Origin of the sequence: Paenibacillus phytohabitans, assembly GCF_013141775.1 — a bacterium.
GTDB classification, from domain to species: domain Bacteria; phylum Bacillota; class Bacilli; order Paenibacillales; family Paenibacillaceae; genus Paenibacillus_AQ; species Paenibacillus_AQ phytohabitans.
Genome location: NZ_WHOB01000016.1, coordinates 230,687 through 288,357, shown reverse-complemented (window position 1 = coordinate 288,357; position 57,671 = coordinate 230,687). Strand labels below are relative to the sequence as shown.

Genomic DNA, 57,671 nt, shown 5'->3' with positions numbered 1-57,671 from the left:
CGCGGGTGAGTGTGGGATGGCATGGTGTTCCACATGCTGCCCGGTTTCAGCTGAGTCATTCCCATAACAAGCTGTGCGCTCTGCACGCCGTTCGTGTGAATGAAGCGGTGAATCGTACGTTCGTTGGAATTCTCAAGTCCGCCCATGGCTCCGGATTCGGATTCAGCCAGCGTGGTCTTGGTAGTAGGGTAGGACTGGTGAGCCGGAGCGGAATTCAGGTAGAATTTTGCCGGTTTGGCGCTATCCGCGCTTTTGAAAATAACATCCTTGGAGCCTTGGCCTACATACAGGCATTCCTTGAAGTCAACTTCATATTCAGTTCCGTCTACAACAACCGAACCTTTGCCGCCGACATTGATAATACCCAGCTCACGGCGTTCCAGGAAGTAAGTCACTCCAAGCTCCTTAAGGTCCGTTGTAAGTACAACATCCTCATTGACCGGATTAGCCCCGCCAACGATCATGCGGTCTTCATGGGTCAGGACAAGCTTCAGTTCATCCGGAGCAAAAATAACCGGAATGTGGAACTCCTTGCGCAGGCGCTCAGTGTCAAACTGCTTAACTTCATTCGGATGTGATGCAAAACGTCTTTCCATTGAATATTCAATCTCCTTAAGAAAAATGTATTTTCGTTCGTATAGGTACAATTTAATCCATTTACGTTCATTTGGCAAGAGATAATCTTTTTTAGTACGTTTATTTTAGTTTGTTTGTTGGTTTTAGAGATTGCCATCTGAACTGAAAGCGTGCACAATAGAGCTGGAAAGCAGTAAGTTCCCAGGGTGGAGTATACCTAATAGAAGAGGGATAGTTGTTCTATGTATACACACGCGGGCATGACTCCCGGATTAGGGGCTCGTGATACAGAAAATGTATATTGGAGGGTGAGGGAAATGGCAGACAGGCTTCAGGATCAGACTTCTTATAAAATACGCCAGCAGGAAATTATCTATTCAATCGCACTGGAGGCGGAGCGGCGTCCGCTGCTTGCGAGCGGCCTCTGGTTCCATGATGATGTGCGGAATAACTTCTATTATGCTTCTTATTTATTTGCCGCTGCGGTAGATGATAGCCTGGAGCTGCCTTTCGATAAGGAGGAAGCGAAAAGGAGGGCGGAAGCTGTCATGCTGGAAACGGTTCTGCTGCAGAACCGCCAGCCCGGTACAGAACTCTATGGCCACTGGCCGCTGGGCTTGAATCCGCAGCCCAGAGAAGCGCCGCCGCATGAGCTGCCGGTGGAGATCATGGGCAGCCTGATGGTCTGGTTCTGCAAGCAATATTCCAGCCAGTTCAGCGCGGGGCTGCGTATTGCCTTCCACACGGCCATCGGTCATGTGTACCGCAGCAGCTTCTTCCGTAAGCCGGTAACGACGTTCGGCCACCATGAAGCGAAATATACGGCAGCCAAGCTGATCTTCGGCAGCTTCTTCGAGGATGACGAGCTGCTGGAAGACGGACAGCGCAGTCTGGACATCACACTGGCGCATATCCGGGAGAGAGGAATGCCGGAGTACGGCAGCCTCCCGTGGTTCTGGCACTGGGTGCAGGCGTTCACCTGTGCTTGGGAGCTGGAGACAGACAGCGGCATTAAGCATACGCTTGGCGAGATGCTGGATTATCTCTGGAACGAGCGGAGCCAGTGGTACCTGCAGGGCGCCTGGGCTGGTGCCCATTCCAGAGGCTGGCCGCATGATGTGCCGGCTGACGGCAATGTGCTGCACGACTATGTGCAGTTCGGAGACTTCAAGCTGCCGGCGGAGATGCCGCGCACCGAATATGCCGGTTTCCTGTTCTATGAAGCGCCGGAGCAGGTGCGTTCGAATGCACTGAACCGCGAGGCAGCGGTAGAGGTCAAGAAGCAAACCGAGAAGGTGGTTGCCGGTGATCCGGACCGCCAGCCGCCGCTCCATTCCTATGCCTACATCACAGAGGATTATGCGGCAGGCGGCATGTGGGAGCGGGTAGAGGAGTTCGACAATGAGCAGCTGCGCTGGGCGTATTCGCTCCGTGTGGGTGCAGCCGAAGGCGTGAACCGGCTGTACTTCTTCCATCCGGGCCAGGGGTATAACGCGGGCGATCCGCGTCACCAAAGCCCTTATATGGAAGTCTTGTATCATAAGAACACCGTCATGTCCCTGTTCCCGGTACCCGAGGGGGAGGCCACTGCAATAGTAGGTGTGCTTCCGAAAGGGGAATGGATCAAGCAGCCGTCGGCACTGTTCGGTTATGTAGGCAATGTGTATTTTGCCGTCTACTTATCGCATGGCTATGAGCTGCTGGAACGCCCGGATTATCTCGAGGTGATCTCCGCAGGGATGCCGGGCGGAGTCGTTGTTGAAGCGCTAAGCGTTAGCCAGGCTGCGGAGCTGGGAATAAGCGGGCTTGATGAGTTTGCCGCAGCCGCCGCACAGCGGGCACCAAAGTTTGGAGCGGGAGAAATTCTGTCCGCGGAATATATCTCTCTGATCAGCAAAGCGCATCTGCAGCTAAGCACAGATAATGGCCTGACAGAGGTAAAAGCAGAGATTAACGGCAAACCGGTTTCTTTTGACAGTTATTCTGTCTAAGCTTGTAAATAATTAATGAATATATAGAGGACCCGGGGATGCTGAAGCGTCTGCCGGGTTCTTTTGCGCTGTCTGCAGCCAGCTTCGCTATCAAGATGGGCTGGAGCATGATATGTTAAGAATGGTAATATCTTAGTAGATCAAAGGAAAGAATAAGATAACTATTGGGAAAGCCGATCATCGACTACAGGACATGGGGGGAGCAATATGACAGAGATAGAGTACCGGCTGGAGAAGGATTTCTTAGGGAGCAAACAGGTGGAGAAACACGCCTACTACGGGATACAGACGCTGCGTGCAGTAGAGAATTTCCCGATAACCGGGTACCGGGTGCATCAGGAGCTGATTAAAGCTATGGGCATTGTCAAAAAATCTGCAGCACTGGCCAATATGGAAATCGGCAGACTCTACAAAGGATTGGGTGATGTTATCGTTGCGGCGGCGGATGAGGTGATTGCCGGGAAGTGGCATGACCAGTTCATCGTAGACCCGATTCAAGGCGGGGCCGGCACCTCGCTGAATATGAATGCGAATGAAGTGATTGCGAACCGCGCGCTGGAGCTGCTGGGCCGGGCCAAAGGCGATTATCTGCAGCTTAGTCCCAACACGCATGTGAATATGGCACAGTCCACGAACGATGCTTTTCCGACGGCGATTCATATTGCCACGCTCTCTCTGCTGGAGCAGCTGCTGGTGACTATGCGGAGCATGCATGGCGTATTTGTGCTGAAGGCGGCAGAATTCGATCCGGTTATCAAAATGGGACGGACCCATCTTCAGGATGCGGTGCCGATCCGTCTGGGCCAGGAATTCGAGGCGTATAGCCGGGTGCTGGAGCGTGATATTCAGCGGATCGAGCATACGCGGCATCATCTCTATCAGGTTAACATGGGGGCAACGGCGGTCGGTACCGGACTGAATGCGGAGCCGCGTTATATCGCGCGGGTGGTAGAACTCCTGGCCGAGATCAGCGGATTACCGCTGGTGAGTGCTGAGCATCTGGTGGATGCTACGCAGAATACCGATGCCTACACCGAGGTTTCGGCAGCGCTGAAGGTCTGCATGATGAACATGTCCAAAATCGCCAATGACCTGCGGCTGATGGCCTCCGGTCCGCGCTCCGGCTTTAATGAAATTACGCTTCCGGCCCGCCAGCCCGGATCTTCGATCATGCCCGGCAAGGTGAATCCGGTGATGGCCGAGGTAATCAATCAGGTCGCTTTTCAGGTCATCGGCAATGATCATACGATCTGTCTCGCCGCCCAGGCGGGCCAACTCGAGTTGAACGTTATGGAGCCGGTGCTGGTATTCAATCTGATCCAGTCGATCAGCATTATGAACAATTCCTTCAAGGTGTTCACGGACTACTGCCTGGCGGGCATCGTGGCCAATAAGGAGAAGCTGCAGCGGGAAGTCGAGCAGAGCGTCGGCATCATTACTGCGGTGAACCCGCATCTGGGCTATGAAGTGGTGTCGCGTATTGCCAGAGAAGCGATTCTGACCGGCGAATCCGTGCGCGCTTTATGCCTGAAATATAATGTACTCAGTGAGGAAGAGCTGAATCTGATCCTCGATCCGTATGAAATGACCCATCCCGGGATCGCGGGGGCAGCGCTTTTGAATAAAGAGTAAAGGGCAGTATCCGGGGGATAGCGAAAATTGGCTGCAGAGACCGGTATTATTTTGTAAACCTGGGGTAAAGGTCGTGTTATAATATACGGGAGCATTTACACCCGGAAGTATCATAAATTTGTAATGGCTTACTGGAGGCATAGTGTGGCGAAGGCAAAAGTAGCAAAACGTCCAACCCGCGACGAATTCGTGCTGGAAGAGCTGGGCAATCAGCTGGTCGAGGCGAAACAGGAGGATTCCGAGATTCTGCTGACGGTCTGGGGGAAGGAAGAACAGGTTCGCGGAGTGATTGTGGAGATGGATTCGCGTACCGGTAAGGTGCACCTGCGATATAACGAAGAAATTATCAAGGTTCCGTTCATGGATATTATGCAGGTGAATTACCCGCGGGATTAGCCGCTGGAGGCAAGTCTTTCAGGGTAGAGTATAGCAGGACTGAAGAAAGCTCCGGCGCGCCGGAGAGTGGTTGGAGGTAGCAGGGACATGCAAGTGAACAAAACCAATGCCATGCGTATGCTTGATGCAAAAAAGGCCGGATACACCCTTCATACTTATGATAATGAGGATGGCCAGATTCACGGGAGTGCTGTTGCTGAGAAGATTGGCCTCCCGGCGGAGACTGTGTTTAAGACACTGGTATCACACAGCGGGCCGCAGCCCTATGTATTTGTTATTCCGGTGGCTGAAGAGCTTGATCTCAAGAAAGCGGCCAAAGCAGCCGGAGCGAAGAAGATCGAGATGCTCCCTCTGAAGGAGCTGCTGAAGTGGACAGGTTATGTGCGCGGCGGATGTTCGCCCGTTGGCATGAAGAAGCTGTATCCTACGTTCATACACAGCAGCGCGGAGGGATTGCAGACCATTGCCGTCAGTGCAGGCCGCATCGGCATGCAGATGGAGCTTGAGCCTAAGCTGCTGGCAGATGTGGTGTCTGCTGTATTTACGGATCTGATTAAAGAATAGCCGTAGAGCAAGAAGCCGAAATTCCTGGAGGTCTAGGGATTCCGGCTTCTTTGGCGGTTTCGGCTAACTCCATTCTGCGTAGTGACCGGTTATAAACTGGATTTCATGCTCATAGTGTGCCAGATGCCCCTCATCAACCATTTTCATAAAAGCAGGATTGCCGCTCGCAGCCCCATTCTTCAGCGTGTCGCACATGACGGTCAAACGTTCAATGATCCACGTATGCAGATCCTTAGGGACGGGAATCCCATAAGCCTCAAAAAATAACTGTATCCGCTGGCGCCGGTCTGATGCATGTAAATGGGTTTGGTAAGCTATGGTGGACCCTGATGTGTAGTCAGGTGCGAAGCTGGCCAGCGGAACTGATGTATAGATGGAATATGCAATGTCCCACATCCGCGGACCGGGTCCGGCCATGTCGAAATCAATCAATGCCACTGGAGCATCATTCTGAAAAACCACATTGTACAGGGCAGCGTCATTATGGCAGATCACTTCATGCGCACTGGTACCGGCATAGCTAAGCTGCCAGCTTCCCTCTGGTTGCGGGTTGAATCCTTCAGTCGCATCATGGTAATGACGTAACAGGCGTGCTACATCAGCAAGTGTCTCACGAGACCACATATATGGCTTAAGTTCAGGGTAAGCATTGCCTGGAACTTCTCCTGGAATATAGCTCAGTATTTCACGCCCGGCGTCATCGATTCCGAGAAAACGTGGCGCTCCCCCGAAGTTCTGCTTCTCCAAATGCTGCAGCAGTTGATGGACATTAGGACTCCAGTCCCCTGTGGGACGGCGGACGGTGTCCGCCTTACGGACAATGTGATTCACATTTCCGCCGGTCAATATTTCTTCGTGCTGATTCACAGGCATTCCTCGCTTTCACTAGGGAGGTACGTAATGTAGCGCAGATACTGCAGAAACTATCCGGCAGCCCATACGCCAAGTAAGGATCAACGAGGTGAATGGATGCGTTCGTTCAGGAGTATGCGGACTGAGAATCCTTTATTTGCCGGAAAACAGGCATTTCCGGCAGCTTGCGGACTGAGATTCCGCTAAGTGAAGCAGAATGGCTCTTTTCAGAGCAAATAGGCACCATTAACGGAATCTCAGTCCGCGAGAGTTCCAAAAAGGTGGAACGGAGCGAAATAACGGAATCTCAGTCCGCGCGAGTCCGGGTTGCTCCGTCCAGGACGAATCTCAGTCCGCGCGAGTCCGGGTTGCTCCGTCCAGGACGAATCTCAGTCCGCGCGAGACCGGGTTGCTCCGTCCAGGGCGAATCTCAGTCCGCGCGAGACCGGTTAGCTCCGTTCAGGGCGAATCTCAGTCCGCGTGAGACCGGCCTTGTTCCGTTACGGCCGAGCAGCGGTCAGCCAGGGCTTAATGTTACTCTTATTCGAGCGGAGTGCAGACCACAAGCGATCAGAGTTACTCGGTTTTGCCCGTCATGCCCGTCATGTCCGTCATGCCCGGTTTGCAGCTTGAGCAGTTAAGGCAACAGCTTCGCTGCCACTAGCCCCAGATACTCCTTCAGCGCCAGTCCGGTGGTGGAGACGGCTCCGGCAGAGGGAGTGAATTTGTTGAAATAAAGTGACATGGGGCGGCTGGCCTGGTAATCCACCGGGAAGGGCTGCGGCGTTAGTCCCGCGTGCTCAAATTGCACCATGCTGCGCGGCATATGGAAGGCTGAGGTGACCAGCACCGGACGGCTGAACCCGTGCTCCTGCATAAGTGCAGCGGTGTTGACCGCATTCTGCTCGGTGTTAAGCGAGCGGTTCTCCGGCAGGATGTCTTCTGCCGGGATGCCGAGTCCGATCAGCTGCCGCCGGGCGATATCGGCTTCATTGCCGCTGTCCGCATACACCTGGCCGCCGGAGAAAATAACCGGCAGTCCGGTCTGCCGGTACAGCCGGGCGGCAGCCAGCAGCCGGTTCGCCGCCGGACCGGACATATTGCCCTGCCCGTCCAGATCCGGAGTGCCGGAGGTAGCGCCTCCGCCGAGGATAACAATAACATCACCTTCTACTGCAGAAGGCTGCGTATATTGCCGTTCCAGACTGCCAATCAGCAGGTCACTGACCACAGAGGTCATCGACAGATAGAGCAGCAGGCTCACTGCGAGCAGTACGATCGCCGGCCGGCGGCTGCTTTTCCACAGCCAGACCACCATCCCCAGCAGTAGGATCACAAAAATTCCCGGAGGCAGAACAAAGCTGTATGCGAATTTAATGAGGTAGATCAAGCAGGTCACCAACTTTTTCAAGGATTATATAAGAGTCTCATGTGCATAGCAGGTCATTTCTGGTATTGTACCATGAGTCCGGCCGGTGTTCCCAGCTTCGCCCATGCTCAGGTGCGGTACAGATGCTTCATGTAGGAGGAGGGGGATTCACCGAGCACTTTTTTGAACACGCGGCTGAAGTAATAAGGGTTGGGGTAGCCAAGCGCTTCACTGATCTCAGATACATTGTACGAACTCGTCCGCATCAGCTCGATAGCCTTGTCATCCGGAGCTTGGTATGTGTCTCAATAATCGTCTGTCCAGTGGCTTGCTTGAACGCGGCAGACAGGTAGCTGTAATTCATATTCAGCTGTGAAGCAAGCTGTTCCCCGGCGAAATCATTGCCGCAGTGCTTGATCAGATAAGCCGTTACTCTCCGCACAGTACTCCCGCTTTTGCCGCTGACAGTCATACTGCTCTCCTGCTGCCCGGCCGCCTATGGAGGTTTCCCTCTTATATGACTGCTGCTGCTTCTTTTATTTGTTCTCTCTCAGCCTGAGATGCTGGTATACCCGAGCAACAATATTCTTAAAAAACTGCGCTTTCCTCTTAAAAAGCTTCACCCGGCAGCCGGGGTTATCGTGATAAAGTATAGTTGGATGAATCTCTTCAATAATGAATACAGACTGAAACAGCCGCTATCCTGTAATAATATATATATATGACAACCATGCGGAGGTGCAGCAATGAACAGAACGATACGTGTGCTGCTGGCGGATGACGAGCCGGTTATTCTGCGCGGGCTGAAGAAGCTCATAGCCTGGGAGAGCCTCGGGCTTAATATAGTAGGGGAAGCATGTGACGGGATAGAGCTGAAGGCGATGATCGACAGCTGTCATCCCGATCTGATTATCAGTGATATCAGTATGCCGGGTTATTCGGGTATCGATATTATCCGTGAAATTCATCATTCCGGGCGTCCGATCAAAGTGGTCTTTATCAGTGCCTATCAGGAATTTAGTTATGCCCAGCAAGCGGTACAATACGGGGCGCTGGATTATCTGGTCAAGCCGGTGAATACGGGACAGCTGGAGCAGGTAGTGATCCGCGCAGTAACGGTGATCCGCCAGGAGTCCGAAGAAGAGCGCAACAAGGAAATGCTCAAATCCTATGAGCGGAAGAACCTGTCTGTTACGGTTGAGGAGCAGCTGGAGCAGCTGACCGACGGCAATAAGGCTGCGGCAGCTACGCTTGCCCGGATGGGCAACACGGCGATTACCCGCTATGTCAGCGTATGTGTCATTGAGACGGATGAATACAGCGGCCAGCCTTCGCGCTGGGAGGAACGGGAACGCAAGCTGGTGGAATTCGCATTGCTGAACATCATCAAGGAGACGGTGGACAGCAGGGGCAACGGGTATGTGTTCCGTAAAGGAGAGCGTTTCGGGGTGCTGCTCCAGCATGAGCATCTGAATGAACCGCAGCAATTAATGGAGGATCTGCATCACAAAATCAACAGCTTTCTGAAGCTGCAGGTCTCAATAGGCATCGGCCGCCCGGCCAGCGGTATTGAAGAGGCGGCGGATTCCTACCAGTCTGCGTTGAAAGCGCTAAGATTCAGATATTTTGCCGGATTGAACCGGGTGATTCCTTATCCCGCCGAACCAATGGAGGCTGCTGTACCTGTATCCACACTTGCTGTCATCCAGAGCAGCTTACCGGAAGCGCTCAAATCATTCGACAAGGAGCGGCTAACGGCATTAACCGGCGAACTGCTGGAGACCGTGCGTCTGCTCTCTGGAGATAGCCGGAACCAGGCGGTGTCCTATGTGTACAATGCTGTGATCCAGCTCGAACAGGATATGGCTGATTTCGGCGCGGATGCGGGGCTGTTGAATCAGGGAGAGAAGCCGCTATTGGAAAAGCTGGCGGATGCACCCACCTTCGGCGCACTGCAGCAGGAATTTGAAGCGGTCCTGTCCAAAATGTCCGAGCAGCTGGGCTGCCGGATCTCCGGCAAGGAAATGCCGCAGCTTGCGCAGGTGAAAACCTACGTGGAGGAGCATTATGCCGAGAATATTACGCTGGAGTCCATAGCCGCCATGGTGTATATGAATCCCTATTATTTCAGCAGCTTCTTCAAGAAGCATACCGGCCAGAACTTCAAGAATTATATTACCGAAGTGCGGATGGGTCATGCCCAGCGGCTGCTGCTGCAGAGTGATCTGATGGTCTACGAGATTGCCGACCGGGTCGGCTACAACAATGCGCGGCATTTCAGCGACATGTTCAAGAAGCAATTCGGCAAGCTGCCGCAGGAATATAAGCAATCGGTCAGGAACTAAGCGGATTGGAGGGTGATCATAGAGTGAAAAGACGATGGCCCATGCCGTTCTGGGGACGGGGACCGAAGAGTATTTTTGTTAAATTTTCTGCATCCTTCCTGCTGGTCGGGCTGATTCCGCTCTTTGCGCTGAGTTTCTTCTCCGTACAGACCTTCTCGGGTTATGTGGAGCGGTATACCACCAGCAATCTGCAGCAAATGGTGCTCTATATGAGCTATAATCTGAATTCAGCGTTCAATCAGTATAATGAAGTATCCAAATTAATGTATACAGGGCGCTATGAGGGATTCATTGAGAGCTATTCGCAGAATCAGACACAGAATGTGAATGAGCTGGAGCAGATCAACACCATTCCGATAGAATCCTTCCTGAAGACCGTTCTGTTCAGTGATTCTTATATTTCCAGTGTCCAGTTTATCCGCCAGTCTGACGGTAAATTGTATGTTCAGGAGCGTGGCAACCGGTCGCTGAACATGGAGACGGTTCCGAATACGGAGTGGCTGTCCGCCATGGCAGGTGACCCTGCGAAGGTGGCTATTTTCCCGACCCATCAGGACAGTTATTTCTATGGCTCGGACCGCCAGGTGTTCACGATCGGACGCAGCCTGATTGATACCTCCGGACGTGTGACCAAAGAGCCCAAGGTAGTCGGAACGCTTTTCCTGGATATCGATACCTCGTTATTCCAGCAGTTCTTCCGTGAGCTGAGTCTCGGGGAGAAGGATGAGCTGTACCTGCTCGACGGAGAGGGGCGGACGTATTTCAGCAACCAGCCTGCCGGTGCGGCGGAGGCTAAAGCTGCTGATCAAACTAACAATGAGATGATTGTGCTCAGTGAGTCCATCCCTTTTTTGAATGGCCAGGTCATCGCCAAAATCCACCGCGGCAACCTGTTCGAACAGCTGCTGTCGGCACGGGCAACGGTGTATATCGCCATCGGCATGTGTGCTTTTGTAATGATTGTAATGGGGGCCTGGTTCTCCAGACGTCTCGCGGCTCCCATCCGGGAGCTGATCCGGCAGATGGCCGTGGTGGAGTCGGGCAAGCTGGATATCCAGCTCTCCGTGAACAGCAATGATGAGATGGGCAGGCTGGCCCACGGGTTCAACCGGATGGTGGAACGGCTGCAGGTCTACATTGATGAGGCCTATGTGGCCCAGATCAAGCAGAAGCAGACCGAGCTGAATGCACTGAAGAGCCAGATCCGGCCCCATTACCTGTACAACACCCTTGAGGTGATCCGGATGAACGCCGTGGATAAGGAAGCGGGCGAGGTGGCGGATATGATTCTGGCGTTATCCAATGAGCTGAAGTATGTTATCGATTACGGGGAAGACCGTGTAAGCATTGCCAGCGAGCTCGCCCATCTGCAGAATTACTTCTATATTATTTCTGTACGGTATGAGAACCGCTTCGAGCTGCATCTGGATATTGCCCCGGATGTTAATCTGGACTGGCCCATCCTGAAGCTGTCTCTGCAGCCGATGGTGGAGAATGCGGTTCAGCATGGACTGCGACTGCAGGGAAAAGGAACCGTCGGCATTACGGTCGAACGGAGAGAGCAAGTGCTGGCGATTACGATATATGATGATGGAGTGGGGATGAGCAGGGAGACGCTGGCCCGCATTAACAAGATTCTGGAAGACCCGCAGGCTCCAAGCAAGAATGTCGGCATGAAAAATGTGCATGAGCGTATCCGCTCCAGCTTCGGGGAGGCGTATGGCCTGTCTGTGAACAGCAGAGAGCATGTCGGGACCTCCATTACGCTGACATTTCCAGTTATCACAGAATGAGGAGGTCGCAGGGGATGCAAATGCCGAGGTTATCAGGTATGAGAATAACAATAGTGCCGCTTGCAGCCGCGCTGATCCTGACGGGCTGTGGAGGCAAAACTGGACCAGGCGGAATCGGAGGGAGCCAGGCGGTTGATCAGGGGAGCCGGCCGGATACAGCATCCGGTGGCGGTAAAATAAGCTTTACTATAGGTTATGCCTCCGGTGATCCGGCGACGAAGCAGGCTATCGAGGATACCATTAAGGCCTTCATGCAGGCGAATCCGGACATAGTCGTCCAGGATGTCAGTGAGACAAGCTCCTCTGCCTATATGGATTGGCTGAAGGTTAAGGATGCCGTGGGCGAGTTCCCCGATCTGGTAGAGATGAGGGATACCGAGGCCTTCGCCAATGCGGAGAAGATTGTTCCTCTCCCAAATGAGCTGGCGGAATTGTTCGATCAGCCGCCGCGGATCGGCGGCAAGGTATGGAATGCCCCGCTGTTTGTCGCTGCCCCGCAGGGTATTATTTATAGTAAGAAAGCGTATGCCGAGGCAGGCATTAAGACGCTTCCGGCAACCTATGATGAATTTCTGGAGATCCAGAACAGACTGCGGGCAAGCGGGATCACTCCGCTCGTTGTAGGCGGCAAGGATATTTTTCATATGGGCTTCTGGGTTAATAAATTTCTGATTGATGATGTATATGACGCTGATCCCGGCTGGAACGCCAAGCGGACGGCCGGTGAGGTTAGCTTCACCGATGACAATGTAGTCCAGGCCATGACTGATTTCAAACAGCTATTCAGAAGCGATGTGGATAAAGGGTGGCTTGGCACAGGGGATAACCAGACGGCGTCCATTCTGGTATCCGGCAAGGCAGCCCAGCTGTTCTCCGGCTCCTGGATGTTCTCACAGATCCAGGCAGCCGATCCGGGCTTCGAATTCGGCTTCTATGCTGTGCCGGACCGTAAAGGGAAGCTGAATGTGGTCGGCCTGCAGTCGCCCTCCGGCTGGTCGCTGTCTGCCCAGGCGGCCAAGGAGCCGCTCAAAAAGCAGGCGATCGAAGACTTCATCCGGTTCTTTTTCTCACCGGAGCCTTACGGCACATTCCTAAGCCGGATCGATTCGGTTCCTTCGACCAGGCAGGAATTCAGGCGGGAGACCGGTGAACAGATGCAGGTGGTGCTTGATCTGATGGCCGATCCGGCCGTAACCAAATCCCTGATGATCAACAATTGGTGGGGAGATAACCTGATTCCTCCGCAGTTCCGTAACTGGTTCTACAAGCTGCTGCAGGAAATGGTGGTTAAGGACGGGGATGTACTAGAATATATGAAACGGGCCGATACTGAATACGACAGGCAGGTACAGGAATACTGGCAGTGACATTACACTATAGCCCGCGCAAGAACGAAGGTCTCCCGGACCTTCGTTTTTTTTGAGTCATCGTCGAAGCAAACGTGTTGCTTTGCGGGGGGATTAAGTGAATCTTCTTAAATTTACCGCACATCCCCCTTAAATTAGTTCATTCTAACCGTGAAGGCTGAATGCTATTCTTGGAGCATAAGGAAACGCTTACGGACGATGATGCGCACATCGGTCCGGCAGTTTCCGGGCTGTATACCCAAGGGGAGGTTACTAAAGATATGAAGAACACCATTACGAAATTATCCGTCATGCTGCTCGCAGCAACCACTGTACTTACCGCATGCGGCGGAAATAACAATAACAATGCCAGTGGCGGCAACGCAGCCGCGACTGAAGCTCCGGCAGGGAATAACTCAGCTACTGATGCTGCGAAGAAGGATGTCAGCTTCACCATCGGTTATGCGTCGGGTGACCCGGCGACCAAGAAAGCCATTGCCGATACCGTTAAGAAATTCATGGAAGCGAATCCTAACGTCACCATCAAGGACCTAAGTGAAACTTCATCTGCCGCTTATCTGGACTGGCTGAAGACGAAGGATGCGGTTGGAGAATTCCCGGATCTGGTGGAAATGCGTGATACCCAGGTATTCGCGGATGCCGGCAAAATTGTCGAGCTTCCGGCCGATCTGCTGGATCTGTTCGAATCGCCACCGCAAGTGGACGGCAAAGTATGGAACGCTCCGATGCAGGTCAATGCACCACAAGGGATTATTTACAGCAAAAAAGCCTACGCGGACGCCGGGATCACCGAGCTTCCCAAAACCTATGACGAGTTCATTGCCATCCAGGAAAAATTGAAAGCTACAGGTATCTCCCCGCTGGTAGTAGGCGGCAAGGATATCTTCCATATGGGCTTCTGGGTCAATAAATTCCTGATTGACGATGTCTACAGCAAAGACCCGGACTGGAACTCCAAGCGTACGGCCAAGACCGTCAGCTTCGCAGATCCTGCTGTAGTCCAGGCCATGACTGATTTCAAAGAGCTGTTCAAGAACTATGTGGACAAAGGCTGGCTGAGCACCGCAGATAATCAGACCGCGTCGATTCTGGTATCCGGCAAAGCCGCTCAGCTGTATTCCGGCACCTGGATGTTCACCCAGATTGCTGAAGCTGATCCAGGCTTCGAATTCGGCTTCTACGCGATCCCGGACCGCCAAGGTAAAGTGAATGTCATCGGTCTGCCGTCACCAGCCGGCTGGTCGTTATCCGTTGATGCCGCCAAGGATGCCGATAAGACGGCAGCGATCAAAGATTTTATCCGCTTCTTCTTTGCACCGGAGCAATACTCGGTATACCTGGCTTCGATCAATGCCATTCCTTCCACCAAAGAGAAAGTTACCTATGAGACAAGTGAGCAAATGCAGGTTGCACTGGATCTTATTGCCGACACGAGTGTCACCAAGTCACTGGCCATCAACAACTGGTGGGGCGATAACCTGATTCCTCCGCAATTCCGCAACTGGTACTATAAGCTGCTCCAGGATATGGTGGTGAACGATGCCGACGTAACTGAATATATGAAAAAGGCCGATACCGAATATGACAATCAGGTCAAAGCCAATTCGCTGTAAATAAAAGCGCTGGAAGGTAACCTCTGCTCCGGCAGAGGTTACCCTTATCTAAACAAGCGCGTCCCAGGGAGGGGAGAGGAACCATGGCTACATCCATCGTTAATACAGACAAGTCATTTATAGCCGCAGAGAAGCCGGGTAAGAAAAAGAAAAAATGGCAGTCCTACGCGCTGTTGTTCATCCTGCCGTCATTCCTTTTATACACACTGTTTGTCATAGTCCCTACAGCAGGCAGCGTCTACCTAAGCTTCACATCGTGGGACGGGATCAGCAGCGATATCCGGTATATCGGATTCGCCAATTTCGTCGAGATATTCCAGAGTCCGCGGGTGCAGAACGCCCTGAAGAACACTTTGGTTATGACAATTACGCTAGTACTGCTTGAGAACATTGCTGCAATCGCCATGGCCTTAATGGTCGACAAGGTACGCTGGTTCCGCAATTTATTCAGAAGCATCTTCTATTTCCCTACCCTGCTCAGCGGGATCGTCATGGGCTTTGTCTGGGCAATGATTCTGAATTACAACTTCGGCGTGTTTAATCAGATCCTGACCTCCGTCGGTTTAGGCGACTATATCGTCGACTGGCTGGGCAATCCGAAATACGCTATGCTGTCGATTATCCTGTCAACGGTCTGGAAAGGCGCGGGCTATTATATGATCATCTATCTGGCCGGACTGCAGGGCATTCCGCAGGAGCTAAATGAAGCGGCAAGCATTGACGGCGCAGGCGGCTGGCAGCAGTTCAGGCATATTACGTTCCCGCTGCTTGCGGGTTCGATGACCGTGTGCATGGTGCTCTCCATGATCAGCGCGCTGAAGATATTTGACCAGATTGCCGTAATGACCGACGGCGGCCCGGGTTTTGAGACAGAGACATTAACTTATATTATCTACAAAGTAGGCTTCGGTGAACTGAGACAAGGGTTTGGCACGGCGCTGGCCATGGTCCTGTTCCTGATTATTCTGATCATTACGGTCATCCAGGTTAAATTCCTGCAGAAACGGGAGGTGCAGCTCTAAGATGACGATGCAGACCAAGCGGAGAATCACTGAAATTGTCCTGTTTGTCATAACGCTCCTGGTAGCGGTTATCTTTTTCTTCCCGATTTTCTTTAACCTGATGTCCGCGTTCAAAAGCAACGCCGAGATTATGCGCGATGCGGTTGCTTTTCCGAAGACACTGTATTTAGACAGCTTCAAATATCTGCTTACGGAGACCGAATTTCCGCGTGCGATACTTAACAGTCTTATTCTGACCGTAGTGGCGATTGTCGCCCAGGTGCTGATTATTCCGATGGCAGGTTACGCGATTGAACGCAGAAATGCCCGCTGGACGCGGCTGGTCTTCATCTATTTCCTGGCCGGCATGATGATTCCGTTCCAGGCGTATATGATTCCGCTGTTCAAAGAGCTCAGAATACTCGGCCTGTACGGCAGTCTGGCGGGACCGATCATGATCTATGTCGCCGGTGCCGTAGGCTTCGGATGCCTGCTCTATACCAGCTTCGTCAAAGGTATTCCACGGGAGATTGAAGAAGCGGCAGAGATTGACGGGTGCTCCCGCTACGGGATTTTCTGGAGAATCGTCTTCCCGCTGCTCGGACCGGTTACGGCAAGTATGGTGGTGCTGAACGGACTGGGGATCTGGAATGACTTCCTGATGCCGATGCTGGTGCTGCCTTCCGGCCAGGCCAAGACGATGGTTGTAGAAATCTACCGGTATATCGGGGAATTCTCGTCACGCTGGGATATGATTTTTGCCGGAACCGCCATGTCTGTAGTGCCTGTGCTAATCGTGTTTATCTTCCTGCAGAAGTATTTCGTTAAGGGAATTGCGTCAGGGGCCACCAAGGGTTAATTTTATTAGAAGAAATAACCAAAATGAGATACCTGTCTCCGTAAGGAGAAAAGCTGAATCATGAGTAAGACTGCCGGGAGTACAGCGGTTCCTGATTATGCGGGAACCGCTGTTCAGCATGTGTATGCAGCGCAATTAAGTTCAGGAGAGTGTGAAGGAGATGCCGGTTAGTTGACTACAAATGAATATGGATAATAGTAGCTGGTAGGGACCGAGGTGGCGTAGACCAAGAAGCGGTAGGTCTGTCCTTCTACCAGGTTCAGTGTGATGGCAGAGCTGCCGTTGCCACTGTAGAGTGAGGCACCGGTTGAAGAGTAAATGTTGAGATTGAAGGGCTGATTATTGCGGCTGAATGTAATGTTATGGGTGCCCGTCCGGTTAGCGGTAAGCACCCACCAGTCCATATCTGAAATCGAAGAAATGTAGCCGAGACTGTAATCACCGCCGTAATGGGCAATGCTCGCTGAGCTGAGCTCATTGTTGGGTTCGACCTCGGCGGCAGCAAAGGCGGAAAGGGCTCCGGACATTGACAGCGCTGCGGTCAGCAGCAGGATTCTTGTCCATCTTTTCATGAATATTCACGCTCCTCATTTAATGTAAGGCCATTTATGTATAGCCTCATCCATATAATAACATTAGTTGGAAAATAGTATATAAATATAAATCATTTCATATAAATGCATAATAAATAGAAGGCATGTAGTAAGTCCGGATGAATTACTCTTTCACCGGCTCAGACTCTGCCGTAAGCTGGCGGTAGCCCATAGGAGGCAGGCCGGTCCAACGCTTGAACTGCTTGCTGAAATGTGAGACATCACGGTAGCCGAGCCGGTAGGCGATACTCTCCACTGACAGGCTGTTATCCAGCAGCAGCAGCTTGGCATGGCGGATAATCAGGTCAGAGAGATACTGCCTCGGCGGCAATCCGTAGATTTGCCGGAAGGCACGGTTGCAGTGATTCGGGCTGTAGCCAAGCCTTGCGGCGATGTCTTCAATGCTTCCGGCCCGGCTGCCGGCTGCCGCAGCGGTGAATACGGATTCCTGCAGCAGCCCTTCAATGGCATTCGCCAGGGCAACGGTTTTCTCCGTAACACCGGGCAGTGTGCTTCGGGCAGGGGAGGGCAATGCAGCCAGCACCCAGCTGCTGAGTGCGGTGAACAGCTGCAGCGAAGCATTGAGCGTCACCAGCCGGCCCCGCTGGGCATCGCTGGCATCAGGGAGGATCGTCGAGCTGATAATTGCATCGAGCGAAGAACGGATCGCCTGCAGCTCCGGAGAGTCGCCGCTTAGGCTGACGGTGTCCATCGTCATCAGGGAACGGCGCAGGACCAGATCATCAATGTCGAAATGCAGGCAATAATAGGTCATTTCATCCTCTGACACCGTACCCAGGCTGGAATGCAGGACGCTTGGGCGGATGAACAGAATGTCGCCGCTGTGCTGGATGTAAGACTGCCCGCCTACGGTCATTTGCTGCGAGCCCTGCAGGACGATATTGATCTCGAACATCGGATGGGTGTGTGCCGGATATTGCCACTCCCTGTTCACCTTGCGCCAGTGGGCAGCGAAAATATGAAAGGCAGCCTGTATATCCGGGGACATCCGGCCGTCCATGGAATGCTGTGTGCCGGGATCTAATACGTTCATACTCAACCTCATTTTCACTAAAAGTTGGCTCTATTATAGCATAGGCCGCCGCCTCCGATTGATTTGTCCAAATAATTGGCGGCTTTACGCCTGTTGCATAAGCCGGGCCGGCGCTAACATAGAGCTAGAGCCCGGTACTGCCGGGACACAGCTTGGAGGGAGTGCATTTACGATATGCCGACAAATCAGTTTTTTAATGCCCATCATTCACCGATTGGTTCATTTTCCAGCTTCACTCTGGGGTTTAAGGGAGCGTCCGGCGGGTTTGACCTGGAAGCGGGGAAGCCGCCGAGACAGAATATATATATTGGCCTGGAACGCAAGGATGGCCGCGGCTTCGATACCTTGCCTTTCCATGAGCAGGGCAGTGACGATGAGAGTAAGCGCTATGACATCGAGAACCCTGATCCGAACCCGGATAAGCCGCAGATTCTTTATCATTACGCGGACGAAGAGATCACCCGCGATTTCCGGCTGGCTACGGACAGCTGGCAGGCGGGGGATCTGACCTTCCGTATTCTCTCCCCGGTCCGGCCGGTTCCGGACCCGGAAACCGCTGCAGATGCGGAGCTCAAGGAAGTGCTGCTGCCTGCGGTACTGGTAGAGCTGGAGGTTGATAATACTTCGGGCGATTCTGTCCGCCGGGCGTTCTTCGGCTTCCAGGGGAATGATCCGTATAACGCTTTGAGACGCTTCGAGGGCAGCCAGGCAGAGCTGACCGGTGTCGGCCAGGGGCGGTTCCTGGCGATTGCAGCAGAACAGGGAAGCGTCAAATCCGCCATGCATTTCACCATGGAGGATATTCTGACAACAGAGCTGGAGGAGAACTGGACCTTCGGACTGGGCCAGGTTGGAGCACTGGTTATGGATGTGCCCGCAGGCGAGCGCAAGGTCTACCGGTTCGCAGTCTGCTTCCACCGGTCCGGCTATGTAACCTCGGGAATGGACGCCGGTTATTACTATAACCGCTATTACAGCAATGTAGAGGCGGTAGCGGAATATGCGCTGTCCCATTTCGATCAGCTGAAGCAGCAGGCAGAGCAGGCTAACTCCATGCTTGAAGGAACGGGGCTCAGCGAAGATCAGACCTTCATGCTGGCTCATGCCATCCGCAGTTATTATGGCTCAACCGAGCTGCTGGAGTACAAAGGCCAGCCGTTCTGGGTCGTGAACGAAGGCGAATACCGGATGATGAACACATTCGATCTTACGGTGGACCAGCTATTCTATGAGCTGAAGATGAATCCGTGGACCGTACGCAATGAGCTGGATATGTTCGTAGACCGTTACAGCTATGTGGATACTGTCCGGTTCCCGGGAGATACCACCGAATATCCGGGCGGGCTCAGCTTCACCCATGATATGGGGGTAGCCAATGCCGTTTCGCGTCCAGGGTATTCCTCATATGAGCTGTACGGCATTGACGGCTGCTTCTCGCATATGACCCATGAGCAGCTGGTGAACTGGATTCTTACCGCGGCGGTATATCTGGAGCATACTGGTGATCTCAGCTGGATGGAACGCAACCTTACAGTGCTGGAGAGCTGCCTGCAGAGTATGCTGAACCGGGATCATCCGGACCCGGCGAAACGAAACGGTGTGATGGCCCTCGACAGCTCGCGGACAATGGGCGGCGCGGAGATTACTACGTACGATAGTCTGGATGTGTCACTGGGCCAGGCGCGCAATAATATTTACCTGGCGGGTAAATGCTGGGCAGCGTATTTGGCGATGGAGAAGATCTTCCGCGATAACGGCAATACGGAGCTGTCACAGACTACCGGCAGACAGGCAGAGCTCTGCGCAGCAACCATTGTGGGCAGTGTTACCGAGGGCGGCTATATCCCGGCTGTAATCGGAGAAGGCAATGACTCGAAGATTATTCCGGCGATTGAAGGCCTCGTGTTCCCATACTTCACCGGCTGCAAGGAAGCTTTGGAGCGCGGGGGGCGGTTCGGCGAATACATTGCGGCGCTAGACACGCATCTGCAGGCCGTGCTTGTTGAAGGGGTGTGCCTGTTCGAAGACGGCGGCTGGAAAATCTCCTCCACCAGCAACAACAGCTGGCTGAGCAAGATTTATCTGTGCCAGTTCATCGCCAGACAAATTCTTGGTCTGGAGTGGGAGGACAAAGGTCATGCAGCCGATTCGGCACATGTAACCTGGCTTACGCATCCGCAGCTCTCGATCTGGAGTTGGAGCGACCAGATTATCTCCGGCGAGATCACCGGCAGCAAATATTATCCGCGCGGAGTGACGGCGGTCTTGTGGCTGGAGGAGCAGCGGGGGTAAGCGTTTGTAAGCTGATAAGTGTGGAAGCGGGGAAATGTGAGAAACGTAGAATCGTATAAACGTAGAAACGCAGCGTAAAATTCGAATAAAGCTGAAATGGTTATCCACACACGCGGAGCATTATAGCATTTCGTATGTGTGGCTGTCAGGGCTTTCGCTCAGCCGCGAACGGTTAGCGTTAATTCACCTGCTAAGGTAAAAATGTTGTACGAATTACAACTTTGAACCCTAAATACCGGTGCGTTCGGGAGGATTGTTGTATGAAATACAGGAATTTTCCTGCAAAGCTGCCTGGAAGAAGATGAATGATGTAATTTATACAACATTATTGGATGTGGGGTAATAAAATGAAGAAAATGTTGTATTCAGTGCAGGAATTCGCACCGGAATCGAATCGTGATGCTGCAACAATTGAATGCTCTTAAACAGCATAAGTTTAAACAACAAACAGCGGGTCCCCCAGTATGCGGGGGCCCGCTGTTTGTTGTTATCCAATACGCAGACTAGAAAATACGGTGCTTCCAGCCGTTCAGCTTGGCGACGGCTTCGACGTAGTAATAGTCGCCGTAGATCAGCGATACATCGATGAAGGAGTCGCCGCTGCCGGTACCATGCAGCAGAATCGCTTCATGCTCCGGCTGGTCCCAGGTGGCATAGTTCTCGGTCAGTGAACGCAGAATCCGCTCTGCGGCATTGGCGTATAGGCTTTTCTCGCCAAGCGGCACGATGTCAGCCAGCTCCAGTAAGCCTGATGCCGCGATCGATGCGGCAGAGCTGTCTCTGAACATCCTCTTGTCGTCTGCCAGGCGGAAGTCCCAGTATGGTACGTGATCCTCCGGAAGGGCGGAGATGAAATAGTGGGCAATCCGCTTCGCAGTATTCAGGAAACGTTCATCCCCGGTGTGGCGGTAAGTATTAATGAATCCGTACAGTCCCCAGGCAGCCCCCCGGCTCCAGCAGGATTCTGCGGAATAGCCCTGGCCGCCGAAATTCTCGATATATGCACCAGTCTCGGCATCGAAGGAGAGGATATGCTTGGTCGATCCATCCTCACGCACACCATACTGCATCGCAGTTTCCGCGTGGCTGACCGCAATATGTCTATAGCGCGGATCGCCAGTCACCTTGCTTGCCCAGAACAGCAGGGAGATGTTCAGCATGCAGTCGATGATCACCCAGCCGTGTTTGTCCTCATTCCAGGCGCGGATGAACCTGCCAACCGGGTTATAGCGTGCCGCCAGGAAGTTAGCGGCCTCAAGGCCCCGGCGCAGGCCATCCTCGTCCCCGGTCAGAACGTTCTTGATTACGGCAGTAGACAGGAACTGAAAACCAACATCATGATGCAGCTCCACGGTCGGCTTAACGAACCATTGCTCCAGCGTCTCATCCCAGTGCCAGGCTGCATCCTTATAGTGGTCCTTACCGGTCATATCATGCATAATCCAGAGCATCCCCGGCCAGAAGCCGGTCGTCCACCAGTCGGAGGCGATATCATCGAACTTACCGTCTTCTCCGGCAAAATGCGGACATTTTCCGCCGATCTGCTCTATCATCCGCGTAACCTTCGTATCCAGCCGGTTCATAACTTCCTGCCAATATGCTGTACTCATCACTGATGCCTCCATTAATTAGAATATGGCCTCAGTATAGCGTCCTATGATTATAGAAAGTTGCACTTTGATATGAAGAAATATCGTTATATTGTCATTTATCTACATGTTCCCCTTCCGATATTTCAGCGGAGTGGTTCCGAGGACCCGCTTGAACAGCTGATTGAAATAGGAGGCGTTCGGAAATCCGACAGCGATGCCGATCTGCTCCACAGGCATATCAGTCGTTCCGAGCAGCCGGCAGGCCTGCTTGAGCCGCCGGGCGGTGAGATAGTCAACCAGCCGGCCGCCTGTCTCCTGATGGAAGATCCGCGAGACATAGGATTTCGACAGATGAGTCTCCTCCGCAAGCTGATCCAGATTAACCTCTTCCTGATAATGAGCCTCAATCCAGTTCATGATCTGCTCCGAATAGCGGAGATTCCGCCGTTCTCCGGTATGGATCAGCGATTGCTCGCTTGTTCCAAGACAGCTGAGCAGCTGCAGGAGCAGCATCGAGATATCCTCAGGGTCTTCCTCAGACGATTTCATTCTTAACTCATTATAATTCTGGTAGAACCATTCTATGGTTTCGATCCGGTCCCCGAGATCAAAGCCGCAATACGGGTTGCTCCCCTGCCAGAGAGCAGAGAAGACCGCTTTACGCTTGCTGAAGCCCTGCAGCAGATTCTCGGCAATATGGGGATCGAGATAGAAGATCGTGCGCACGAATGGACAAGCTGGTGAAACTTCCGAATAGATCCGGTGCAGCTGATACGGCTGGAAAAAAAACAGCATGCCCGGCCGGATATCATACATCTGCTGATTGACCACAATGCTGCCCTGTCCGCCGTGCACGAACATGATTTCACAGCACTGGTGCCAGTGGTAATATCCCTTGTAATGATCGTCGGTATAGATGCGGTAGTCCCAGATCAGAGACTGCCGGTTCGCAAACAGAACAGGTTCGAATAGCTGTTTCATAACGCTTTGCTAACGCCTCCAACATGACAAAATACAAACATTTTATTATAACCCATTATAACTTTCGGTTCTCTCAGGCGCTACAATAAAAACGGGGATTCTTCTAAAGAATCCAATCGGTACAGTCCAACCTGTAACTTACATTAACCAGGGGGTAACATTTATGGCTCCAACCATTGTCAATCCGGTGCTGACCGGCTTTCATCCCGATCCGTCTTTCCTCAGGGTGGGCGATGATTATTATATCGCAACCTCAACCTTCGAATGGTTTCCTGGTGTAGAGATTCATCATTCCCGTGATCTGGTGCACTGGCATACGCTCACCCGTGTGCTGACCGAGACGTCTCAGGTGGACCTGCGCGGCAACGGAAGCTCCGGCTCCATCTGGGCGCCGGCATTATCCTATGACAACGGCTTGTATTACCTGCTGTTTACGGATGTGAAGTCCCGCTCCAGTGTGTATAAGGATCTGCATAACTACCTGATTACGGCTACCAGTCTTGAAGGGCCCTGGAGCCCGCCGGTGCGGCTGAACGGCAGCGGATTCGACCCATTCCTGTTTCATGACAGTGACGGGCGCAAGTGGCTGCTGAATATGCGCTGGGATTTCCGGCAGAATCACAGCAATTTCTCCGGCATCGTGATGCAGGAGTATGACCCTGAGAGCGGCAGGCTGACCGGCCTTATTCATGAAATATACAAAGGGACTCCAACAGGGGTAACGGAAGGCCCGCAATTGTACAAGCGCGGAGATTACTATTATCTGCTGGTTGCTGAAGGGGGCACCGGAGTGAATCATATGGTCACGATGGCCCGCAGCCGCAGCCTAACCGGACCTTATGAGACCGATCCGGATTATCCGGTCATGACTACGGCTCATGATCTGACCTATGCCTTCCAGCAGGCAGGGCACGGCTCACTGGTGGAGACGCAGTCCGGGGAATGGTATATGGCTCATCTGTGTACCCGCCCGATCCCGGGAACGGGCAAGCTGAATCCGCTGGGCCGGGAGACGGCTATCCAGCGCTGCGTCTGGACAGAAGACGGCTGGCTGCGCCTGGCGCATGGCGGGAAGCTGCCGGCCCTGCGGACCGAAGCGCCGGAGCTTCCCCCGCACCCGTTCGATGCCTTGCCGGAGCGCGATGATTTTGACGGCCCCGTGCTGGGTTATCCTTACCAGAGTCTGCGCGTGCCGTTCGATGAATCGTGGGTAAGCCTCCGGGAGCGTCCCGGCTTCTTGCGGCTGCGCGGCCGGGAATCCCTGGCGTCGCTGTTTGACCAGAGTCTGATCGGGAGGCCGATTCAGCATTTTGCCTGCACCGTAACTACCTGCCTGGAATTCAAGCCGGACAGCTTCATGCAGATGGCCGGACTGGTGCTCTACTATGATGACAAGGATTACTATTATCTGCGCGTAACGGCGGATGAACTCAGAGGGGTAGCTTTAGGCGTCGTAATGTGTCAGGCCGGCAAATATGGGGAAATATCCTCCATGCAGATTTCGGTGAAGGACTGGGAGCGTTACTATTTGAAGGCAGAGATTAGCGGCAGAGATATTATGTTCTACGCTTCACCGGATGGGGAGGCCTGGACGGCGATGTGTACGCCGCTTGACTTCGGCACCCTCTCGGATGAGCATGGCGGCAAGCTGGGCTTCACCGGCTCTTATGCCGGGATCTGCGCCCAGGATCTGGACCAGCAGGCGAAGGCGGCGTATTTTGACTACTTCGAGTATACAGGCCTGGACTTCTCAGGCGGGCATAGCCTATAGCTATACAGCTTAAGAAGCAGCCGTACGCTGTCTCACTTTATATACAATCAGCATAATCAGCGGCAGTACGAGCGAAAGCGTGAGATCCCAGTCTACCCAGTAGTCCGGGATCTCTTTTACATAGAATATTATGTTCTTGGCGATAAGCTGGGAGAGTCCGTAGATCAGGAAGGCCACAGGGAAGATCAGCGGCCGGTGGCTTTTTAATTTGAATAGCTGGGCGGTTCCGAGAACGAAGGCATAGAAGTAGAGTGCTGTTTTGAAATAGGTTGTGATAATCCAGGCCGTGGCCATCAGTGCTTCAAGACGCTGCAGAAAGTTGGCTATATTAATCTTTTGGGCCAGGATATAGGCTGCATAGAAATTATGCTCTGAGAAATAGACGCCGAGAACGGTCAAAGAGAGGAACAGAATCAGATTCAGACCCAGCGCTCCAAGGATGAGGGCCAGGAAGATATCCCGGTTGATCTTACGGCTCTTTCGGGTGTAGGGATAGACCATGAAAAATACACATATTTCCCCAAACGGATAAAACACACCGAACAAGACGGCATGCAGCATATCCGGAAAAGGCGTATTCAGGATGGGCTGGATTCGCTCCAGCTGGACCTGCGGAAATAAGAGCACCATCAGGCAAACGAGGAATAAAGCGAACAGCGGAAAAAACACCTGAGCCGCTCTGCCGACCGTCTCAAGGCCCAGACGCAGCCCGTAGACAAGTATAACAATACTCATGAACCGGATGACACCGCCCGGAGTTCCCTCATAGATCTGAGTACACATGAAGTCCTCGATCTCTCTGACATAGGTAGAGGCTGCGATGATGAAGAAGAACAAATAATATACGCCTACCGCACTGCCAATCCACTTCCCCAGAATCTGCTGGCTGAGTTCAATAATGTTTTTGTCCGGATTAATATTCGCAACAGTGACGAACAGGAAGACCAATGCGATTCCCGGCGGAATACTGATCAGGGCAGCAATCCAGGCATCCTGATGAGCTACAGATGTCATGGCTGCCGGGTAGACCAGGGCCATATCCCCTATAAAAGTGAAAAGTCCGAGGATTACCATCTGCGCCGTACTGATCCGATCTTTTTCAATACTCATGTCTATCCTCCATTTACACCTTACTATAGCCCGCAGGTTATATCTTCCCGGAAACCATCTTAGTATGGCATCTCCTTCCAGAATTATGTGTTTCAAGCGCTGGCAACGATTCAGGAATAATTATCAAGCGGTGCTACCAAACTACAACAGAGTGAATGGATAGGGAAGTGGAGGGGAACGAAATTGAAAGATGCGGTTAACGGTGAGTTATCCTGCCGGCTGGAAGACAATGATGATCACTTGTACAAGCTGCTTGGGCAGAGCTCAGATCTGGTGCGCAAACGGCTGCAGCTGGGGGAACGTACGGAGCTTGCTATTTTCTATATCGATGGTCTGATAGATACACAGCTGCTGCATAACTCAATTCTGTACTCGCTCCAGGAGGGGCGGGTTTCCGGTCTGCTGGAAGAACTGGCTCCTGACGGCAAAATAGAAATGCTGAGAAAACGCGTGCTTATGGCCGGCGATCTTACTGTGATCCATGACTATAAGCATTTCGTTCACGATTTGTTATCCGGGAATGTGATGCTCATGGTGGAGGGGAGCGCTTCAGCGCTGCGGATCGGACTGCCCGGCTGGGAGGACCGCAGCGTCAGTGAGCCAAGCTCGCAGTCTGTGGTCCGGGGACCCATGGAAGGCTTCACGGAGAATCTCAGAACGAACACTGCTTTAATCCGCCGCAAAATCAAAGACAGCCAGCTGTGGCTGGAGACGATCCAGATCGGCCGCGTGACCCAGACGAGTGTCTCGATTATGTATCTCAGCCACATCGCGAATGAAGAACTGGTGCAGGAGGTTAAACGGCGCCTGAACAGCATAGATACGGACAGTATCCTGGAGAGCGGTTATATTGAAGAGTTCATTCAGGATACGGCGGCGACCCCTTTTCCCACGATTTATAACAGTGACCGTCCCGACACCATTGCTGCGGGGATACTGGAGGGGAAGGTGGCGATTCTGGTCGACGGGACGCCTTTTGTATTGCTGGCGCCTACGATTTTTGTATCGTTTTTTCAGTCGGCGGAAGATTACTATCAGCGGGCGGATATCTCCACACTGCTGCGGTGTGTACGGTTCCTGGCCTTCTTCATTACCTTGTTTGCGCCTGCGTTCTATGTAGCCATTACCACCTATCATCAGGAGATGATCCCGACCAATCTGGTAATCAGTCTTGCGGCCCAGCGGGAAACAGTGCCGTTTCCGGCTTTTATCGAGGCGCTGCTGATGGAATTTACCTATGAAATCCTGCGCGAAGCAGGGGTGAGAATTCCCAAGAACGTCGGTCAGGCCGTATCTATCGTCGGTACGCTGGTCATCGGGCAAGCAGCGGTTGCGGCAGGGTTCATCTCCTCGGCGATGGTTATCATTGTGTCGATCACAGCGATCTCAAGCTTTGTCATTCCTGAAGCAGGGATGGCCATTGCCGCGAGAATTATCCGGTTTGCCCTGATTGGACTCGCCGGGTTCATGGGGCTGTACGGAATCTTGTGCGGAGTGTTCCTGCTGGTGCTGCATCTCGTCAGCCTGCGTTCCTTCGGCGTTCCTTACATGAGTCCGATTGGCCCGTTCAGGGCGGCAGACCTTAAGGATTCCATCTTCAGGCTTCCCTGGCCGCTGTTGAAGACAAGACCGATGGAGAATAAAACGCAGAATCTGCAGCGGATGAACACTTCCAAACGTGAGGAACCTTAAAGATGTATACAAGAATCAGGAAAGCCTTGACCGCATGTATTCCCCTGTTGCTGCTTCCCATGCTGCTCAGCGGCTGCTGGGAACGGAAGGAGTTAAATGAACTGGCTTTTGTGCTGGCTCTGGGGCTGGATAAAGCCGAGTCGGGCTACAAGGTATCCATGCAGGTCGTCATTCCTTCCTCGATTACTTCACAGGGGGCCGGGGGTTCAGGGGCGGGCGGGGTTCCCGTTGTTACTTATAATTTTACAGTGCCGACGATCTATGAATCGCTCCGCAAGTTCAATCTGGTCAGTTCGCGTTCGCCTTATCTGGGGCATATCCGTGTACTCGTTATCGGAGAAGAGCTGGCGCGTGAGGGGGTTGGTGAAACACTGGATGTGCTCAAAAGAAGCCGCGAGCCGCGGATGGACTTCTACGTAATGGTGGCACATAAGACGACTGCAGAGAATATTCTAAAGGTCCTTACCCCGCTGGACAGGCTGCCCGCGAATAAATTATTCAACGCCCTCGACAAATCCTACAAAATATCGTCCAAGACAGTCGCGGTCACGCTTGATAAGTTTATTGAGGATTTGCTCTATGAAGGGGTGAATCCGGTATTGACCGGAGTAGAGGTGCAGGGAGATCCTGAGGCAGGCGGGGAGAAAGGCAATATTGAGCGGACTTCACCAAAAGCAAGACTGCATTATGATAGTGTAGCCGTATTCAAAAAGGATAAGCTGATCGGCTGGATGGATGAAAATGAAACGGTTGGTTACAATTATGTCATTGATAGCGTAACTAAAAATACTGGACACATCAAAGATAACGGAAGCCTGGTCATCGTTGAGGGGCTGTCGTCTACAACCAGACGGAAAGTGAAAATTATCGGCGGCGAACCGCATATTTATCTGAATGTGGAGGCTGTATGCAATGTGGAGGAAGTGGAGGGATCAGATAAGCTGGATACGGAGAGCAAGATTAAATATCTGGAGGAGGAGACGGAGGAGCGCATTGTTGCCCGGATGAAGCAATCGGTTGAGAACATGAAAGAACGGTTTAATGTTGATATTTTTGGCTTCGGCCAATCCATTTACCGGTCCCACCCCCGAGTTTGGGCCAAGCTGCAGGAGCAGAATAAGGAAGGCTATCTCCAAGCAATGACCATTCATTACGATGCCAGTGTGACAATCAACCGGATTGGTACGATAGACAATTCTTTTCTTGACGATATCAAGGAGTGAGCCTGAATGTTGCTGGTACTAATGTTTGTCATTATAGCCGCAGTCTGTATTGCAGCAGATTTGCCTTCACTGAAGGGCAGGTCTAAGCGGCGTGATCTTATGGTTTACGGTGTACTCTGGATTGGCGGAATGGCGGCGACGGTGTGCACACTGCTGCGGATTCCGGTTCCAAGCCCGCTGCTGCTCATCATGGTCATTTACAAGCCGATCAATGATCTCGTGGCTTCATGGTTCTAACCCGTTGACCCGGGAGCCGGATGAGAGTGCCGCCCAGCTGTGCAATAATTCACTTTGAAAAGGAAACAAATATAATATAATCCCAATAATTAACTCGGGCTGGAATATCAGCGGGGTGAAAGGCGGGATGCAAAGTGGAGAACAATCAGCTTCAACGGAAATACAGTGTATTTCTGGGCGTCATATTGTCGGGGTATAATGTGGCTGATAAGCTCTATGGCTCGGTTTTTATCATTTTGATGAGCTTGCGCGGCGTGGATGCCTTTCAGATCAGCATCGTGTTTGCCGTTTCTTCACTGTCCATGGCCGTCTTTGATTACCCGAGCGGGAATCTGTCCGACATCTATGGGAGAAAGCGCATGACGGCGGCCGGGTTCATAGTGTGGGGAGCGGGACTTTGGTTTTTTGCCGCTGCTGAGGGTCTCGCCTTATTCATCCTCGCCTCCATAGTGATGTCTCTGGGCGTATCGATGATCTCGGATTCTCCCCAGGCGTGGTACATTGATCAGCTGGAAGAGCTGGGAATGCCGGATTATAAAAAAATTGCCCTGCCCCGCATCAGCGGGTTTGTCTCGGCGTTTGCCATCGTCGGCGCATTGCTGGGTACGGTGAGCAGCAATATTCATTATGTTCTTCCGGTAGCCATTGCCGGCGTGCTGGCGGTAGGACTCGGCGTATATACCTGGCTCAGCTTCAGCGACAACTACGGAAGCAGAACGCAGAGCAGCATCCTCCGGGAGATCTATGCCAGCTCGGCCGATTTCGCCCGCAGCACAGAGATGCGGTTTATCCTTCTGCGCAGCATCCTGACACATACCGCCTTGCTGGCCTTTTTGTTGTCCTGGCAGGTATATGGGGTGAATGAGCTGGACTTTCCGGTCAGTGCGCTCGGGCTCCTGCTGATTCTGTTCATGGGAGTAATTAGTGTATCGAGCTTCCTGGTCTCCTATCTGGCTAAAAAAGAGGTTGCTGCCGTCCGGATCATCGTCTGCGGAACTGTAATCTCTGCACTCGGACTGCTGCTGGTTGGATTGTTTCCCCATAAGGCTGTATTTATTGCCGGTCTGGTGCTGTTTGAATTCGGGCTCGGGATGGATATGTCTTCTTCAGGTGTCTGGATACAGGATTTCATTCCCCGGGCCAAGCGGGCGACCTTCTCCTCCGGACTGTCAGCGCTCAAATCACTCGCCGGTTTCCTGATTACACTGATCCTGGGGATCATGGCCAAGAATCTCGGGTATGCCTTCATCTGGTACTTGGCGGCCGCCTCGCTGCTGGGATCCAATATCGTACTGCTCTATTTCAACACTAAGTATGTACGGGCAGGCAGCGGAGCAGACGGAGAGAAGACACTGGTGTCCTGATTCTGAGAGGCTTAATTTATACTATAAAAGCTAACAACAGCAGGTCTTCTTCCCGGAGGCCTGCTGTTTAGTGTGTTCAGGGCAGCGGCATCAGCGGCATTACAGCCACTTCATCGCCCATGCCTCGACGGGCAGGAGCGCCGTGCCCAGCTCCTGCCCCTTGGCAGTGAGCGAATATTCCGTCCGTACCGGACGGTCAGGAATGACCTCGCGGCTGATCAGGCCGCATTCTTCAAGCTCCTTCAGGCGCTCATTGAGCATGCGTTTGCTCAAATCGGGGATTATATTATGCAGCTCACTGAACCGTTTGGTGCCCTCCATTAACACATGGATGATCAGATTCACCCACTTCTTGCCGATGATATGATGGACATGCTCGACTTTGGCGAGCAAGGGCTTAAGCTCCTGTGTCATGCGGATTCCACCTTATAAAGTTATTATTAATATCCACCTTACTATAACATAGTGAAAAGTGCGTGAAAATAAGTACTTTTCGTAAATGTCGAAATGAGGTTGACGAATGGATTCTGCAGTCGTATGATGAGTGTTATAAAGTTTGTGAGTAATAATAAGTAACCACATAAACATTTGATAATTACGGGAGGAATGAAAGTGGAATCATCATCATTCGTACTATTTGGCGCAACCGGGGATTTGGCCAAACGCAAAATATACCCCGCCCTATATAACCTGTTCAAGGATGGCAAGCTTTCTGGTCCTCTCTCAGTCATTGGCCTCGGCAGAAGAGAGCTGTCGAATGAAACCTTCCAGCATCAGGTGCTGGATTCACTGCGCACCTTTTCGCGGCGTCCGGTTGAGGATTCAGCAGAGCTGCAGAATTTCCTGCTGGCTTTTGAATATAGCGTGCTTGATGTCGGACGCCCCGAAGATTATGTGAAGCTGCTGGGCCATGTGCAGCGCCGCGAGGAAGAGCTGGGACTTCCGCAGAACCGGATGTTCTATCTATCCGTCGGTCCTGAATTCTTCGGTGAGATTGCCCGTAACATTAACGCCAGCGGACTTGGTGACACGAAGGGATGGAAGCGGCTGATTATCGAGAAACCGTTCGGACGGGATCTGCAGTCGGCACGGGTGCTTAATGACAGCCTGAACGCTGCTTTTAAGGAGGAAGAGATCTTCCGGATTGACCACTTCCTCGGCAAACCGATGGTGCAGAACCTTGAGGTGCTGAAATACTCCAATCCTGTGCTGCGGGCGTTGTGGCAGAACCGGTATATCGAGAGTGTACAGATTACAGCCAGTGAAACGGTCGGTGTGGAAGAGCGGGCAGGGTATTATGACAAGGCTGGCGCGCTGCGCGATATGTTCCAGAACCACATGCTGCAGCTGCTTATGATGATGGCCATGCAATTGCCCAAAGGCAGTACCCCGGAAGATGTCCGCAGCAAGAAGCGCCATGTGATCCGTTCAGTACGTCCATTGCTCCGTGAGGAAGTGACGCAGCATGTGGTGCGCGGCCAGTATGCAGCAGGTGAGCTGCGCGGGCAGCAGGTTCCCGCTTATACGGCTGAACCCGGCATAGAAGCCTCTTCACAGAATGAGACTTATATCGCTGCCAAGCTGTGGATTGATGACCCGCTTTGGAAGGATGTGCCTTTCTATATCCGTACCGGCAAACGCATGAAGGAGAAATCGACGCGGATTGTTATAGAATTCAAAGAGCCGTTTAATGATTTGCATAATAAGAACAGAAGCAAGCTTGCCCTGGACCCTAACCTGCTGGTGATTGATATCGGCCCGAACGAAGGGATCTCCCTTACGCTCAATACCAAAAATCCGCGCCAGCACGGACAGCTCGAGCCGGTCAGCATTAAGCATGAGTCGGGCAATCCCGACCTGCCGGAAGCCTATGAGAACCTGATTTATGATGCTTTACTCGGAGATGCCACCTTCTTTGCCCATTGGGATGAAGTTGAGTTGTCCTGGCAGTGGGTTCAGCCTATAATCGAAGCAACAGCAGAAGGGACGCTTCCGCTTCATCTGTATCCAGCCGGTACCTTTGGACCCCGGGCTGCCGATGAATTGCTTGGAGAGCATCACTGGTGGCTTGATGAACCGGAGGCCGTGGAGCATTCCGTGGTCCGCCAGACACAGGAGCTGAATCCGGAAGCCGTCCGGCCTGGTGCGTGAGCAGCGGCATAATCATCTAATCTATAACATTCGGAGGGATTTGCAATGAAAGTCGGTTTAATTGGACTAGGCAAAATGGGCTTCAATCTCGGCCAGAATCTATTGGAGCACGAACATGAAGTCGTGGCTTATGATGTGAACGCCGCTGCGGTACAGGAGCTGGAAGCCAAAGGCGCTGCCGGTGCGGGAAGTCTGGCGGAGCTTACAGGCAAGCTGGAATCCCCGCGTATCCTCTGGATCATGGTCCCGCACACCTTTGTGGACTCGGTGATCTCAGAACTGACGCCGCTGTTGTCGGAGGGGGATATCATTATCGAAGCCGGGAATTCTCATTATAAGGAGTCAATCCGCCGTCACGATGAGCTTAGTGCCCACGGGATTTATTTCATGGATGCCGGAACCTCAGGAGGAATGGAAGGCGCACGCAATGGCGCTTGTTATATGATCGGCGGAGATGAGGAAGCGTGGGCGGCCGTCGAGCCGGTTTTCCGTGATACTGCGGTCGAGAACGGGTACCTGTATGCCGGCAAATCCGGAAGCGGACACTTCCTGAAGATGGTCCACAACGGGATTGAGTACGGCATGATGGCTGCCATCGGCGAGGGCTTTGAGGTGCTGGAGAAAAGCGGCTATGACTTCGACTTCGAGCAGGTGGCCCGCGTCTGGAACAACGGCTCGGTCGTCCGCTCCTGGCTGATGGAGCTGATCGAACGCGCCTTCTCCAAGGATGCCAAGCTGGATGAGATCAAGGGAATCATGCATTCCTCCGGGGAAGGCAGATGGACGCTGGAGACCGCGTTTGATCTGCAGGCAGCTACGCCGGTTATCGCTATGGCGCTGCTGATGCGCTACCGGTCGCTGGAGACCGACACCTTCACCGGCAAAGTAGTTGCTGCGCTGCGTAATGAATTCGGCGGCCATGCTGTGGAAGCGAAGTAAGGAGCCGAGACGGAGCGGCTATTCGGTTTTTATGTGAAAATAGTGAATGTAAGCAGCAGGTTCCTTCGGAGCCACGCTCCGCGAACGGACCGTTGTTCCAATCGCTGTTTAAGCGGGATACGAAAACACTTTTTTCAACAAACACAAAAAAAGAAATCGCCTTTTTGGTAAAATGGAGGTACCACCCAACCATTTCAAAAGAAGCGATTTCTTTGTACATTCAAGTATCTATTTTATGAGTAGTCTGACGTATGAAAGAGCATGAATTTGGATCCTTGTGATTCATTTCATGCTTTTTTATGGTGTTATTTAATTAATTAGTATAAATATAAATAGATTTAGGTTTATTAAAAATTCTAATTGACTAACAGTTGATTTACCCATTAAAATAAAATCGTATAAGCAGTATTTCGATAATTTATTTCATAAAAATATGAAATAAAGTCTGGAATGCAGCAGATTTTTTTTAATCTTTTTGTGAAAGCGTTTTATTTATTGGGTTTGAAGGGAGGACTGCCGGGTACCGGAGTACCGCTTATCTTTTGCAGGAATTATCGCAAGGTCGGCAAAAACTAAACTGTAGAATCGGAGGATCAAACATTTTGAACAAAAAAACTGGCAGGCTAACTTCTTCATTTCTTGCGCTGCTGCTGCTCGTACCTTCGCCGATGATGGCGGCTTCTGGAACTGCGAACGAGTACAGTGAGGTTAGGCAGCCTGCACAAGCTGCGGCGGCTGATTATAGCGGGCACTGGGCGCAGGATGATTTTCAAACATGGGTAGACAAGGGACTGCTGGCGGGATATGGAAACGGTATCTATAAGCCGGATCAGAGTATCACCAGGGCTGAGTGGGTCTCTCTAATCAACAGAGTCTTTAATCTGCAATCTGTGGACGGAACCGGATTTAGCGATGTTGCGCCGGGCAGCTTGTATTACCGGGATATTATGAAAGCGTTATTATCCGGATATGTATCGGGATACAGCGATGGAACTTTTGGGCCGGACAAGGCTGTAAGCCGTCAGGAAGCTGCGGTTATGCTCTACCGCATGTTCCAGCTTGACGCTTCTGCGGCTGCAGCGGGACCCACAGATGCGGAGCAGCTGCCGCAGTGGAGCAGGGAAGCGGTGCTCACGCTGCTGGATGACGGATTCCTCAGCGGTTACGAGGATGGAAGCTTTAAGGGGACGCGCTTCGTGACACGGGCAGAAGCACTGCGGATGATAGGCAATCTGTCGGGACAATTCCTCCTGGAAGGCAAGACCTACTCCGGACAGAATGCCAGGAATATAGTTATTGGCGCAGGCGGGGCGGAGCTTAAGGATACTTCGATTGCGGGCAACCTCTATCTCACCGAAGGCATCGCGGAAGGAGACATCACGCTCGACAACGTGAAGGTTGGGGGTAAGATCTTCGTCTCCGGCGGCGGAGAGAACAGCGTGGTGCTGAACAATTCTTCGGCAACGGCGCTTGTGGCGGACAAGAAGAACGGCAAGCTGCGTATTGTGCTCAAAGGCAGCAGTTCTGTGCCTGACGTAACTGTTCATTCTGGTGTCAAGCTGGAGGAAGATGCGGCTTTGAGCGGTACCGGGTTCAGTAAAATCACCGTTGAGCGGACCCTGCCGCCCAATTCGCTTGTTCAGCTTAGCGGCAGCTTCGACACGGTTCTGGTCAATGCGCTCGGCGAACCGGCTCTCGCTCTGACCAAAGGCAGCATTGCTGAACTGACGCTGAACCGCAAAGCGGGTCTGCGCGTGGATGCCGGAACTGAGATCAAGAATCTGATTGTCAATGAAGGCAGGCAGATTACCATTCAAGGCAGCGGCAAAGTAACGTATGATCCGAAATTCAGCAGCCTGATCAAGCTGGAACTGCCAGCCGCCACTGCAGCGGCTACTGCTGCGTCAGCTGTGAACAGCGGCGGCGGAACCTCCACAACTCCGGCGGCCACGCCAAGCCCGACTGTAGCGCCGTCTCCGGCAGCTACGCCGTCCGCTACACCGCCGGCAGCACCGGAAGAGACGGCACCGGTATTCAGCAACGTATCCGTGCATGACCCTTCAGTTGTGAAGGACGGCGACACCTATTATGTCTTCGGTTCGCATATTGCTGCAGCCAAATCTCAGGATCTGATGAACTGGAGCAGCTTTGCTAACGGCTACACAACGCCGGATAACGCGCTTTACGGGGATCTGTCCGCAAATCTGGCGGAATCCTTCGCTTGGGCCGGGGAGAACGACGTTGACAGCAAAGGCGGATTCTCCGTCTGGGCACCGGATGTGTTCTGGAATGCAGATTATGTGAATGCGGATGGCACTAAAGGCACTTATATGATCTATTATTGCACTTCCTCCACCTATATCCGTTCGGCAATCGGATTTGCGGTCTCGCAGAACATTGAAGGTCCGTATATTTATGGGGGAACTGTTGTTTATTCAGGGTTCACCAAGGATGCGCAGTATGATGCGAACAGCAATATCAACAAGAAGTGGACCAACACCAACATTCAAGCGCTGATTGACAACGGGACGCTGGAAGACATAAATCCGTCCTGGTTCAATGCAAACGGTACGTATAACAACAATGTGTATACTAATGCTATTGACCCCACCTTGTTCTATGACAAGGATGGAAAGCTGTGGATGACTTACGGATCATGGTCGGGTGGTATTTTCGTGCTGGAGGTTGATCCGGCCACCGGCAAGCCGGAGTATCCGGGAGTAGACGGAACTACAGCAGACGGAAGACTGATTGACCGTTATTTCGGAACAAAAATTTCCGGCGGAAATTATAAATCCGGCGAAGGCCCGTATGTGGTCTATGACCGGAATACCGGCTATTACTATCTGTATGTAACCTACGGCGGCCTGGCTGCTGACGGGGGCTACAATATGCGGCAGTTCCGTTCCGTGAATCCGGACGGTCCTTTCAAGGATGCCGCAGGACATGATGCGGTGCTGACGGATGATGAAGAAAATTCGGATATTGGCAATAAGCTGCTGGGGAACTTTCTGTTCAGCAATCTGAACGGGGCAGCAGATTTCCCAACCTACGGTTATGTATCCTCAGGACACAACTCGGTCTATTACGACCAAGAAGACAACAAGCTCTTTAATTTCTTCCATACGAGATTCCCGCTGCGCGGCGAAACCCATGAGGTGCGGGTGCATCAAATGTTCATGAATGAAGATGCCTGGCCGGTTGTTGCACCGCACCGTTATTCCTGTGAGACTCTCGGCAAAGTGCAGCAGGCCGATGTGACAGGCGCTTATCAATTCGTCAATCACGGCAAGGATACCTCGGCCGCAATTAAGCCTACAGTTGAAATTGAACTGATGGAAGACGGCACGCTTGCCGGTGCGGTAAGCGGTACTTGGGAACTTACCGGCGATTACTACGTCCATCTCCTGATTAATGAGAACGACAATGGCAACACGGTGCAGAGACTTTACAAAGGCGTATTTGTGAAGCAATGGGATTCAACCCGGAATGCGAATGTAATGGTCTTTACGGCAATGTCTGACCAAGGCACAGCGGTCTGGGGCAGCGCCATTGAACTGCTCAGCGATGAAGAGCTGGCCGTCAATGTCGCAAATGGTCTTACTCTCGGTGATACCAGCAAGGTCTACAAAAGTCTGGTACTTCCAACTTCCGGCATACACGGCGCGGTAATTACTTGGGCTTCCTCGAGCGAAGCTATTGTTGCAACAGACGGCCAAGTGAACAGACCGGAAGCCGGCAGCGGAAATGCGGCGGTTGAGCTGACTGCTACTATTAAGCTTGGCAATGTGACACAAACGAAGACCTTTACAGTGGTAGTGGTGCAGCGCAGCAGTGATCCACTGGAAGACGGACTCGTTGCAGCGTATGATTTTGAAGGCAATCTGGCTGAAAGTGGTGATCGCCTGGATGCTGGTACGGTTACAGGCGGGCTGATTAATACCAATGGCGGAAGTGTCAGCTATACAGACGGGGAAGATGGCAAGGCAGTGAAGCTGGATGGCAGTTCTGGTATCCGCCTGCCGGATGGATTGATCAGCAGCAATGCGTATACAGTAAGCCTGTGGCTGAATCCGGAGCAGTTGACGGCGTATACGCCGGCATTTTTTGGAGCTAAGTCCTCGAACAACTGGATAAGCTTGCTGCCATACGGCAACGCAGGAAATACGACGCGGATGTGGTTCGGCAGTGATACCTGGCTGGACGCAGACGCCGGCTTGCAGATTCCGACCGGCAAGTGGTCGCATATCGCTTTCACGTATGATGCCGGTGCAGTCAAGCTATATGTGAACGGAGTGCAGAAATATTCGGGCAGCTCCTTTACAGATGTATTCAAGGGAACGGACAGCGTGTTTGCTCTTGGCGTCAACTATTGGGATGTCCCTTACAAGGGGCTGATGGATCAGTTCAGGGTCTATGAGAAAGCGCTGACCCCGGAAGCCATCGGCTGGCTCATTAACGGTGAACCTGATGCCAATGTCAAGGTGGCTTCCATTTCTTTTGCCGATGTGAAGACAAGTGTAGCCACAGGCAATACCTTTACCCCGCAGCCTTCCGTACTTCCTGGCAATGCCGGAAACCGGGTTCTGGCCTGGACATCAGGCGCTCCTGAAATAGCCGGGGTAGATCCGGCTACGGGAGTGGTGACAGCGAAGGCGGTAGGCGAAGCGGTAATTACCGGCGTCGCCACAGATGGCAGCGGCGTGACCGGCAGCTATACGGTAAATGTAACGGATGGACTTGTCGCCGTGTACTCTTTTGACGGAAACCTGAAGGATTCACTTCAATTCGCCGGAGAAGGTAAAGTGACGGGTGCACTAATCGACAGCACCACTGTAGGCAGCATCACCTATGGGGACGGTGTTTCGGGTCAAGCTGCACTGTTTAACGGCTTGTCCGGCATCCGCCTGCCTGATGGGTTGATCAACAGCAATAGCTATTCAGTCTCTGTATGGCTGAATCCCGAGGAGCTGACGAATTATACGACAGCCTTTTTTGGAGCAAGCTCGACCAGCAGCTGGATCAGCCTAGTACCTCAGCTCGCTGAGAAGGAAACACTGGTATGGGCGAATGCGGCCTATAGAGCAACTGCCGGATTCGTAATCCCTGTAAAACAGTGGACACATGTTGTTTTTACAGTCCATAACGGAACGGTTAAGCTGTATATCAATGGCGCAGAGAAGTTTTCGGGCACCGATTTCCCGGCTACTTTTACGAATAACAATGGAATCTTCACGCTGGGTGTGAATTACTGGGATACACCTTACAAGGGTCTGATCGACGAACTGAAAGTTTACAACAATGTGCTCACCCCTGAAGGGGTGCTGGCGGAGTACAATCAGAACGGTAACTAAGCAGGCACGCAGTGGACTGAAGCTATGCAGCAGGGGGGGGCGGAACGGAATGTTCTCACCCCCTGTTTGTATGTGCGGATTGTTCACAAACTTAGGACGCTAATCATCAATTTGTCATTGCCCGTATTATTTTTTAACTATACCAATGGAGGGATATTATGTTAAGAACTGGCATACTTGCCTGAAACGGTACTGGCCTTGATATGATTGCAATTACCAGCAGGTTCCTTCAAGGAACTTGCTGTTTTTTTTGACATTTGCATGCTTACACGGCAATAATTCCGGGAACGCTGGTTAATGGTTAATAACGGGGATTCCCCCAGGCTATCAATCTGAGGTACTATATAGGAATAGTTATATAGAGAGAGATAGAGGAATGGTGATTCGCGTATGGTTAACCTACTGGAAGTATTGATAAAAGAAATTGTTCCGGCAGAAGGCTGCACCGAGCCGATTGCGGTTGCCTATGCAGTCTCTTTGGCGGCTGAACAGGTTGAAGGAGAGATTACTTCGATTCAGCTGTTCCTCAGCGGGAATATTGTGAAGAATGCGATGGGGGTAGGGATTCCAGGCACCGGGCAGACCGGTCTGCCGATAGCGGCAGCCTTGGGCGCAGTGATCCGCCGTTCTCACCGCAAGCTGGAGATTCTCTCCGGACTTACTCCCGGTGAGCTGGCGAAGGCTAATGCGATGATCGAGCAGAAGCTGCTCTATGTGGAACTGAAGGATACCCCTGAGAAATTGTATATTGAAGCCAGGGTAAGCAGCTTGAATCATACAGCGACTGCAATTGTAGCTAAAGAGCATACAAATGTAGTATTCCTGTCCAAAGACGGCGTTAAGCTGGAGCAGGGGATAGACAAGGCGGATTGCGAGGAGTCAGACACGCTGGACCCGGAGGCATATTCGGTTTCATTGGAAGAAATATATGAGTTCATCCAGACTGCGGATTTCTCTGAGCTGCGGTTTCTGCTGGAAGGAGCGCGGATGAATAAGGCGATTTCGGACGAGGGGCTGCGCGGGGAGTATGGCCTGCAGGTGGGCAGGAAGATGAGCCAGCAGTCGGCTGTCAATCTGTTCGGTAATGATGTGGCGAACCGGATTATTGCCGCAACGGCAGCGGCATCCGATGCGCGGATGGACGGCAGCGCCATGCCTGTCATGACCACTGCGGGAAGCGGAAATCAGGGCATTGCCTGCACGATGCCGGTAATTGCCCTTGCAGAGCTCCTCGGCAAAGATGAGGAGACACTGGCAAGAGCGATGGCGCTCAGCAATCTGATTACCATTCATGTCAAGCATTATATCGGCCGTCTGTCCCCGCTGTGCGGATCGGGAATTGCGGGCGGAGTAGGGGCAGGGAGCGGTATTGTCTACCTGATGGGCGGCACGCTGGAGCAGATCAAGCGCTCCATCCAGAACACTATTGCTTCTACTTCCGGAATGATCTGCGATGGTGCGAAACCGACCTGCGCGCTCAAAATCTCAACCGCCACGAACGCGGCAATCCAATCCGCAACACTGGCGATGAACGACATTTCAGCCAGTCTGAATGACGGGGTAATCTTTGAGAAGGTTGAAGATACAATCAAGAATATGGAGACACTGGTTCAGGAAGGGCTTGCGGCAACCGACCAGGCCATCCTGAATATTATGCTCTCCAAAGGAGCGGTATCGTAATACGTCCGTATATATTAGACTTAACGGGTATAATCCGGTTGTTCCATAGAGACAGGCTGAGGATTGGCCAGTACCCACTGCACTGCCAGTTCACTTAATCTTGCCGGTTCATCGTAGCCGGAACCCTTACGCAGCCTATTGGTTAATGAAGCTGCCTCCTGGAGGAGGGCGGGAGATAAAGGTGTACCTGTGCCCAGATGCCGGATAAGGGCATCCAGCATTTTACGGAAATTGTCATCCCAGTTGCCTCCGCCGTTATCCAGGATTTCATGAGAGACCCGTCCGGTGATGCGGATAACCTCTCCCTGTACAGTTTGCGCGTGCCCTGAAGCAGGGACAAGGTAATCCCAGAGCTCCTGATGCTGGGCGGACCATGCCGCTGTGGCAGCCTTGATAGGGGAGGTTCCATCATGCTTCACCTGTTTCGCTACAGGCTCGACATCGAATAGCCGGTACAGCTCCAGCAGTGCGGATGCTTTTTGATCCAGCTCATCGTTACTGTGGCTGGCTCTGACGAATTCCAGATCCTTGCCGATCCGCCGCACGGAATCTTTCATCTCCGGCGTGATTGCGGCTCCGGCATCCAGCAGGATTTTCGAGATTTCCACCATGTTAGCTATATCGATATTCCGGCATTGGGATAATCCCTTAGCAAGCGGTGTTTGTTTCCGTTTATTCTCCGCATGAATGTTTGCACCATGGACGACCAGATCCTGTATGGCCCGGGTACGGTAATAACCTGCCGCTGCGTGCAGCGGTGTCTCATTCTGATAATCCAGGGCATCCGGGTCTGCGCCTAATTCCAGCAGTAACGGGATATTTCCGGACCAGGTTGCAGCCTGGGAGTGCAGCGGGGTGTGCTCATATTTGTCCCGGGCGTTGATGTCTGCACCCTGCGCTACAAGCCAGCGGACCAGCTCATCCGGGATCTGCCGGAAGCTGAGCGCGGTTCCTTTGCTGTAGCCCCCGCGGGCATCCCATTCGCACTCCTCAAAGATGGCCTTGAGCGCTGCGATATCATTCGTTTTGACCCGCTCGCCAAAATCGGCGGGTAAGGTTTGCTTCTTTTTCCCCATAGCATTTTTCCGCTCCTTTATGAATAGCAGATAATTTCTGCAAGTTTATCATATAGGGGAAGTGAATTCCAATAGAGTCAGGAATAGACTGCAATGTAACGGAGAGTATGCAAAAAGGCAAAGCTTCTGATCCCGAATCCGGGAAGAGAGGGTTTGCCTTTTGCTTTTATACACTTATATAGGGGACTGGCCTGTTGATTCCTGCGCCAGGTCTACTTAATATAACACTTCCACATTCTTCCCTGACAGCAGCTTAAGCCATGTATCCGAAGGTTTGCGGTCGGTAATCAGCACATCGATCCGGCTCAGCTCGACCAGCTTGGCGAAGGCGGTTTTGTCAAACTTGGTATGATCGGCCAGCAGCACTACCTTCTCCGCCTGGCGCAGCATGTATTTCTTCAGCTCGCATTCCGGTTCATTGGAATCGGTTACTCCATGCTCCATATCAATGCCTTTACAGCTGATGACTGCGATGTCCACATTATAGCGCTGGGTGGTGTCGTGAGCTACAGGGCCGACCAGCGACAGGGAGCGGTGGCGCAGCGAACCCCCGGTGGAAATAATGTTCAGGCTGGAATTCGCGAATTCATGCAGAATGTTGATCGAATTCGTGATGATTGTCAGATTGCTTTTATTGCCCAGCAGCTTAAGGAATTCAAACGAGGTGGAACTGGGGTCCACCATAAGTGTATCCCCGTCGTTAATCAGATTGAGTGCTTTGATCGCGATATTGCGTTTGATATCCGTATTGAGCGCCCCCCGGGTCAGGAACGGCAGATCTTCATTGGTATGTCTGTTCAGCATGGCTCCGCCGTAGGTGCGGCTGACAATTCCGTCCTTCTCCAGCTTCTCCAGATCTCTGCGTATCGTTTCCTCTGTAACCTCGAACATCCGGCTCAAATCGGACACAAGCACACGTTTATCCTGATGGACAAGATCTATTATTTTTTTGCGTCTTTCGGCAGCAAGCATAGGTATCACCTTTCCGGTAGCTTCTTATATTTAAATATAGACCGTTATTTCTGTGTTGTACAATGAATTTAAGAGAAACAACATTTATTCTATAATAATCTTTGCAAAACAGACATTAAACAAATAAAAACAACATAATTAATATTTTATTTGTTGACATCAAAGATTAACGGCGATACGATGAGGATGCTAATAATCTCTTTGAAAGCGTATGCCGGTTCCCAACGGAAGCGCCGGAGCCGGTCTGCTGCTTAACCTCAGTGACCAGCCTGAGGCGTCACAGCCAGAATGTACATCCTACTATCAGTGGAGATACTTAGCTTTCTGTAATCGTTCTATACTAATTTGCCTGGGAGGCTGGTCAAGCAATGAGTACTCATGTCTATTATGTTCCGTCTATCAACATTATGGGTAAGGGCTGTCTGAAGGAAATTGCTCCCTATATTCAAGAACTGAATCTGAAGAAAGCACTCGTGGTTACGGATAAGTTCCTGACGAAGAGCGGAATCGCCGGCAAGCTGCTGGCTGTGCTGGATGAAGCGGGAATTAACTATGTGGTATATGATGAAGTGAAACCGAACCCGACCTGCAAAAATGTCCATGACGGCGTTGATTTCCTGAATGATCATGAATGCGACTATCTGATCTCTATCGGCGGCGGATCGCCGCAGGATACAGCGAAGGCAATCGGGATTGTAGCAACCAACGGCGGATACATTGCTGATTATGAAGGTGTGCACAAGTCCAAGAACAAATCCCTGCCGATTGTAGCCGTGAACACTACTGCAGGAACGTCAAGTGAAGTTACAATTAACTATGTAATTACAGATGAAGAACGCAAGATCAAGATGGTAATGGTCGACAAGAACAGTATCGCCACCATTTCGGTGAATGATCCTGAACTGATGGTCGACAAGCCTGCTGCGCTTACAGCCGCTACAGGTATGGATGCACTGACGCATGCAATTGAAGCACTGGTTACACCAGGCGCTTACCCTGTAACCGACGCTACTGCACTGGCGGCTGTTGAACTGATCTTTGGCAACCTGGCCCGGACAGTAACAAACGGACATGATATCGAAGCGCGTGAGCAGATGGTGTATGCGATCTTCCTCGGAGGCCTGGCCTTCAACAATGCCGGACTTGGTTATGTGCATGCCATGGCACATCAGCTCGGCGGCGTGTATGATCTGCCGCATGGCGTCTGTAATGCGATGCTGCTGCCATATGTGGAAGAAGAGAATGCCAAATATGTGCCTGAGAAATTCAGAGCGATTGCCAAAGCGATCGGACTGCAGGTACAAGGTAAAAGCGACAAGGAATGCGCGGATTTCGTCATCGATTCGATCAAAGCCCTGTCCAAGGAAGTTGGCATTCCAGCCAAACTGTCTGAACTTGGTGTAGATGAAGTGGATTTGGATCTGCTGGCTGAGAATGCGATGAAGGATGCCTGCGCACCGGGTAACCCGTTCATTCCTACCAAAGAAGAAGTTATTGCCTTGTTCCGCAAAATTCTGTAATTTACCTTCTATAGATAAGGAGATTCCCTATGAACAATCATATCGCCGTCGATATCGGCGCCTCCAGCGGGCGGCTTGTACTCGGAACCCTCGTGGACGGGAGTCTCAAGCTGGAGGAGCTTCACCGTTTCAGCAATGGATTCACCGAGCAGGAGGGCTCCTGCTTCTGGGACATTGATTATTTGTTTAATGAAATTATCAGCGGACTTCATCAAGCGAAAACCGCGGGAATTACTGAATGTACAATCGGAATTGATACCTGGGCCGTGGATTATGTACTGCTGGATGCGGAAGGCAAGCGGATCAGGGAAGTATACGCCTACCGTGACCGCCGCACTGATGGGGTTATGGAGGAAGTCGGCCGGCTGCTCTCCCCGGAGAAGGTTTACGCCAAGACAGGGATTCAGCAGCTGAGCTTCAATACGCTGTATCAGCTGTATGCGCATGACCGGGAAGAGCTGGAAGCAGCAGATCAGATTCTGATGGTGCCGGATTATCTCTCCTATAGACTCAGCGGCCGCAAAATCAACGAGGTGACCAATGCCTCCACGATGCAGCTGCTGAACCTTGCCACCCGTGACTTTGATCCGGAGCTGCTATCCTTCCTGCATCTCCGCAGAGAGCAGTTCGCACCGCTTACGGAGCCGGGAGAAGATCTCGGCTTCATCACGGCGGAGCTGGTGCAGCAGTATGATCTGCCGCAGTGCCGCCTAATCTGTGCCGCCACGCATGACACGGCTTCTGCCGTGCTCGGTGTGCCTGCGCAGCAAGGCAGATCCTCAGCTTACATCAGCAGCGGCACCTGGTCACTGCTCGGGGTGGAGCTGGATCATCCGATTAATGACAGCAGAGCCATGGCAGCCAATTATACGAACGAATGGGGAGCTTACGGCACCTACCGTTTCCTGAAGAACATTATGGGCCTTTGGCTGATCCAGGAAGTACGGAGATTGGATGGAGGAAGATACAGCTTCGCTGAGCTGGCTTCAATGGCCGCGGGCAGCGAAGGCTTCCGCAGCCTGATTCCATGCAACCACCCGCGTTTCCTCAACCCGGACCATATGATAGAAGAGATTCGCCAGGCCTGCGCGGAGAGCGGCCAGCCTGTTCCAGAGACGCCGGGCGAATTAGCCCGTTGTATCTTTGACAGTCTGGCACTGTCCTACCGCAGCTATCTGGCCGAGCTTGAAGGCCTTACAGGCCAAGGAATTGAAGTTCTGCAGATCGTCGGCGGCGGCGCCAATAATGAACTGCTGTGTCAGCTGACCGCCGATATTATCGGCAGAGAAGTACTGGCAGGCCCGACAGAATCAACGGCACTGGGCAACCTGGCCGTGCAGATGATTCAGTCAGGCCGTATGGCCGACATCCATGAAGCCCGGGACGTCATCGGCACTTCCTTTGCAATCAAGTCGTATCTGCCTCGGCCGGTTCCTCAGCTGGATCAGCTGCTGGCCCGCTGGGATGAGCTCCATTCTGCGGCAAGTACGATTGAGAATATATAAAACTTTTAGGAGGCAACAGCATGGATCAGAGCATCACAAACAGCTATAACGAAGCGAAGAAATTATACGCAGCCCATGGAATTAACGTAGATGAGGTTCTGGAGAAGCTTGCGAAGATCAAAATTTCTGTACATTGCTGGCAAGGCGATGATGTTCAAGGTTTCTTGTTCAAAGACAAAGAGCTTAGCGGCGGGATTGCTGTAACCGGCAGCTATCCCGGACGTGCCGGCACACCGGATGAGCTGCGCAAGGATTTGGAGAAAGCCCTGTCGCTGATTCCGGGTAAACATAAAGTCAATCTGCATGCAATCTATGCTGATACGGACGAACAGGTCGATCTCGATGAGCTGGAACCGCACCACTTCGCAAGCTGGCTAGAGTGGGCGAAAGAGCAGGGACTGGGATTGGATTTCAATCCAACCTGTTTCTCGCATCCTAAGGCTGCTGACGGCTTCACCCTGAGTCATGCCAATGACGAAATCCGCAATTTCTGGATCAAGCACTGTAAGGCTTCCCGCCGGATTGCTGAGTATTTCGGCCGCGAGCTGGGACAGCCCTGTGTAACGAATTTCTGGGTACCGGACGGCTACAAGGATACTCCGGTTGACCGCCTGGCACCGCGTGTGCGTCTTAAGGAATCCCTGGATGAAATTTTCAGTGAGGAAATTGATCCGCAGTACAATATTGATGCACTTGAGAGCAAGCTGTTCGGGATTGGTTCTGAGAGCTATGTTGTCGGATCACATGAATTCTACATGGGTTATGGACTGACCCGCGGCAAGGCGATCTGTCTGGATGCCGGACATTTCCATCCGACGGAAGTCATCTCCAATAAACTCAGCTCGATCCTGATGTTCACAGAACAGCTGCTGCTGCATGTCAGCAGACCGGTACGCTGGGACAGCGATCATGTCGTCACCATGGACGATGAGCTGCTGGAAATCGCCCGTGAACTGGTTCGCGGAGATTTGCTGCCGCGCACGAACATCGGCCTTGATTTCTTCGACGGCAGCATCAATCATCTCGCAGCTTGGGTAATCGGTACACGCAACACCATAAAGGCTTTGCTGCGCGCTATGCTGGAGCCGGTTGAGGAGCTTCGCGCCATTGAGCTGGCAGGAGACTATACTTCACGCCTCGCGCTGGTAGAAGAATTCAAGTCCTATCCGTTCGGCGCAGTCTGGGATTACTACTGCGCATCACAGGGCACTCCGGTCCGGGAGCAATGGCTGGCTGAAGTGAAGAGCTACGAGCAGGAAGTACTGGCTGCAAGATAGATTAGCACTTTTGTAATTACCGAATGACAAGTATCCACGCACTTATACGTGCATATAGAGGAGAGATAACATATGAGTACTTCAGTAGTAGAATCCAAAGGTTATATCGCCGGCGTTGAAGCACCGTTTATCCGGGAAATGTCCGAAATCACCCACCACATGTGGTCCCTGGGCTGGGATGAGCTGAACGGAGGCAACGTCAGTTATCTGCTGGATGAAGAAGACGTTGCCAAATACATTAACATCCGCGAGCCGCTGCGTACAATCGCCCTTACCTTCCCTGTAACTGAGCTGTCCGGCAAATACTTCATCGTAACTGGCTCCGGCAAGTACTTCCGTAATGTCATTAAGGACCCGGAAGCCAACCTAGGTGTGCTGCGTGTCAGTGACAGCGGGGAGAGTGTAGAGGTTCTGTGGGGTCTGCGGAACGGCGCTGTACCGACCAGTGAGCTTGCTTCCCACTTCATGAGCCATATTGAACGGCTGAAGGTAGATCCTTCGCACCGCATCGTGCTGCATACCCATGCAACGAATGTGATTGCCATGACCTTCACCCATGATCTGGATGAACTGAAGTTCACCAAGACCCTGTGGGAAATGTGCACAGAATGTCTGGTTGTCTTCCCGGATGGCGTCAGCGTCATTCCTTGGATGGTTCCGGGCAGCAGTGATATCGGCCGGGCTACTGCGGATAAAATGAAAGACTATCGTGTGGTGATTTGGCCGCAGCACGGTATCTTTGTTACGGGCGCTACCATGGATGCTACCTTCGGTCTGGTAGAAACCATTGAAAAAGCGGCAATTGTCTACAACCTGATCGGCGGACGTGAAATCAAACAGAAAATCACGGATCAGCAGCTGGCCGATCTGGCCGCAGCATTCCGTGTAACTCCGAAGGCCGGCGTTCTGGACCTGTAGGTTAATTAGGATCATGAAGTTTTGAGAATGCTACGAAAGCCGGACAATGCAGCATGGCTGCTAGTTTCCGGCTTTTGGCATATTCCCGGTGTTCATTCATTTGCATTTGCCGCTGAGAACAGTCATACTATACTTACTTAAAGTAATCAAAGTATGAAATGGAGGCCGATCATGAATACCGATAAATTGTTTGAACCCTTTGAGGGAGGGGGCCTGTCCCTGACCAACCGTGTAGTAATGGCACCGATGACACGGGTGCAGTCTCCAGGAGGCGTGGCTAGTCCGGAGGTAGCGGCTTATTACCGCCGCCGGGCGGAAGGCGGCGTTGGTCTGATCATTACTGAAGGAACAGCTATCGATCATCCGGCGGCGGTCAGCCACCAGGATATTCCGAATATCCACGGCGAAGCCTCTCTGGAGGGATGGGCGCAGGTAGTCAAGGAAGTGCATGCTGCTGGAGGCAAGATTATTCCGCAGCTGTGGCATGTCGGTATGGCCCGGAGCATCGGTGAATTGCCTAATGCTTCAGCGCTTCCTATCGGTCCTTCAGGGCTTAATCTGGCCGGAGAGCAAGTTACCGAGCCGATGACCAAGAATGAAATTCAGGGGATTGTCAGCGCCTTTGCCAAGGCGGCCAAAGATGCCAAGGCCATTGGCTTCGACGGCATTGAATTACACGGGGCCCACGGTTATCTGATCGACCAGTTCTTCTGGGAGAAGACCAACCGCCGTACCGATGAATATGGCGGTGATCTTGAGGCACGGACCACCTTCGCGGTTGAAGTGATCGATGCCTGCCGCCGTGCGGTAGGACCGGACTTCCCGATTGTGCTCCGCTTCTCGCAGTGGAAGGGCGGCCATTATGACGCCAGACTTGTGGAGACGCCTGAAGATCTGGCCCGCTTCCTGACACCGCTCAGCAATGCGGGTGTGGATATCTTCCACTGCTCCACCCGGCGTTTCTGGCAGCCGGAGTTCGAAGGGTCTGATCTTAATCTGGCAGGCTGGACGAAGAAGATCACCGGCAAACCGACGATCACGGTAGGCTCTGTGGGACTTGACAGTGCTTTTCCCAGCCCGGTAACCGAGAAGAATCAGGAAGATAATATTGACCTTCTGCTGGAGCGGCTGGACAAGGCAGAGTTCGATCTTGTTGCGGTAGGCAGAGCTCTGATCAGCGATCCGGCGTGGGCTGCTAAAGTGCAGGCTGGCAGAATTGGTGAGATCATTCATTTCACCTCCGACGCAACCAAGACATTATACTAAGAATACTAACTAATATAGTTTGAACTAGAACACCTGATGTATTGGGAATTGCGGCGAACCTCGTGTTTATCCGCTAATGTCCATCCGCATCGGGTGTTTTTTGCGCACACCAGCCCCATTACTCTGTACTACTGTCCAATTTCCTGAAATAATGCCATTGTCCGAGCACCCTTACCTTTCTCTCGAATATTGCTATTAGGAGAACCTTGTAAATTCAGAAGAAGGAGAGTGAGATATGGCGATTCTATCAACGGGACCTATCGAGAACAATGTGGTAATCAGCACAGGTACCCGCCCGACTCAATCGGTAACAGTCAAAATAGACGGCCGCAATACAACCGAAGAATTCGATGTTCTTATCTTGGGCTACAGCCTGATTGGATTCCGCACCTTGTATGTGCAAGAAGAATTAAGTGTCGGACCGTTTCAGGTGATCACCAGGGATTACTTTGCGGATCTGGATGCATTCGAGTTTGTGTTCAGCACAACAGGAATCGCAGAGCCCGAAGCCCAGGTGTCCGTATGGGGCAAAAATTCTGCAGGACAGCTGGTGACCGCACACCGGCTGGTATCTCAGGAGTTACTGGGTGAAACCGGGGGAGGAATCACTGGCGCAACCGGAACCACGGGGTTCACGGGTGCTACGGGATTACCGGGAGCAACAGGAGCAACAGGAGCTACAGGATTGCCGGGGACTATCGGTGCTTCGGGGTTCACGGGTGCTACAGGGTTGACAGGGGGAACAGGCGCGACGGGATTAGCGGGTGCTACTGGAGCCACAGGCAGCGTGTCATCATCCTATGCCTATATTTTCAACACAGGTGCCCAGAGTGTCGCGACCGAAGCGGATGTTACGTTTGACAGTAATGAGAGTCTTGTCGGCTTCAGCCATACCCCTAATACAGCCGCTATTAACGTGGAGAATTCCGGAGATTATGCGGTAATCTTCATTGTCAATGCAGTTGAAGCGAATCAGTTCACTTTGTATCTGAATGGTGCTCCAGTAGGGGGCAGCGTCTACGGTTCAGGAGCGGGAACCCAGCCTAATCCGGGAATGGTGATTATCTCTGCAGTCACTGGCGATGTAATCACGTTAAGGAACCATTCCAGTGCCGCGGCAGTCACATTGCAGACCTTAGCTGGAGGAACACAGATCAACTCCAATGCATCGATTCTGATCTATAGGCTTGGGGGCTGAGGCCGGTTATGGCAAGCAGTGTTTAATGAATAAGTCCGGAGCCTTACTCTTAGGCCGGGCTTTTTTTGCGGCGGGATATACTCCTGAATGGCCACGGCACGCCGAAGTTGCAGCATTGGAAGAGCAATATCATACAAGAACACTATCATCACCTATAGTATACTGAGCATGAAACAAGTAGGAAGGGAAGACGAATGATGAAACAGGAAATGCGGACCGTAAAATACAACGCTGAATTAAAAGTTGAAGCCTACCACTTTCAAGGAATTATGCAGAAATTCCCTAACCATTTTCATGAGTATTATGTGATTGGATATATCGAACAAGGTCAGCGGTTTTTGTCCTGCAAAAATAAAGAATACACTATAGAGCCGGGTGATCTCCTTCTCTTTAACCCCCGCGATAATCACGCTTGCGAACAGATTGACGGCCGAACGCTGGATTATCGCTGCATCAATATTCAACCGGAAATTATGAGTAAGGCAGTCTTAGATATAACAGGAAAAGAGTATCTGCCCTATTTTACGCCTCAGGTTATTTTTCACAGCGAATGGGTTCCTGTACTCCGGGAGCTGCACCAAATGCTGATGGAGGAAGAAAGAGACTTTAGAAAAGAGGAGAGCTTTTTCTTCCTACTGGAGCAGCTGATTGAAGACTATACAGAGCAGGCAGTGCCGGCGGAGAATACAGGGCAAAGCGCAGAAGTAAAGGCGGTCGGTGAATTCTTAGAGAAGCACTACATGGATAATATCTCGCTGGCTGACCTGTGCAATTTGACGGGGCTGAGTAAGTACTACCTGCTCCGTTCCTTTACCAAGCAAAAGGGTATATCGCCCTACAGCTATCTGGAAACCATCCGGATTGACAAGGCAAAGAAAATGCTGGAGCAGGGTATCAAGCCTATTGATGTTGCGATACAGACCGGATTTACCGACCAAAGCCATTTCTCTAACTTTTTCAAAAAATTTATAGGGCTTACCCCAAAACAATATATGAATATTTTTAAGGCTGCACAAAACTGACTTTGGTTATAGAGAGGGTTATCATGGATAGAAACAAAGAGATTCAGGGACATCTGTTGGCATTTATTACGATTTTTATATGGGGCACGACTTTTATATCCACCAAGATACTGTTAGATGTACTAACTCCTATTGAAATATTATTTCTGAGGTTTGCCATTGGTTTTCTTGTGTTACTTCTTGCTTGCCCTCATAGGCTCAAAGTCAAGGAATTCAAGCATGAGCTATATTTTGCCGGAGCGGGTTTGTGTGGCGTTACGCTATACTATCTGCTTGAAAATATTGCATTAACCTATACACTTGTTTCCAATGTAGGTGTTATCATTTCTATTGCTCCGTTTTTTACTGCTATTTTTGCACACCGGTTTTTAGACGGAGAGAAATTGCAAACTCGGTTTTTTATAGGGTTTTTAATTGCAGTTATCGGCATTCTTTTTATTAGCCTTCAAGGAGGCAATAACCTGCAAATACATCCATTGGGGGATATTTTGGCCGTTTTGGCTGCCGTGGTATGGGCCGTCTATTCTATTCTGACGAAGAAAATCAGCGGGTTTCAATATAATACGATTCAGGTAACACGGAGAATTTTCTTATATGGATTGGTATTTATGGTTCCGTCCTTATTCATTTTCGGATTTAAGCCAACCCTGAATGAACTGCTGACACCAGCCCATCTGTTTAACATCCTGTTTCTGGGGTTGGCAGCATCTGCGCTTTGCTTTGTAACGTGGAATTCTGCGGTTAAAATATTGGGCGCCATAAAAACGAGTATATACATTTACATGGTTCCCGTAATTACCGTAGTTACCTCTGTTATTGTCCTTCAGGAAAAAATGACAGGAGCCTCCGTATTTGGTATTGTACTTACGTTAACAGGTTTGTTTATATCACAGAGAAAAAAACATAAAAAAAGGGACTGAGAGATTACATATGAAGGTTGAACAGAGAGATCTGGAACTGATCCAGGAAGCCATTAAGGTAATAGACCGCAACTTCGATGAAGTGAATGAACGTCATACGGTAGGGGCAGCGGTGCGTTGTAAGAATGGTAAAATCTATACCGGAGTCAACTTGTACTCGATTCATGGCTCCTGTGCAGAGTTTATTGCAATCGGTGCTGCAATTACGGCAGGGGAACGGGAGTTCGAGACTATCGTTGCTACCAGAACGCAAAGCGAAGGAGGGATTCTGCTTCCTCCATGCGGCAATTGCCGGGAGATGCTGGTACGTTATGCGCCGGATATTCAGGTTCTGGTGCAAACAGGAAATGGAGTGGAGAAGTACAGTATCCAAGAGCTTATGCCGCATCATTAAACGTAAGATTCAGGAGAAGCTCGGCCTTGTTGCGGGCTTTTTTTGTCATTCAGGAAATTTTTTCGCATAGCACATTTTCCTCATCCTGCCGGCCCAAATCCAGAATTGTTATATAAAAGGCTGAATCGTATCAATGGATTAGATGGTTAGATTATCCTTATCTGTGATATAATTTTGAATTGATTGCGGGTGTATCTGAATTCATGAATTACTTATAAAGGAAGTGTAAATCTGATGACGAAGGAGAACCGGAACTCAGCGGACTTCAACTCCACCAAGGGCAAGGATTACTCCAAGTATTTTGATTTTACCGATGCTAAAGTGATAAGTGAGCAAGAGGGCAAGACCACCTATCGCATAAAAGGAAGAAACGTTCAGATAAACAGCCAGCCCGATTACAGGGAAGGCAAGCGCCGCGGCAAGGAAGAGATCGAGGTGCTCTACCATTTCGAGATTCCGCCGGAGATGGAGGATTTCGGCCGAGGCAAAACCTATCATATCACCACCTACGGCTGCCAAATGAATGAGCATGATACCGAAACGATGAAGGGTATGCTGGAGCAACTGGGTTACCGTGCGGCTGATGACCGCAGAGATGCTGATCTTATTCTATTAAATACATGTGCAATCCGCGAGAATGCGGAAGATAAGGTGTTCGGAGAGCTGGGTCATCTCAAATCGCTCAAGCTGGAGAAGCCGGGGCTGCTGCTCGGGATCTGCGGCTGCATGTCCCAGGAAGAAGGCGTGGTTAACCGGATCATGAACCGGTATGGTTTCGTGGATATGATTTTTGGTACGCATAATATCCACCGGCTGCCGGAGCTGATTAAGGAAGCGGTGTTCAGCAGGGAGCTGGTCATCGAGGTCTGGTCCAAGGAAGGCGACATTATTGAGAATCTGCCGAAGAAAAGAGAGGGTTTGCGCGCCTGGGTGAATATTATGTACGGCTGTGACAAGTTCTGTACATACTGCATTGTACCGTTTACACGGGGCAAAGAGCGCAGCCGGCGTCCTGAAGATGTCATTGCCGAAGTGCGCGAGCTGGCCCGTCAGGGCTTCAAGGAAGTTACGCTGCTGGGGCAGAATGTAAACGCCTACGGGAAGGATTTTACCGACATTGACTATACATTCGGGGACCTGATGGACGACATGCGGGGGATCGATATTCCCCGTATCCGCTTCATGACGTCGCATCCCCGTGATTTTGACGATAAATTGATTCAAGTGCTCGGCAAGGGCGGCAATCTGGTGGAGCATATACATCTGCCCGTGCAGTCGGGAAGTACAGCTGTCCTGAAGCGGATGAGCCGCAAGTATACCCGTGAAGCTTATCTGGAGCTGGTCCGCAAGATCAAAGCAGGCGTGCCGGATGCGGTACTGACTACCGATATTATCGTCGGTTTCCCGGGTGAAACCGAAGCGCAGTTCGAGGAGACACTGTCGCTGGTGCGCGAAGTAGGGTATGATATGGCATATACCTTCATTTATTCTCCGCGTGAAGGTACTCCGGCTGCTGCTATGGAAGATAACGTTCCGGCAGAGGTCAAGAGCGCACGCCTGCAGCGTCTGAACGATCTGATCAAAGAGCAGAGCAGGCTGGGGAATGAGCGGATGCTCGGCAAGCTGGTCGAGGTACTGGTGGAAGGCGAGAGCAAGAACAACATCAATGTACTCGCCGGACGTACCCGTGACAGCAAGCTGGTGCATTTCGAAGGCCCGCCGTCACTGATCGGCACGATGGTGCAGGTGAGAATTACCAGTACGAAGACATGGTACATCAAAGGGGACTATCTGGCGGAAGCCGCAGCAGTCCTCTAATTATAGAGAAATGGGGCGAGAAGAATGAGCCAGGAAGATGCGCGTTTGAATGAATACGGCATGCAGACCCACAACACCCGTGATTTAATCGTAAGAGAGGATATTATGGGCAAAGCGAAGGAGCTGGCTACACTCATCTCCACCAGTGAAGAGGTCCGGCATTTCCAGCAGGCCGAGCAGAAAATTCTGAATCACGATCGTGTGCAGGGTTTGATTGCTACCATTAAGAAGAAGCAGAAGGAGATTGTGGCCTTTGAGAGCTTCAAGAATCAGGCGATGGTCGCCAAGATTGAACAGGAAATTGAAGTGCTGCAGGATGAAATCGACAGTATTCCGGTCGTGAATGAGTTCCAGCAGAGCCAGAGCGACATTAACTACCTGCTGCAGCTGGTTATCTCGGTCATCAGGGATACCGTCTCGGACAAAATCAATGTGGAAGCAGGCACAGAAGCGCCTCCATCCACTTGCGGTGACTAATTGAATACCCCCGGGGCGGATGAGAATCCGTCCCTTTTTCATATATTGCGCGTTCTTGCGGTTGATTTTAAGAGGACAGGTTTGGTACATTAAAAGATACGAACAGCAAATATAGCTGCGGCAAAGGATGATCTAAAGTGAGCGAGAACGTGGAACAAACCTATAACGCCAAAAAATACCGCACTCCGGACGGCGTTCCGGCGGATATTGTCATGTTTACGCTGACCAAACGCGAACGGAAGACGGTCACGAAGACACTCCCGCTGCGGGAGCTGAAAGTTATGCTGATCCGGCGCAAGAAATGGCCCTATGCAGGCATGTGGGCTTTGCCGGGCGGCTTTTGCCAGGAAGATGAATCGATCTATGATGCGGCTACGCGCGAGCTGAAGGAAGAGACCGGCGTAGACGGCGGCCATTTGGAATATCTCGGTGTCTACAGCAAGCCGGGGCGCGATCCGCGCGGCTGGATCATCAGCCATGCGTTTTTTGCACTGGTCGAGGAGTGGATGCTGGAGCAGCGTCAGGCCTCTGATGATGCAGGGGAGGTTGGCCTGTTCACCCTGCAGGAAGCGCTGGAGGAGCTGGAGCTGGCTTTTGACCACCATGATATTATTACCGATGCTTATCTGCGGATTCAGCAGCAAATGCTGCAGACCACGATTGCACGGCAGTTTCTGCCGCGCCATTTCACACTGAGTGAGCTGTATCAGGTGATCCAGACGGTCGTGCCTGAATTCAAAGAACCGAATTTTATCCGTAAAATTACGTCAACACGCAGCCGGCAGGGTATATTAAAGGAAGTAAGTGATGAAGCGGGCAATCCGCTCAGCTCCAATCAATACTCCCAGCGTCCGGCACAGCTCTATATGTTCACGGACCATGAACCTTTATTATCGATTTATACCTAAGCAGCAGGAAAGCTTAAGCTCACAACACTTTTAGGAGGCGGTCTGCTTATGAGAGCACTCATCGTAATTGATTTCACCAATGATTTCATTGACGGAAGTCTGCCGGTTGGGCAGCCCGGTATCGACATTGCACCAAGGGTTAGCCAGCTCACGGAACAGTTCGTGCAGAGCGGGGATTATGTTGTGATGGCTGTTGACCTGCATGAAGCAGATGATCCATATCATCCGGAGAGTAAGTTATTCCCGCCGCATAATCTGCGGGGCAGTCAGGGACGTGAGCTCTACGGCAGCCTGAAGGCCGTATACGAAGCGAACCGCGGAGACATCTATTGGATGGACAAAACCCGGTACAGCGCTTTTAGCGGCACGGATCTCGCGCTGAAGATGCGTGAACGCGGCATTACCGAGCTGCACCTGATCGGAGTATGTACGGATATCTGTGTGCTGCATACGGCAGTGGATGCGTACAATCTGGGATTCAGCATTATTGTACACGAGGATGCGGTAGCCAGCTTCAACCCGGACGGCCACACTTGGGCGCTGGGACATTTCCGGGGCAGCCTCGGAGCGAAGGTTGTTACATCCGCTTAGAGAACCAACACAACAGCAACTGCAGATCCCGCTACAGCAGTGCAACTATTAGGAGATGAGGACTTGAGGAGAGAACTTGCTCTACATACAGACAAATATCAGATTAATATGATGTACGCCCACTGGGTTAACGGCACACACAAACGCCGGGCTGTGTTTGAAGCTTATTTCCGCAAGCTGCCGTTCGGCAACGGGTTTGCGGTATTTGCAGGCCTGGAGCGGATCGCCCAGTATATTGCTGAACTGCGGTTTACAGAGGATGATATCCGCTACTTGTCGGAGCAGGAGGAGAATTATGCACCGGCGTTTCTGGAGGAGCTGCTGCAGTTCCATTTCCAGGGCAGCATTCATTCGATGAAGGAAGGCGCGCTTGTCTTCCCGGATGAGCCGCTGATCCGCGTGGAAGGCACGATTATGGAGGCTCAGCTGGTGGAGACAGCCATCCTGAACTTCATGAACTACCAGACGCTGATCGCGACCAAGGCCTCCCGGATCAAGCAGGTGGCTCCGAATGATACGCTGCTTGAGTTCGGAACGCGGCGTGCGCAGGAAGCAGATGCGGCCGTATGGGGAGCCCGGGCAGCGTATGTGGGTGGCTTCCATGCGACCTCCAACATGCTGGCCGGCAAAATGTTCGGCATTCCTACGAAGGGCACCCATGCCCATTCCTGGGTGCAGAGCTTCCCGAGCGAACAGGAAGCCTTCGACGCTTACGCCAGAGTCATGCCGGACGGCGTTACCCTGCTCGTCGATACCTTCGATACTCTGCGCAGCGGTGTGCCGAATGCAATAAATACTGCCAAGAAGCTGGAGGCGCAGGGCAAACGGATGAACGGCATCCGGCTCGACAGCGGTGACTTGGCCTACCTGTCCCGTAAAGCCCGGCAAATGCTTGATGAAGCCGGACTGCAATATGTGAAGATCGTTGCCTCCAATGACCTGGATGAGAACACGATCATGAACTTGAAGTCGCAAGGCGCGGCTATTGATACGTGGGGGGTTGGAACCCAGCTGATTACAGCTTCCGATCAGCCTTCTCTCGGCGGAGTCTACAAGCTGGTCGAGATTGAATCTCCAAGCGGAGAGATGATTCCAACCATCAAGATCTCCTCCAATCCCGAGAAGGTATCGACTCCCGGCAAAAAAGCCGTTTACCGCATTATCGGGCAGAACGGCAAAGCCTTGGCGGATTACATCAGCTTCTCCGGGGAAGAGGCGCCGCGCAACGGTGTCCGGCTCAAGCTGTTCAATCCGCTGCATCCGTATATGAGAAAACATGTGGAGCACTACGAGGCGCTGCCGATGCTGGAGCCGATTGTGGTGAACGGCTTCCAGGTCTATCAGCTGCCGGATCTGAACGAGATCCGCCGCTACCATCAGGAGCAGCTGGATCTGTTCTGGCCGGAGTACCTGCGTAA

The 57,671-nt window shown here is 51.9% G+C and carries 47 protein-coding genes and 2 pseudogenes (2 of these 49 running past the window's edge); 36 read left to right on the top strand and 13 right to left on the bottom strand.

What is annotated here, in order from left to right; all coding sequences use genetic code 11:
- Nucleotides 1-596 carry the 5' portion of a 5-dehydro-4-deoxy-D-glucuronate isomerase gene (gene kduI / locus GC101_RS02960; protein ID WP_039294695.1) on the bottom strand. The gene continues 238 nt to the left of window position 1, outside the view, so only the first 596 of its 834 coding nucleotides appear in the window; its start codon is at nucleotides 594-596; its stop codon lies off the left edge, out of view.
- 297 nt (nucleotides 597-893) lie between these two features.
- Here kduI and GC101_RS02955 point away from each other — a divergent pair, with 297 nt between their 5' ends.
- The 4 genes from GC101_RS02955 to ybaK all read left to right on the top strand — a co-directional run bounded on the left by GC101_RS02955 (nucleotide 894) and on the right by ybaK (nucleotide 5,159).
- Entirely contained in the window at nucleotides 894-2,567 is a 1,674-nt protein-coding gene (locus tag GC101_RS02955) for a hypothetical protein (RefSeq protein ID WP_171716033.1), read from the top strand.
- A gap of 207 nt (nucleotides 2,568-2,774) precedes the next feature.
- On the top strand, nucleotides 2,775-4,199 hold the full coding sequence (gene aspA, locus GC101_RS02950; protein ID WP_171716032.1) for an aspartate ammonia-lyase: 1,425 nt from the start codon (nucleotides 2,775-2,777) through the stop codon (nucleotides 4,197-4,199).
- Between the two features lie 144 nt (nucleotides 4,200-4,343).
- The gene (locus GC101_RS02945; RefSeq protein WP_039294685.1) at nucleotides 4,344-4,595 is read left to right on the top strand and encodes a YolD-like family protein; all 252 of its coding nucleotides are present in this window, start codon (nucleotides 4,344-4,346) and stop codon (nucleotides 4,593-4,595) included.
- A gap of 87 nt (nucleotides 4,596-4,682) precedes the next feature.
- Complete coding sequence (gene ybaK, locus GC101_RS02940; protein WP_171716031.1) at nucleotides 4,683-5,159, top strand: Cys-tRNA(Pro) deacylase; 477 nt, start codon at nucleotides 4,683-4,685, stop codon at nucleotides 5,157-5,159.
- Between the two features lie 63 nt (nucleotides 5,160-5,222).
- Here the strand turns inward: ybaK and GC101_RS02935 are convergent, their stop codons facing one another.
- From GC101_RS02935 to GC101_RS35965, 4 genes are all read right to left on the bottom strand, one after another.
- Nucleotides 5,223-6,032: a phosphotransferase gene (locus tag GC101_RS02935; RefSeq protein ID WP_216626428.1), complete on the bottom strand. Its 810-nt coding sequence runs from the start codon at nucleotides 6,030-6,032 to the stop codon at nucleotides 5,223-5,225.
- A gap of 616 nt (nucleotides 6,033-6,648) precedes the next feature.
- The gene (locus GC101_RS02930; protein ID WP_171716029.1) at nucleotides 6,649-7,401 is read right to left on the bottom strand and encodes a YdcF family protein; all 753 of its coding nucleotides are present in this window, start codon (nucleotides 7,399-7,401) and stop codon (nucleotides 6,649-6,651) included.
- Between the two features lie 107 nt (nucleotides 7,402-7,508).
- Nucleotides 7,509-7,646 (bottom strand): helix-turn-helix domain-containing protein, encoded by a 138-nt coding sequence (locus GC101_RS35970; protein ID WP_246354138.1) that lies wholly within the window; start codon nucleotides 7,644-7,646, stop codon nucleotides 7,509-7,511.
- On the bottom strand, nucleotides 7,646-7,852 hold the full coding sequence (locus tag GC101_RS35965) for an AraC family transcriptional regulator (protein WP_246354137.1): 207 nt from the start codon (nucleotides 7,850-7,852) through the stop codon (nucleotides 7,646-7,648). The genes GC101_RS35970 and GC101_RS35965 overlap by 1 nt, the downstream gene beginning before the upstream one ends.
- Before the next feature lie 274 nt (nucleotides 7,853-8,126).
- Here GC101_RS35965 and GC101_RS02920 point away from each other — a divergent pair, with 274 nt between their 5' ends.
- The 6 genes from GC101_RS02920 to GC101_RS02895 all read left to right on the top strand — a co-directional run bounded on the left by GC101_RS02920 (nucleotide 8,127) and on the right by GC101_RS02895 (nucleotide 16,358).
- Nucleotides 8,127-9,725 carry a response regulator gene (locus tag GC101_RS02920; RefSeq protein WP_171716028.1) on the top strand — a complete coding sequence of 533 codons (1,599 nt, stop codon included), beginning with the start codon at nucleotides 8,127-8,129 and terminating at the stop codon, nucleotides 9,723-9,725.
- A gap of 23 nt (nucleotides 9,726-9,748) precedes the next feature.
- On the top strand, nucleotides 9,749-11,518 hold the full coding sequence (locus GC101_RS02915) for a cache domain-containing sensor histidine kinase (protein ID WP_343049563.1): 1,770 nt from the start codon (nucleotides 9,749-9,751) through the stop codon (nucleotides 11,516-11,518).
- 38 nt (nucleotides 11,519-11,556) lie between these two features.
- Nucleotides 11,557-12,885 (top strand): ABC transporter substrate-binding protein, encoded by a 1,329-nt coding sequence (locus GC101_RS02910; RefSeq protein ID WP_246354136.1) that lies wholly within the window; start codon nucleotides 11,557-11,559, stop codon nucleotides 12,883-12,885.
- A gap of 260 nt (nucleotides 12,886-13,145) precedes the next feature.
- Nucleotides 13,146-14,498, top strand: coding sequence for an ABC transporter substrate-binding protein (locus GC101_RS02905; protein WP_171716278.1), 1,353 nt, complete (start codon nucleotides 13,146-13,148; stop codon nucleotides 14,496-14,498).
- 83 nt (nucleotides 14,499-14,581) lie between these two features.
- A complete protein-coding gene (locus GC101_RS02900; RefSeq protein ID WP_039294669.1) occupies nucleotides 14,582-15,520 on the top strand; it encodes a carbohydrate ABC transporter permease in 939 nt (312 codons plus the stop codon).
- A gap of 7 nt (nucleotides 15,521-15,527) precedes the next feature.
- Nucleotides 15,528-16,358 (top strand): carbohydrate ABC transporter permease, encoded by an 831-nt coding sequence (locus GC101_RS02895; protein WP_042141275.1) that lies wholly within the window; start codon nucleotides 15,528-15,530, stop codon nucleotides 16,356-16,358.
- 167 nt (nucleotides 16,359-16,525) lie between these two features.
- On the opposite strand, the gene GC101_RS02890 is transcribed toward GC101_RS02895, so the two are convergent.
- Both GC101_RS02890 and GC101_RS02885 read right to left on the bottom strand, forming a co-directional pair.
- Nucleotides 16,526-16,930 carry a hypothetical protein gene (locus GC101_RS02890; protein ID WP_171716026.1) on the bottom strand — a complete coding sequence of 135 codons (405 nt, stop codon included), beginning with the start codon at nucleotides 16,928-16,930 and terminating at the stop codon, nucleotides 16,526-16,528.
- 145 nt (nucleotides 16,931-17,075) lie between these two features.
- Nucleotides 17,076-18,005: an AraC family transcriptional regulator gene (locus GC101_RS02885; RefSeq protein ID WP_171716025.1), complete on the bottom strand. Its 930-nt coding sequence runs from the start codon at nucleotides 18,003-18,005 to the stop codon at nucleotides 17,076-17,078.
- Between the two features lie 174 nt (nucleotides 18,006-18,179).
- Here GC101_RS02885 and GC101_RS02880 point away from each other — a divergent pair, with 174 nt between their 5' ends.
- The gene (locus tag GC101_RS02880) at nucleotides 18,180-20,297 is read left to right on the top strand and encodes a glycoside hydrolase family 52 protein (protein ID WP_171716024.1); all 2,118 of its coding nucleotides are present in this window, start codon (nucleotides 18,180-18,182) and stop codon (nucleotides 20,295-20,297) included.
- A 503-nt stretch (nucleotides 20,298-20,800) separates the two neighbouring features.
- On the opposite strand, the gene GC101_RS02875 is transcribed toward GC101_RS02880, so the two are convergent.
- Together GC101_RS02875 and GC101_RS02870 are read right to left on the bottom strand one after the other, a co-directional pair.
- Nucleotides 20,801-21,907, bottom strand: coding sequence for a glycoside hydrolase family 88 protein (locus GC101_RS02875; RefSeq protein ID WP_171716023.1), 1,107 nt, complete (start codon nucleotides 21,905-21,907; stop codon nucleotides 20,801-20,803).
- A 102-nt stretch (nucleotides 21,908-22,009) separates the two neighbouring features.
- Nucleotides 22,010-22,870, bottom strand: a complete 861-nt coding sequence (locus GC101_RS02870) for an AraC family transcriptional regulator (RefSeq protein WP_171716022.1) — start codon at nucleotides 22,868-22,870, stop codon at nucleotides 22,010-22,012.
- Nucleotides 22,871-23,033: 163 nt separating this feature from the next.
- Between GC101_RS02870 and GC101_RS02865 the strand changes: the two genes are divergently transcribed.
- Nucleotides 23,034-24,641 carry a glycoside hydrolase family 43 protein gene (locus GC101_RS02865; protein WP_171716021.1) on the top strand — a complete coding sequence of 536 codons (1,608 nt, stop codon included), beginning with the start codon at nucleotides 23,034-23,036 and terminating at the stop codon, nucleotides 24,639-24,641.
- Nucleotides 24,642-24,650: 9 nt separating this feature from the next.
- On the opposite strand, the gene GC101_RS02860 is transcribed toward GC101_RS02865, so the two are convergent.
- Nucleotides 24,651-25,751 carry a GerAB/ArcD/ProY family transporter gene (locus tag GC101_RS02860; RefSeq protein ID WP_171716020.1) on the bottom strand — a complete coding sequence of 367 codons (1,101 nt, stop codon included), beginning with the start codon at nucleotides 25,749-25,751 and terminating at the stop codon, nucleotides 24,651-24,653.
- Between the two features lie 183 nt (nucleotides 25,752-25,934).
- Between GC101_RS02860 and GC101_RS02855 the strand changes: the two genes are divergently transcribed.
- The 4 genes from GC101_RS02855 (at nucleotide 25,935) to GC101_RS02840 (ending at nucleotide 30,267) form a co-directional block, all read left to right on the top strand.
- Nucleotides 25,935-27,443, top strand: a complete 1,509-nt coding sequence (locus GC101_RS02855; RefSeq protein ID WP_171716019.1) for a spore germination protein — start codon at nucleotides 25,935-25,937, stop codon at nucleotides 27,441-27,443.
- A gap of 2 nt (nucleotides 27,444-27,445) precedes the next feature.
- Nucleotides 27,446-28,666 carry a Ger(x)C family spore germination protein gene (locus GC101_RS02850; protein ID WP_171716018.1) on the top strand — a complete coding sequence of 407 codons (1,221 nt, stop codon included), beginning with the start codon at nucleotides 27,446-27,448 and terminating at the stop codon, nucleotides 28,664-28,666.
- A 6-nt stretch (nucleotides 28,667-28,672) separates the two neighbouring features.
- The gene (locus GC101_RS02845; RefSeq protein ID WP_246354135.1) at nucleotides 28,673-28,903 is read left to right on the top strand and encodes a hypothetical protein; all 231 of its coding nucleotides are present in this window, start codon (nucleotides 28,673-28,675) and stop codon (nucleotides 28,901-28,903) included.
- 134 nt (nucleotides 28,904-29,037) lie between these two features.
- On the top strand, nucleotides 29,038-30,267 hold the full coding sequence (locus tag GC101_RS02840; RefSeq protein WP_171716017.1) for an MFS transporter: 1,230 nt from the start codon (nucleotides 29,038-29,040) through the stop codon (nucleotides 30,265-30,267).
- Between the two features lie 99 nt (nucleotides 30,268-30,366).
- On the opposite strand, the gene GC101_RS02835 is transcribed toward GC101_RS02840, so the two are convergent.
- Nucleotides 30,367-30,681: a winged helix-turn-helix transcriptional regulator gene (locus GC101_RS02835; RefSeq protein ID WP_171716016.1), complete on the bottom strand. Its 315-nt coding sequence runs from the start codon at nucleotides 30,679-30,681 to the stop codon at nucleotides 30,367-30,369.
- Between the two features lie 198 nt (nucleotides 30,682-30,879).
- Here GC101_RS02835 and zwf point away from each other — a divergent pair, with 198 nt between their 5' ends.
- From zwf to GC101_RS02815, 6 genes and pseudogenes are all read left to right on the top strand, one after another.
- Nucleotides 30,880-32,418: a glucose-6-phosphate dehydrogenase gene (gene zwf, locus GC101_RS02830; protein ID WP_171716015.1), complete on the top strand. Its 1,539-nt coding sequence runs from the start codon at nucleotides 30,880-30,882 to the stop codon at nucleotides 32,416-32,418.
- A 45-nt stretch (nucleotides 32,419-32,463) separates the two neighbouring features.
- Nucleotides 32,464-33,357, top strand: a complete 894-nt coding sequence (gene gnd / locus GC101_RS02825; RefSeq protein ID WP_042137986.1) for a phosphogluconate dehydrogenase (NAD(+)-dependent, decarboxylating) — start codon at nucleotides 32,464-32,466, stop codon at nucleotides 33,355-33,357.
- Between the two features lie 668 nt (nucleotides 33,358-34,025).
- Nucleotides 34,026-34,559, top strand: a pseudogene (locus GC101_RS36875) (S-layer homology domain-containing protein); the annotation flags it as partial.
- A 669-nt stretch (nucleotides 34,560-35,228) separates the two neighbouring features.
- Nucleotides 35,229-37,793, top strand: a pseudogene (locus GC101_RS36870) (LamG-like jellyroll fold domain-containing protein); the annotation flags it as partial.
- Between the two features lie 48 nt (nucleotides 37,794-37,841).
- Nucleotides 37,842-38,711, top strand: a complete 870-nt coding sequence (locus tag GC101_RS36865; RefSeq protein WP_425497132.1) for a LamG-like jellyroll fold domain-containing protein — start codon at nucleotides 37,842-37,844, stop codon at nucleotides 38,709-38,711.
- A gap of 390 nt (nucleotides 38,712-39,101) precedes the next feature.
- Nucleotides 39,102-40,391: an L-cysteine desulfidase family protein gene (locus GC101_RS02815; RefSeq protein ID WP_171716013.1), complete on the top strand. Its 1,290-nt coding sequence runs from the start codon at nucleotides 39,102-39,104 to the stop codon at nucleotides 40,389-40,391.
- A 20-nt stretch (nucleotides 40,392-40,411) separates the two neighbouring features.
- On the opposite strand, the gene GC101_RS02810 is transcribed toward GC101_RS02815, so the two are convergent.
- Nucleotides 40,412-41,467, bottom strand: coding sequence for an ankyrin repeat domain-containing protein (locus GC101_RS02810; protein WP_171716012.1), 1,056 nt, complete (start codon nucleotides 41,465-41,467; stop codon nucleotides 40,412-40,414).
- Between the two features lie 216 nt (nucleotides 41,468-41,683).
- Nucleotides 41,684-42,439 (bottom strand): DeoR/GlpR family DNA-binding transcription regulator, encoded by a 756-nt coding sequence (locus tag GC101_RS02805; protein ID WP_042137981.1) that lies wholly within the window; start codon nucleotides 42,437-42,439, stop codon nucleotides 41,684-41,686.
- A 368-nt stretch (nucleotides 42,440-42,807) separates the two neighbouring features.
- Between GC101_RS02805 and GC101_RS02800 the strand changes: the two genes are divergently transcribed.
- The 14 genes from GC101_RS02800 to GC101_RS02735 form a co-directional block, all read left to right on the top strand.
- Nucleotides 42,808-43,959, top strand: coding sequence for an iron-containing alcohol dehydrogenase (locus tag GC101_RS02800; protein ID WP_171716011.1), 1,152 nt, complete (start codon nucleotides 42,808-42,810; stop codon nucleotides 43,957-43,959).
- A 29-nt stretch (nucleotides 43,960-43,988) separates the two neighbouring features.
- Nucleotides 43,989-45,464, top strand: a complete 1,476-nt coding sequence (gene rhaB, locus GC101_RS02795) for a rhamnulokinase (RefSeq protein WP_171716010.1) — start codon at nucleotides 43,989-43,991, stop codon at nucleotides 45,462-45,464.
- A 20-nt stretch (nucleotides 45,465-45,484) separates the two neighbouring features.
- Nucleotides 45,485-46,741, top strand: a complete 1,257-nt coding sequence (gene rhaA, locus GC101_RS02790) for an L-rhamnose isomerase (RefSeq protein WP_171716009.1) — start codon at nucleotides 45,485-45,487, stop codon at nucleotides 46,739-46,741.
- 72 nt (nucleotides 46,742-46,813) lie between these two features.
- A complete protein-coding gene (gene rhaD / locus GC101_RS02785) occupies nucleotides 46,814-47,659 on the top strand; it encodes a rhamnulose-1-phosphate aldolase (protein ID WP_171716008.1) in 846 nt (281 codons plus the stop codon).
- A gap of 171 nt (nucleotides 47,660-47,830) precedes the next feature.
- A complete protein-coding gene (locus GC101_RS02780; RefSeq protein WP_171716007.1) occupies nucleotides 47,831-48,925 on the top strand; it encodes an NADH:flavin oxidoreductase in 1,095 nt (364 codons plus the stop codon).
- A 235-nt stretch (nucleotides 48,926-49,160) separates the two neighbouring features.
- Entirely contained in the window at nucleotides 49,161-50,123 is a 963-nt protein-coding gene (locus tag GC101_RS36470; RefSeq protein WP_171716006.1) for a BclA C-terminal domain-containing protein, read from the top strand.
- A gap of 197 nt (nucleotides 50,124-50,320) precedes the next feature.
- The gene (locus GC101_RS02770; protein ID WP_171716276.1) at nucleotides 50,321-51,145 is read left to right on the top strand and encodes an AraC family transcriptional regulator; all 825 of its coding nucleotides are present in this window, start codon (nucleotides 50,321-50,323) and stop codon (nucleotides 51,143-51,145) included.
- A 23-nt stretch (nucleotides 51,146-51,168) separates the two neighbouring features.
- Nucleotides 51,169-52,065 (top strand): DMT family transporter, encoded by an 897-nt coding sequence (locus GC101_RS02765; protein ID WP_171716005.1) that lies wholly within the window; start codon nucleotides 51,169-51,171, stop codon nucleotides 52,063-52,065.
- Nucleotides 52,066-52,075: 10 nt separating this feature from the next.
- On the top strand, nucleotides 52,076-52,459 hold the full coding sequence (locus tag GC101_RS02760; protein WP_171716004.1) for a cytidine/deoxycytidylate deaminase family protein: 384 nt from the start codon (nucleotides 52,076-52,078) through the stop codon (nucleotides 52,457-52,459).
- A gap of 234 nt (nucleotides 52,460-52,693) precedes the next feature.
- Entirely contained in the window at nucleotides 52,694-54,277 is a 1,584-nt protein-coding gene (gene miaB / locus GC101_RS02755) for a tRNA (N6-isopentenyl adenosine(37)-C2)-methylthiotransferase MiaB (RefSeq protein WP_171716003.1), read from the top strand.
- 24 nt (nucleotides 54,278-54,301) lie between these two features.
- Nucleotides 54,302-54,754: a YlbF/YmcA family competence regulator gene (locus tag GC101_RS02750; protein ID WP_171716002.1), complete on the top strand. Its 453-nt coding sequence runs from the start codon at nucleotides 54,302-54,304 to the stop codon at nucleotides 54,752-54,754.
- A 137-nt stretch (nucleotides 54,755-54,891) separates the two neighbouring features.
- Nucleotides 54,892-55,662, top strand: a complete 771-nt coding sequence (locus tag GC101_RS02745) for an NUDIX domain-containing protein (RefSeq protein WP_039304691.1) — start codon at nucleotides 54,892-54,894, stop codon at nucleotides 55,660-55,662.
- A gap of 48 nt (nucleotides 55,663-55,710) precedes the next feature.
- Entirely contained in the window at nucleotides 55,711-56,253 is a 543-nt protein-coding gene (locus tag GC101_RS02740; protein WP_171716001.1) for a cysteine hydrolase family protein, read from the top strand.
- Nucleotides 56,254-56,316: 63 nt separating this feature from the next.
- Nucleotides 56,317-57,671, top strand: partial view of a nicotinate phosphoribosyltransferase gene (locus tag GC101_RS02735; RefSeq protein WP_081972130.1) — the 5' portion only. It continues 97 nt past the right edge of the window; only the first 1,355 of its 1,452 coding nucleotides appear in the window; it begins with the start codon at nucleotides 56,317-56,319; the stop codon falls past the right edge of the window.

What these genes read in the sequence shown, in the direction of transcription:
- GC101_RS02955 (WP_171716033.1), top strand. Translation starts at nt 894, where the DNA reads ATGGCAGACAGGCTTCAGGATCAGACTTCTTATAAAATACGCCAGCAG.
- aspA (WP_171716032.1), top strand. Translation starts at nt 2,775, where the DNA reads ATGACAGAGATAGAGTACCGGCTGGAGAAGGATTTCTTAGGGAGCAAA.
- ybaK (WP_171716031.1), top strand. Translation starts at nt 4,683, where the DNA reads ATGCAAGTGAACAAAACCAATGCCATGCGTATGCTTGATGCAAAAAAG.
- GC101_RS02935 (WP_216626428.1), bottom strand. Translation starts at nt 6,032, where the DNA reads ATGCCTGTGAATCAGCACGAAGAAATATTGACCGGCGGAAATGTGAAT.
- GC101_RS35970 (WP_246354138.1), bottom strand. Translation starts at nt 7,646, where the DNA reads ATGCGGACGAGTTCGTACAATGTATCTGAGATCAGTGAAGCGCTTGGC.
- GC101_RS35965 (WP_246354137.1), bottom strand. Translation starts at nt 7,852, where the DNA reads ATGACTGTCAGCGGCAAAAGCGGGAGTACTGTGCGGAGAGTAACGGCT.
- GC101_RS02920 (WP_171716028.1), top strand. Translation starts at nt 8,127, where the DNA reads ATGAACAGAACGATACGTGTGCTGCTGGCGGATGACGAGCCGGTTATT.
- GC101_RS02910 (WP_246354136.1), top strand. Translation starts at nt 11,557, where the DNA reads ATGAGAATAACAATAGTGCCGCTTGCAGCCGCGCTGATCCTGACGGGC.
- GC101_RS02905 (WP_171716278.1), top strand. Translation starts at nt 13,146, where the DNA reads ATGAAGAACACCATTACGAAATTATCCGTCATGCTGCTCGCAGCAACC.
- GC101_RS02900 (WP_039294669.1), top strand. Translation starts at nt 14,582, where the DNA reads ATGGCTACATCCATCGTTAATACAGACAAGTCATTTATAGCCGCAGAG.
- GC101_RS02895 (WP_042141275.1), top strand. Translation starts at nt 15,528, where the DNA reads ATGCAGACCAAGCGGAGAATCACTGAAATTGTCCTGTTTGTCATAACG.
- GC101_RS02890 (WP_171716026.1), bottom strand. Translation starts at nt 16,930, where the DNA reads ATGAAAAGATGGACAAGAATCCTGCTGCTGACCGCAGCGCTGTCAATG.
- GC101_RS02885 (WP_171716025.1), bottom strand. Translation starts at nt 18,005, where the DNA reads ATGAACGTATTAGATCCCGGCACACAGCATTCCATGGACGGCCGGATG.
- GC101_RS02880 (WP_171716024.1), top strand. Translation starts at nt 18,180, where the DNA reads ATGCCGACAAATCAGTTTTTTAATGCCCATCATTCACCGATTGGTTCA.
- GC101_RS02875 (WP_171716023.1), bottom strand. Translation starts at nt 21,907, where the DNA reads ATGAGTACAGCATATTGGCAGGAAGTTATGAACCGGCTGGATACGAAG.
- GC101_RS02870 (WP_171716022.1), bottom strand. Translation starts at nt 22,870, where the DNA reads ATGAAACAGCTATTCGAACCTGTTCTGTTTGCGAACCGGCAGTCTCTG.
- GC101_RS02865 (WP_171716021.1), top strand. Translation starts at nt 23,034, where the DNA reads ATGGCTCCAACCATTGTCAATCCGGTGCTGACCGGCTTTCATCCCGAT.
- GC101_RS02860 (WP_171716020.1), bottom strand. Translation starts at nt 25,751, where the DNA reads ATGAGTATTGAAAAAGATCGGATCAGTACGGCGCAGATGGTAATCCTC.
- GC101_RS02850 (WP_171716018.1), top strand. Translation starts at nt 27,446, where the DNA reads ATGTATACAAGAATCAGGAAAGCCTTGACCGCATGTATTCCCCTGTTG.
- GC101_RS02845 (WP_246354135.1), top strand. Translation starts at nt 28,673, where the DNA reads ATGTTGCTGGTACTAATGTTTGTCATTATAGCCGCAGTCTGTATTGCA.
- GC101_RS02835 (WP_171716016.1), bottom strand. Translation starts at nt 30,681, where the DNA reads ATGACACAGGAGCTTAAGCCCTTGCTCGCCAAAGTCGAGCATGTCCAT.
- gnd (WP_042137986.1), top strand. Translation starts at nt 32,464, where the DNA reads ATGAAAGTCGGTTTAATTGGACTAGGCAAAATGGGCTTCAATCTCGGC.
- GC101_RS02815 (WP_171716013.1), top strand. Translation starts at nt 39,102, where the DNA reads ATGGTTAACCTACTGGAAGTATTGATAAAAGAAATTGTTCCGGCAGAA.
- GC101_RS02810 (WP_171716012.1), bottom strand. Translation starts at nt 41,467, where the DNA reads ATGGGGAAAAAGAAGCAAACCTTACCCGCCGATTTTGGCGAGCGGGTC.
- GC101_RS02805 (WP_042137981.1), bottom strand. Translation starts at nt 42,439, where the DNA reads ATGCTTGCTGCCGAAAGACGCAAAAAAATAATAGATCTTGTCCATCAG.
- GC101_RS02800 (WP_171716011.1), top strand. Translation starts at nt 42,808, where the DNA reads ATGAGTACTCATGTCTATTATGTTCCGTCTATCAACATTATGGGTAAG.
- rhaB (WP_171716010.1), top strand. Translation starts at nt 43,989, where the DNA reads ATGAACAATCATATCGCCGTCGATATCGGCGCCTCCAGCGGGCGGCTT.
- rhaA (WP_171716009.1), top strand. Translation starts at nt 45,485, where the DNA reads ATGGATCAGAGCATCACAAACAGCTATAACGAAGCGAAGAAATTATAC.
- rhaD (WP_171716008.1), top strand. Translation starts at nt 46,814, where the DNA reads ATGAGTACTTCAGTAGTAGAATCCAAAGGTTATATCGCCGGCGTTGAA.
- GC101_RS02780 (WP_171716007.1), top strand. Translation starts at nt 47,831, where the DNA reads ATGAATACCGATAAATTGTTTGAACCCTTTGAGGGAGGGGGCCTGTCC.
- GC101_RS36470 (WP_171716006.1), top strand. Translation starts at nt 49,161, where the DNA reads ATGGCGATTCTATCAACGGGACCTATCGAGAACAATGTGGTAATCAGC.
- GC101_RS02770 (WP_171716276.1), top strand. Translation starts at nt 50,321, where the DNA reads ATGAAACAGGAAATGCGGACCGTAAAATACAACGCTGAATTAAAAGTT.
- GC101_RS02765 (WP_171716005.1), top strand. Translation starts at nt 51,169, where the DNA reads ATGGATAGAAACAAAGAGATTCAGGGACATCTGTTGGCATTTATTACG.
- GC101_RS02760 (WP_171716004.1), top strand. Translation starts at nt 52,076, where the DNA reads ATGAAGGTTGAACAGAGAGATCTGGAACTGATCCAGGAAGCCATTAAG.
- miaB (WP_171716003.1), top strand. Translation starts at nt 52,694, where the DNA reads ATGACGAAGGAGAACCGGAACTCAGCGGACTTCAACTCCACCAAGGGC.
- GC101_RS02750 (WP_171716002.1), top strand. Translation starts at nt 54,302, where the DNA reads ATGAGCCAGGAAGATGCGCGTTTGAATGAATACGGCATGCAGACCCAC.
- GC101_RS02740 (WP_171716001.1), top strand. Translation starts at nt 55,711, where the DNA reads ATGAGAGCACTCATCGTAATTGATTTCACCAATGATTTCATTGACGGA.